Genomic DNA, 49,040 nt, shown 5'->3' on the forward strand with positions numbered 1-49,040 from the left:
CCGTCCGGCACCGAGTTCGCGGGCGGAGACGGCGCTGCCGTCGGCGGCACGCACCAACGCGTACCGGTCGTCGACGGCGAGCACCCGTTCGGCGTCGGCGGTGGCCAGCAACAGCCGCCCGTCGTACCCGTCGAGGACCGCTTCCCGGCCGTCCGGCGAAACGCCGAGCACCACGTTACGGGCACCATACGGGTCCTCCCGCTGCGCGCAACCGGCGCTGTCGGCGGTGCGGAGGTTGAGCCCTGACTGCTGCCACGCCTCCTGCCCGGTGGCCGAGTCCCGACCGGAGATGGCGTAGTAGCAGCCGCCGTCCTGAGAGCGGGCGGTGATGCGCAACAGGCGTCCACCGATCACGGCGAGCCGTTCCTCCCGGCCGGGTTCGACGTTCTGCAACACCCGGCCGGTGGCGGTGTCCACCACGTGCACCCGACCGTCGACCGGGAAGCCGAGCAGCGGCGGTACCGCCTCCGGGCCAGCCACCTCGCCATCGATCCGGTTGCTGGTGAGCTGCCGGCTGTCGAGCAGATTCGGGTTGTCCGCGAGTAGGCCGGTGCTGACCCCGGGCAGGAAGGCGGTCCACAGCGGAACGGTGCCGTGCGGGTCCCAGGCGCTCAACGTGCAGTCGGTGGCCTCCACGCATCGGGCGTCCAGCAGCAGGTTGCGATACGTCCAGACCGCCACCGCGTCACCGTCGCGGCGGCGGGTCACCCCGGTCATCGGGTCGAGCACCTCGTACCCGTTGACCAGCAGCTTGCCTACGACGACGACGGCTTGACGTCCGGCTCCGGTGACCGCGCTCCAGTCGGCCTTGCGTTCCCAGAGCTGTGTGCCGGCGGCGAGGCTGCGGGCCTCCACCCGGGTGCGCTGCTCGATCACGACGCTCTCGCCGGCGATGGTGACGCTGCGCGGGGTGCCACCGATACGTTGCTGCCAGACCACGTCCGGCTGGGAGATCGGCTGGGGGCGATTCGCCCAGTCCCACATGGTAGGAAACGGGTTCCAGACTCCGGTGGCGGCGAGCACCACCACCGTGATCAGGCCGAGCAGCAGCCAACTACGTACGCCGAGGCCGCTCCCCTTCGCCACCGGGACACGGTAGCCATCCGTGCTCGCCACCGCCCGCACCACCCCGCGTGTCGCGCCGGAAAGATCGCGTCGGCAGCACCGCGAGCACGGTGTGACTCAGCGGTCAGCGGACACCGCCGGAGCCGGCGTGGTCGCCGTGGGCTCCGCCGCAAGCGCAGGTGGGCGTCGGCCATCAGGGGCGAGGACCGGCCAGAGAAGCAGCGACGCGATGATCGAAGCGGCCCCGGCGCCGGCCATCACCACCCCCGGCGCCAGCACCTCACTCAATGCGCCGGCCCCGGCGGCGGCCAAGCCCTGCGCCGCCATCATGCCGGTACTGACCAGGCCGAAGGCCTGCCCCCGGCGTACCTCGGGGACGGCGTCGAGGAAGCGTCGGGCCAGTCCGAGCTGGTAGGCGAAGCCCGCGGTCGCCACCGCGAACAGGGCCGCCGCGGGCAGCAGCACCGGTCGGGCCAGGAACGCCAGCATGGGTACGCCCAGCAGCAGGGCCAGCCACGGCGTCCAGCGTTCCCGCCGGGCAGGCGCTACGAACCGCCCCACCAGCAGGTCGCCGACCAGCATGCCGCCCGCCCCCGCCATCAGCAGGATGCCGGCGCTGGCACCCGGCCCGAGCCCAGCCGCGTACGGCACCGCCACCCCCTCGGCACCGACCAGCAGTGACCCCGGCAGCCACTGGGCGAGCAGCAGGCCACGGATCCGCCGGTCGGCCAGCAGCTGCCGGTTCACCCGCAGGGTTTCCCGGAACGCGCCGGCGCCGGGGCCGGCAACCGCCCGGCCGGCGCGGGCGGGACGAGAGGCCAGCCCGAACCGCACCAGCAGTGCGGAGAGGGCACAGGTCGCCGCCGTCAGCCAGAGCGCGCCGTACGGGCCGACCAGCCCCAGCAGCAGACCACCGACGGCGAACCCAGCCACCTGCGTACCCCCGGCGGCAACGGTGAGCAGCGAACGACCCAGCACGTACCGGTCACCGTGCAGCAGCTCGGGCAGCAGCGCGGTACGCGACGCACTGCTCACCGGGCCGAAGAGGGCCACGACAGCGACCAGGCCGAGCATCGTTGCCGGTGAGAGCAGACCCGTGGCGAGCACCGCGACCATGGCCAGCCGCACCAGGTCGTAGCCGACGATCAGGGCGCGGGCCGGCCACCGGTCGGCCAGGGCCAGCAGGAACAGCCCACCCAGCGCGTGCGGCAGGAATCCGGTGACGTACGCGAGTGCGGCCAGCAGGCCGGAACCGGTGCGCGCGTAGACGAGCACGGAGAGGGCGAGCATCTTCACCGTCTCGCCGATCATGAAGATCCCATAGCTCGCGAAGATCACCCGGAACTCGGCGACGGCGAAGACGTCCCGGAAGGTGGCCTGCCGGTCGGCCACCTTCGGCGCGTTCATGCTGGTGTCGTCCACGCCGATCAGCCTGCTGGCGCACACCGGACTGCTCTATCCTTTCGCTGGAGAACGAAAGGTCGAGGGGTGCGGATCGAGGTCACTCCGGCAGACGTGGCGGCCAGTCGGTATGCCATCTCCCCGCTGGGCGAGGCGGTCTGGGCGCTGCGCGTACACACCGGCCAGCACACCGTGCCGGGGCTGGCCCCGTGGGTGACCCGCACCCGATCGGACTTCGAGCGGTTGCGTCGGGACTGCCCGGCGGTGGTCGCACTGATGGCGCTACTGCGCCGGGGCGGCTACAACGCCGACTTCATCCAGCCGCCGCCCGACGGCATCGGCCGCACCTTCGCCGACGAGCTGGCCGCGGTCCGGGCCACGCCGCTCGGGCAGGCCCGTGACGAGCTTTCCCGCAACCTCGTCGGACTGCGCACCCCACCGGCGTACGCTCGCCGCATCTACGAGGCGCCGGACGTCGTGGACCGGCTGGCCGACGCGATCGAGGCCTCCTGGACGGTCCTGGTCCAGCCGGACTGGCCGCGACTGCGGGCAGTGCTGGAACGGGACCTGGTTCATCGCGCGGGCCGCCTGCTCGCGTACGGCTGGGGGGCCGCCGTGGCGGACCTGGACCCGAGACTGCGCTGGGTCTCCGGCGGCGGCCTCGGCGCGATCGAGGTGGCCGACCGTGACCCCCGCAGCTACTCGTTGGGTGGCCGGGGTCTGCTCTTCATCCCCACCGTTTTCGGCACAATGATCAACTACGTCGAGCCGCCGTGGCCGTTCGCGATCGTCTACCGGGCCTCCGGGGTCGCCGAGCTGCTCGGACCGCCCGACCCGGGCCGTCCCGAAGACGCTCTGGATCGGTTGGTCGGGCGGTCCCGCGCGGCGGTGCTGCGGGCCCTCGCTCTGCCTGCCACGACCAGCCAGCTCGTCGTGCAACTCGGGATGAGCCTGGGCGGCGTCGGCGACCACCTGTCGGTGCTGCGCGACGCGGGCCTGATCACCCGGGTCCGCTCCGGCCGATCCGTCCGCTACCGCCGCACCCCGCTGGGCGACACGCTTGCGGAGAACTGACCGGACTCATCGCACCGCCGAGCGCAGCAGCGGAAGGACCCGGTAGGGGATCTGCTCGGCGAGCGCGATGATCGTGGATGCGCGGGTGATTCCCTCGTACGCCACGATCTGGTCGATCACCCGCTGCAGGTCGGTGTTCGAGCGGGCCACGATCCGGCAGAGCAGGTCGCCCGAGCCGGTGATGGTGTGCGCCTCCAGCACCTCGGGGATCGCCGCCAGGTGCCGGGTGACCGGGTCGTGCCCGTGCCGCTGGCTGATCTCCAGGGTGACGAAGCTGGTCACCGTGAAGCCGAGCGCGGCCGGGCCGAGATCCGGCCCGAAGCCGGCGATGACGCCCCGCCCGACCAGTTTGTCGAGCCGCGCCTGGACGGTCCCCCGGGCTACCCGGAGCCGGCGCGAGCACTCCAGCACGCCGATCCGGGGTTCCTCGGCGAGTAGTTCGATGAGGCGCACATCCAGCTCGTCGAGCTGAGCAATCTGACCAGCGTTCACGCCTGAGCACCATACCGTTTGTGCAACCTGACCAACGTACGCCGCGAGGGTTGCCCAGCGCGGCCCGTCCCCGCGATGCTCGGCACACAGCACACGATCCCGTCGGCCCACCAGGCCGGGCGGTACGCGAGGGAGGCCACCATGACCCAGGCGATCGACCGACCCCAGCCGACCGACGAGGTGGACGTCGACGCTCTCGTCGGCGCCGTCGACCACGACACCAGCAAGGACCCGTTCCCGGTCAAGGGTCTCGACCACGTGCGTTTCCTGGTGGGCAACGCCAAGCAGGCAGCGCACTACTACTCCACGGCGTTCGGCATGACCTGCGTGGCGTACCGGGGGCCGGAGCAGGGCCACCGTGACCACGCCGAGTACGTGCTGACCAGCGGTTCGGCGCGATTCGTGCTCACCGGCGCGGTACGCCCGGACGCTGCGGGTGCCGGGCACGTCGCCCGGCACAGCGACGGCGTCAGCGACATCGCACTGGAGGTGCCCGACGTCGACGCCGCGTACGCACACGCCACCGCGCAGGGCGCGACCGGCCTGGTCGAGCCACACGACCTGACCGACGAGCACGGCACCGTACGCCTGGCCGCCATCGCCACCTACGGCGACACCCGGCACACTCTCGTGGACCGGTCTCGCTACCAGGGTCCGTTCCTGCCCGGCTTCGCCGCGCGGGGTCCCATCGTCGACCGGCAGCCGATGATCGACGCCGGGATCCAGCCGAAGCGCTTCTTCCAGGCGGTCGACCACGTGGTCGGCAACGTCGAGCTGGGCCGGATGGACGAGTGGGTCGAGTTCTACCGCCGCGTCATGGGCTTCACCAACATGGCCGAGTTCGTCGGGGACGACATCGCCACCGACTACTCGGCGCTGATGAGCAAGGTCGTCGCGAACGGCACCCGCAAGGTGAAGTTCCCGCTCAACGAGCCGGCCGTCGCCAAGAAGAGGTCGCAGATCGACGAGTACCTGGAGTTCTACCAGGGCCCCGGCGCCCAGCACATCGCTGTGGCCACCAACGACATCCTGGCCAGCGTGGACGCGATGCGGGCGGCCGGTGTCGACTTCCTCGAAACTCCCGACTCGTACTACGACGACCCGCAACTGCGCGCCCGCATCGGTGAGGTACGCGTACCGATCGAGGAGCTCAAGTCCCGCAAGATCCTGGTCGACCGGGACGAGGACGGCTACCTTCTGCAGATCTTCACCAAGCCGGTGCAGGACCGGCCGACCGTCTTCTTCGAGCTGATCGAGCGGCACGGCTCGCTCGGCTTCGGCAAGGGCAACTTCAAGGCGCTCTTCGAGGCCATCGAGCGGGAGCAGGAGAAGCGGGGCAACCTGTAGCTGATCGCCGGGCGGGCTGGCTGCCAGGCCGGTCGGCTGCCGGGCCGCCACCACCGGAGCCGGAGCCGGATGGGCAGCAGTGCCTCCACGACACGTTCGCCGAGACCGTCGTCGTTAAGGTGTCGAGGTGAGTGAGCGCAGCGAGGCCGCGTCGTGAGCGTGGCACCCGGATGGTACGTCGACCCCGCCGACCCGGAAACCCGAAGGTACTGGGATGGTGAGGGCTGGATCGGATCACCCATCCCGGTCGACGTCACACCACCCGAGGGCCCGCCCGAGCCCGAGCCCGAGCCGGCACCGGAGCCGGCAGCCGCTCCGACCCCCTCCGCAGCCGACCTGCCCTCCGGCGGTCAGGAGCCAACGAGGCCGTCGCCGACCGGCGGCCCGGTGCAGGGACCGTCACCTGACTGGCCGTACCCGACCTGGCCCGGACGTCCGCCAGCACCCCGGCCACACGGGGTACCGCTGGCCTCGTTCGGCGCCCGGCTGGCTGCCCGGCTGATCGACTTCGGCGTCGTCCTGCTGCTCAACGCGCTCGTGAACGGCTGGTTCGTCTGGCGCTACGTCCAGGAACTATCGGCGCCTCTCGACGAGTTCTGGCGCCGTGTGCAGGCTCAGGACCGCACCACCGATCCGCTGCCCGCAGCCGGCGACCAGGCCGGCGCGCTGGTGGTGACGATCCTGCTCATCGCCACGTCGCTCTGGCTGGCGTACGAGGTGCCGTCGATGGCGGCCAGCGGGCAGACCTTCGGCAAGCGGCTGCTTCGGGTCAGGGCGGTGCCGGTCGAGATGGACGCGCCCCTGGGCTTCGGCCGGGCGTTGCGTCGCTGGAACACCCTCGGCCTGCCCACGCTGCTCTGGTACTGCTGTGGTCTCGGCCTACTGCTTCAGTTGATCGACGCACTCTCACCGCTCTTCGACCACCCGTTACGTCAGGCGCTGCACGACAAGCGGGCGCAGACCGTGGTGGTCCGGCTTCCGCGTACCCCTGACGACCGCACCGACCCCCCGGGAGAGACCTCATGACCGACGACGGACGACACCAGGCGGCGGTGCGGCTGACCCGCGTCGACCTGGACGCGCTGCCCAACTACGTGCCGGGACGCAGCCCGGCCGACCTGGCTCGTGAGCTGGGTCTGCCCGAGGCCATCAAACTGGCGAGCAACGAGGTGCCGTACGGGCCGCTACCAGGTGTGGTGGATGCGGTGGCCGAGGCGGTCGCCGGGGTGCACCGCTACCCGGACATGGGTGTCGTCGCGCTCCGCCAGGCGCTCGCCGACCGGTACGGGGTGGACACCGACCGGGTGGCGACCGGCTGCGGTTCGGTGGCGCTGGCCGAGCACCTGGTCCGCGCCACCTGCCTGCCCGGCGACGAACTCGTCTATTCGTGGCGCTCGTTCGAGGCGTACCCGATCATCGCTGCGACGAGCGGGGCGACAAGCGTTAAGGTGTCGAACGATGCCGGGCACGGGCACGACCTGGCGGCGATGGCTGCGGCGGTGACCGACCGCACCCGGATGATCCTGGTCTGCAACCCCAACAACCCGACCGGAACCGCGGTACGCCAAGCCGAGTTGGATCGCTTCCTCGACGCCGTACCGGACGACGTGCTTGTGGTGATAGACGAGGCGTACCGGGAGTTCGTCACCGACCCGGAGGTGCCGGACGGGCTGAGTTACGCCGACCGGCCCAATGTGGCGGTGCTGCGCACCCTGTCGAAGGCGTGGGGCCTGGCCGGCTTGCGGATCGGGTTCCTGGTCGCGCAGCCGCAGGTGGCGGCGGCGGTCCGGAAGGTCGTCACGCCGTTCTCCACGAGCATGGCCGCGCAGGCGGGCGCCTTGGCGGCGCTGTCCCAGGCCGACGAGGTACGTCGGCGGTGCGCGTTGGTGGTGGCCGAACGCGAGCGGGTCGGCGAGGCGTTGACCAAACTCGTCCCCGGCGTCCCGGCCAGCCAGGCGAACTTCGTCTGGCTACCGCTCGGTGACCGGGCGGTCGAGTTCGGCAGGGCGTGCGAGTCGCGGGGCGTGATCGTGCGACCGTTCCCCGGCGACGGGGTACGGGTCACCGTCGGCACGCCGGTCGAGAACGATGCCTTCCTGGCGGCGGCCGAGGCCGCTCTGGGCTGACCAAGGCTGCTTGCAGCCTCGGCGGGTCGGTCCGCCATCCCCCAGCGGACCGACCCGCCGATCTCCTCACTGAACGATACGTGCCATTTGTCCGCTTCGGCGCATTTTCTCCGCATTTGCTGGCGGATCAGGTCGCGGCAATGATCAACGCTTCGGCGGTCAGGTAGTACCGTCTGTCGTCACCGTCGGGATCGACCGGCTGACGCAGCCGCTCCACCACCACGTAGCCGTCAGCCGCGTACGCGTCGCCCGGCGCCCAGCCGGTACCGTCGGAACCGATGTCGAGCACGAAACCGGACAGTCGAGCACCGGTCTTCGGATCAAGGGTGACAAGCTCGTTCACCTCGGTGAGCACGTGCACCCGACCGGGCTGGACGGCGATCACCCGGCCCGGTCCGGTCTCGGAGCGCCAACGTTCCTCACCGTCGGGGACACTCCGGCCGACGAGCACCCCGTCGGCAACGCCCACCGCCATCTCGTCGACCACCTCGGTCCCCGCACGATCCAGGACCGACACCCGGACCGGACCTTCCGGGCCGAGCAACCAGCCACGGGCAGGCGCGTCACCGTGACCAGCGGTCCGTAGTGCGGCACAACCGACACCCTCCGGCCGGCAGCCGAGCAACGTGGCCGTCAACTCCTCACCGGCGTCCGGCGGTCTCCACCTGGTCGTCACCGCGCCGGTCGCGGTGTCCCGGAACTCGACCACCGTCGGCCCGTCGCAGTCGTCCACGGTCAGCAGCCGCCCACCGGAGCCGGCACCCACCGGCTCGCGGCAGCCGGCGCCCACCGCTGACTGCCACAGCTGGTCCCCGTCAGCCAGGTCGACGGCCCGGATCTCACCATCGCCGGAGCTGACGACCACGAGGCGACCGTCGGCGGCACGGCTCACCACGAGTCCACTCGGCTGCCAGACGACGGCGGTGCCGGTGCGGCGCACCACCCGCGTCGATGCCGGCTCGGGCCCGTCCGCCCGCCACGCCACCCGACCGGTACGCACGTCGAGCGCCACCAGCTGCCCGTCCGACCACCGAGTCACCACGGTCGCCCCGCTCACCACCACCGCGTCCAGGCTCGCTGGCCAGCGCCGGAACGACCAGTACGGGGTACGTCGGCTACGGCTGTCGACCGGCTGGTCGGCGTAGACCTGTCGAACAGCGGCGTAGACCCGCAGCCGACCGTCGACGATCAGCGGAGCAGCCGGCAGGCGGCCGATCACCCCGGCGGCCGGTGCACTCCGGGCCGGATAGTCGTCCCGGGCGGGGGTGCTGACCTCTGCCGGCGCCAGGACCCGGTACGCGATGACCCCTGCTGTCGCAGCGACACCCACCGCCGCCACGGCCGCCATTACCCGCCGCCGACCCACCGCCCACCTCATGCCGCACCTCCGCACGGCACCCTACCCAGCGCCCCGGCCCCGACCCGCCGGGCCGTCACCGGCCGGCACGTCGTGCCGTACGCGGCGTCCTCCGGGTGGCCGTGACGCCAACCCGAACTGCGACTCGTGCGGCACCGCGACCAACCTGTCGACCACCGCGGTCGACGTGCCACCTCCCGTGGCACCGACGGTAGACGCCGTGAGCGCGGCGCGGGGTCCCCGAGCGGTAATCCCACCGGAGACCCCTGCGGGTGTCAGCCGACGAACCTGCCGTCCCTGATCGCGTCGACGAAAGCGGTCCAACCCGGCGAACTCACCACGAGCGCCGGTCCGGCCTGGTCCTTCGAATCGCGAATGCCCACCACACCGTGGACGGCGGCCAGATTGCCGGCCACCTCCACGCAGAGACCCTGGTCGTTGGAGCGGCTGCTGGTGCGCCAGACCGCGTCCACGAGTTCGCGCATCGTCATCTCCCTCAGTGTTCGGCGTCCCGCCAGCCGGGCCGGGCCGGCCGGGCAGGAGCATCGGCCGGCCCGTCATGCGGCGTGGCGACGGAATTCCGAGGCGATCAACGAGGGCGGTGACGGTACCTGATCGCACCCGCTGTGCGATCAGGTACCGCTGTCGGCTTGAGGTCAGTTCGACGGCAAGACGGTACCGGCGACCTCGCCCAGGGTGAGGGTGGCCCCGTCCGGGCCGGGTGCGGTGGCAGTGATCGTCACCGTGTCACCGTCAGCGAGGAAGGTGCGTTCGGTCCCGCCCACGGTGATCGGCTCGGTGCCGCCCCAACTGAGTTCCAGGAACGAACCGACCTGGTCCCGCCGAGGGCCGGAGACGGTGCCTGAGGCGTAGAGGTCACCCGTACGAAGCGAGGCACCGTTGACGGTGAGATGCGCCAGCTGCTGGGCCGGCGTCCAGTACATGTCGGCGAAGGGCGGCTCGCTGACCGTCTCCCCGTTCCAGACGATCTCAAGCCGCAGATCCAGCCCCAGGTGTGGCTCGTCGCGCAGGTAGTCGGCCACCGGCGGATCCTGCGCCGGGCCGGCGACGAACGCCTCCCGTAGCGCGTCAAGCGGAGTGACCCAGGCCGCCACCGAGGTGGCGAACGACTTACCCAGGAACGGCCCGAGCGGCTGATACTCCCAGGCCTGGATGTCCCGCGCCGACCAGTCGTTGACCAGCACCACGCCGAAAACGTGATCGGCGAAGTCGGCGGCGGCCACCCGACGGCCGATCGGGCTCGGCACGCCGACCACGAAACCGACCTCAGCTTCGATGTCCAAACGGGTGGACGGGCCGAACGTCGGCCCGTCGGCGCTGGGTCGCTGGCCCTGGGGTCGCACCACCGGGGTGCCGGAGACCACCACCGTGCCGGACCGTCCGTGGTAACCGATCGGCAGGTGTTTCCAGTTCGGCAGCAGTGGAGGTTGGCCGGGGCGGAAGATCAGGCCGACGTTCGAAGCGTGGTTCTCCGAGGAGTAGAAGTCCACGTAGTCGGCCACCTCGAAGGGCAGCTCCATCCGTACCTCGTGCACCGGCACCAGCAGCGGCTCCACCACCGTCCGGTGCTTCGGGTCGGTGAGCAGCTCGACGATCCGGTCCCGCACCCCGGTCCACTGCGGACGCCCCAGGGCCAGGAAGGCATTGAGTGTCGGCCGGCACAACGCTCCGCCGGCCAGCACCAGATCGGCAGCCTCAGCACCGGCCAGGTCCAGCACGACATCTCCGATGCGTACGCCGATGCGTGGCTCGCGGTCACCCACCCGGAACACCCCGTAGGGCAGGTGGTGCACCCCGTACCCGGAACCGGCCGCACCCGGGACCCAGCTCATGCCCGCCCTCCGTTTCGCTCCACGCCGCCACGCTGACACTCGCTCATGCCTCGAAGCCTCCGTTCACCAGCCCGAGCCGGATCAGATCGGTGAGTGGTTCCCCGATGCTGCACGATCCGAATCCCACCCAGAGCGGGCGCTCGGTGTCGTGTCGGCCGTCGATCGCCTGTACCAGTGGCCGCTCGTCGCGCACGGTGAGTAACTCGGCGACGGCACCGACGGCTGCGCCGGCCGCGGCCGTCAGGGTCGCGGCGAGCACGTTACCGAACCCATGGTGGGTGAAGCCGGTCTCCGGGTCGACGTGCCGCACCGAGTGGTGCAGCCCGGCGGTCAGCTTGAACGGCAGGTCCCGCTCCCGGCACGCGCAGATCACCGCAGCCAGTTCGGCCGGGGTCGGAAACAGCTCGGCGGCCAGTCCACCGGTACGGAACTTGGCAGCGATCGGCACACCGTCAGCGCGGGCGTCGGCGAGGGCGTCGAGCGCGCCCATCAGCCCGAAGGTCAGTGGGATCTCCGCGTACACGGGAACGCCGTCACGCCGCTCGGCCAGCTTCACCAGCTCGGCTACGCCAGGTCGGGGGTCCTCGCCCCGACGGGCGACCGGCGCTTCGATCTGCCGTACGGTCACCCCGAGCGGAGGTAGGAACGACAGTGCGAAGGGCAGCCGGTCGAGGCCGGTGTCACCGATCAGCCCGATCGCGAGGCTCTCCTCGGGGTCGACCAGACCACTCAGCTCACCCGCCGTGATCGTCGAGGCGGGCAGCAGCAGCGGGCCGACCAGGTCGGCGTACCAGGCGGCGCGGTGCCGCCGGTGCGCGCCGATCGCGTCGGGCAGCGGCGCATTGCCCGGCGGAAAGACTGCGGCGTCGTCGACCAGGCCGGCGACGAGTGTGGGCAGCTGCGTTGACACGAGACAAGAATGTACGGGACGCTGCACGAAGCGGACAACAGCGTCCGATTATCGGACGCTCATCGCGGACCGGGAGGGCGAGATGCCGTACTACCGCAGCATCGGTGAAGTGCCACGCAAGCGCCACACCCAGTTCCGACAGCCGGACGGCAACCTCTACACCGAGGAGCTGATGGGGCAGGAAGGCTTCTCCTCCGACTCGTCCCTGCTCTACCACCGGTACGCGCCGACCGCGATCGTCGCCGCGACGGAGTTCACCCCGCCGGTTGTCACCCGACTGCCCAACCTGCCGCTCAAACCACGACACCTGCGCACCCACAAGCTCGACGGGACCGGCGCCGACCCGATCCTCGGCCGGCGGTACCTGCTCGCCAACGACGACGTTCGGATCGCCTACGTGCTGGCCGACCGCCCCTCTCCACTGTTCCGCGACGCCACCGGCGACCACTGCCTCTACGTCGAGGCGGGCAACCTGCGGGTCGAATCGACGTTCGGCGTGCTCGACGCGGCCCCCGGCGACTACGTGATCGTCCCCACCTCCACGGTGCACCGCCTGGTGCCCACCGGTGACACACCCACCCGGTTGCTCGCCGTCGAGGCGTCCGGGCACATCGGCCCGCCCAAGCGCTACCTCTCCGTACGCGGTCAGTTCCTGGAACACTCACCGTACTGCGAGCGTGACGTCCGGGGACCGGACACCCCGTTGCTCGTCGACGGCACCGACGTCGAGGTGCTGGTCCGCCACCGGCGCGGCTGGACCCGGCACGTCTACGCCAACCACCCGTTCGACGTGGTCGGATGGGACGGTCACCTCTACCCGTGGGCCTTCTCCATCCACGACTTCGAGCCGATCACCGGCCGGATCCACCAACCGCCGCCCGTGCACCAGACCTTCGCCGGTCCCAACTTCGTGATCTGCTCGTTCGTGCCTCGGAAGGTCGACTACCACCCGGAGGCCATCCCAGTGCCGTACCACCACCACAACGTCGACTCCGACGAGATGCTCTTCTACACCGGCGGCAACTACGAAGCGCGGCGCGGCTCCGGCATCGAGCAGGGCTCCATCTCGTTGCACCCGTCCGGCTTCACGCACGGACCGCAGCCAGGCGCGGCGGAACGCGCCATCGGGGTGGACTTCTTCGACGAGCTGGCGGTCATGGTCGACACGTTCCGGCCACTCGACCTCTGCGGTGCGGCTGCCGAATGTGAGGACGACGCCTACGCCTGGACGTGGGCCCGCCGGCCCTAGGCAGGTCAGGCCACCGGCCTGCCGACGATCGCCAGCCGGGCGGCGGTGGCGACCGCGATGGCCAGAACCAGCGGCCACGCGGTGCCGAACAGGGCGTAGAGCAGGATCAGCACAGGTGCGGCCGCGGCGGCGTACACGGCCAGGGCGAGCGGACGGTCGGTACGCCGCAGCACCGGCAGCACGGTCCGGGTCAGGCCGGGCAGCCGGGACGCGTGCTGCCAGAACACTACGCCGCCACCGGCCGCCGCCACCACCGCGAGCAGCCGGGAGAACCCGGTACCGGTCGCGGTCGAACAGGCGACCACGACCGCCGCCACCAACGACCAGCCGGCCCCCCAGAGCACGAGCTGTCGCAGTGCCACCGGCACCGGCTGACGGGCTGCGACCGGCCCGACATCTGACTGTCCCGGCGAGCCGTCACCACGCCCGGCCAGCCCCGGGTCTCCGGCACCTACCGGTGCGTCTGCGCGCTGCGCCGGCCAGCCCGGGTGTTCCTCCTGCCCGTCGGCGGAACCGCCCTCGTCGAGGTGACCCGCAGTCGACCGACCGGACCCGTCAGGGGCCGCACCCGGCCGATCCCGATCGTCGCCGGCACCGTCCGGCCGAGTCGTCTCGTCAGGCATCTCGTCGGCGCGACGCGGGTCGGTAGGTGGCAGGTTCGCCACCGCCGCTTCGGCCAGGCGCTCCAGCGCGGAACTCCACCGACGCTGCTCCAACCGCAGGACCCCGACGTCGTCAATCTCCGTCAGGCGTGGATCCAGCCGGAGCGCCTCCCGGTAGGCCCGCTCCGCCAGGTCGTACATCCGCATGTTGGCCGCCACCAGACCCAGCACCAGATGGCCCTGCGGTTCCTCGGGGGCCAGCTCCACCGCGTGCCAGGCCGCGTTCAACGCCGGCTGGCCGTTGCGGGAACCGGCCAGGATCGCCGCCGCACTACGCTGGGCGTAGGCGTCCTCCGGCCCCAGAGCCAGGATCTCGTCGGCGGTACGGGCAGCCTCGGCGTACCGCTCAAGGTCGCTCAGCGCCAGCCCACGGACCACGAGTGGGGGCACCTGCCCCGCCGCGGCGGCCACCGCGGCCTCGGCGGCGGTGAGTGCCTCGTCCGGTCTGCCGGCGGCCAGGTGCACCCGGGCCAGCAGTGTCGACACCGCGGCGGCGGCCGGATCGAGGGCCAGCGCGTAGCCGAGTTCGGCCACGGCCTCGTCGTACCGGCCCAACTCGGCGAGAAGGGTGGCGCGTTCGAGGTAGCCCTCGGCGGCGGGCGGGTCGGTGGGGGCATCGGCGGACATCGCGGCGAGCCTAGGCGTTCGGCTGCTCGTACACCAGGGCGACCGCGATTCCGGCGAGCCCCTCACCTCGCCCGGTGAAGCCCAAGCCGTCGGTGGTGGCGGCGGAGACGGTGACCGGCGCTCCGACGGCCGCCGAGAGCACCCGCTCGGCTTCGTCCCGACGCGGGCCGATCTTCGGCCGGTTCCCCACGACCTGCACGGACACGTTGCCGATGACGAATCCGGCGGTGCGGACCCGGCGGGCTGCCTCGGTGAGCAGGGCCACCCCGCTGGCTCCGGACCACTCGGGCTGCCCCACCCCGAAGTTGGCGCCGAGATCGCCCAGGCCTGCGGCGGACAGCAGCGCGTTGCAGGCGGCGTGGGCGGCTACGTCGGCGTCCGAATGCCCGGCCAGGCCGTCCTGCCCCGGCCAGTGCAGGCCAGCCACCCAGCAGGGCCGACCGGTCTCGAAGGCGTGCACGTCCGTCCCGATGGCCACCCGAGGAACGATCATGAAACGAGGGTACGCGTTAGCGCCCGGTCGCCAGCAGGTGCTCGGCCAGCGTCAGGTCGAACGGTCGGGTGATCTTCAGCGCGAGCTCCGAACCGGGTACGCAGTGCACCGTCACGCCCTGCTTCTCCACGAGCCCAGCGTCGTCAGTGAGAGCGTCGCCGCCGGCGGCATGGGCGGCGGTGAGCACCGCGCGGCGGAATCCCTGTGGAGTCTGCACGGCGCGCAACGACGCCCGGTCGACGGTGCCGAGCACCATCTCGTCCGCGTCGACCTCCTTGATCGTGTCGACGACCGGCAGCACCGGGATCACCGCGTCGTGCCCGGCGCGCACCGCTGCGGCCACCGATTCGACCAACGCGGGCGGGGTAAGCGCGCGGGCCGCATCGTGCACGAGGATGATCCCGGGGCCGACGGGTACGGCGGCGAGTGCGGCGGCCACCGAGGCCTGACGATCCGCTCCTCCGGGCACCACGGTCACCGGGGCGACGGGGGCGAGCAACTCACGCACGGCCGCGACCTCCACCGCCGGTGCGGCAACCACGATGGTGTGCACCGAGGGAGCTCCCGTCAGCCGACGCACCGCGTGCAGCAGCAGGGGTTCACCGGCCAGCAACCGGAGCGCCTTGGGCCGACCGGGCCCGAGACGTACGCCGGCACCAGCCGCAGGCACCAGGACCGCGACGTCACCGCACGGATTGAGCTGCGCGGTCACGTCGCGGTCCTCGACGGTTTGTTCGCTACGAATCGGGTACGACGATGCAGTGCGGACTAGGCCTCCGTCAGCACTTTGTCGAGCAACGTCTCCGCCTCGTCCTTGGTGCTCTTCTCGGCCAGGGCGACCTCGCCGACCAGAATGTCGCGGGCCTTGGCGAGCATGCGCTTCTCACCCGCGGACAGCCCCCGCTCCCGCTCGCGACGCCACAGGTCACGGACGACCTCGGCCACCTTCAGCGGATTACCGGAGGCCAGCTTCTCCAGATTTGCTTTGTAACGCCGCGACCAGTTGGTCGGCTCCTCGGTGTGCGGAGCCCGGAGAACGTCGAAGACCTTTCCGAGGCCCTCTTCGCCGACCACCTCACGCACACCCACGATCTCGGCGTTCTCGGCCGGCACCCGGACCGTCAGGTCACCCTGCGCGACCCTCAGGACGAGGTACTGCTTAGGCTCGCCCTTGATGACCCGAGTCTCGATTGCCTCGATGAGTGCGGCCCCGTGGTGGGGGTAAACAACGGTCTCGCCGACACTGAAAACCATAGGTTCGAAACCCCTTTCGCTGTGTCTAGGGTAACACGCTCAGGCACCGATGTCTCATCGCCGTCCTGACCGTTGGCGCAGCTCAGAGGCCCTGTGAGAGGTATTTCTTCGGCTTGACAGACCATCCAGACGATGGTTTCGACACGTTGAGTAACCTTGGGATGACCCCTCGGACACCGCCGTCGTCGACGGGCAGATCCCGGGAGAACAAACACCGAGGCTTCCCAACACACCGCTGGAGATCAAGGGCTACGCACCCGCTCCATGGTATCCCGCCACAGCCCCACGCGGGCAGCGGTAGCGCTACCCAGCTCGGTGCGCGACGCTGGAGAGGTGTCGTACCCGAGGTCGACACGATCGCCACGCCGACCTGACCCGACTGGCCGACTGAACGCCCCGGCAGAACAGCTCAGCCCGAAGCCGCCAGCCGGGCCTCGATCTGGACCGGCTCCGACCCGGCTGGTGAGAACGACAACCGGGCACCGGCACCGGTGCCGACAAGCTCCATCATCACCTGCCCACCGTCACAGTTGACTGTCATCGGCGCTGCTGACCGGGCACCACTCACCGCCACCAACAGCTCGCCCGGGCCGGTACAGCGCAGGCTCAACAGGTGCCGCTCGCCCCGCCCCATCCGGGTTTGCCGGGCAACCGCACCGCCGGGGCTGAGCCTCGCCGACTCCGTCCAGACCGGCTCGGTCCCGCCCAACCACCACCGGTCCGGGGCGGCGGAACCCGTGGCGGGAGGCTCGTCCTCGTCGAACACCGCGCCGGTACGCGGGTCGACCAGGACGGCGGAGGCGGCACCGGAAAGCCCGGACGCCACGCCACCGGTGACCGGATCCAGCCACTGGTACGAGTCGGCGGGGTGCCCACCCGGCACAGCCCCCGCACCGGTCGACGCCTCCGGCGCCTGCTGCTGCCACCACCAGCCGCCGAGGGTGAGCGCCGCCACCGCGACAGCGGTCAGCAGCGCCCCACGCAGCCGATAGGTGGCATAGATGTCCATACCTGGAGGGTAGCTTCGCCCGGCACGTCAGTCATGGCGTTCCAGCAGAGCGGCGTAAAGCGTCAGGCCAGGGCCGAAGGCCAACATCATCACCCGGCGCGGTGCCGGTGCCGACCGGAACAGCCGGTCGAGAATCAACAGCACCGTCGGCGAAGAGCAGTTTCCATGCTCGCTGAGCGTCTCCCGGGACGCCGCCATCTCCGCCGGCGTCAGCCCCAGCTCACGCTCGACCACGTTGAGAATTCGCGGGCCGCCCGGGTGCACCGCCCAGCCGTCCACCTCCGACCGGCAGGTGCCGTGCCGGGTCAGCACCTCGTCGACGAGCCCCTGGACGTGCGCCGACAGCACCTGCGGCACCTTCGGCGACAGTCCCATCCGGAACCCTGTGTCGGTCACCTCCCAGGTCATGTGGTCTGCGGTGGAGGTGTCGGTCACGGAGACGACCTCACGGACGGCGTACCCACGGCCGCCCGGAACGACCACCGCGGCGACCGCAGCATCGGAGAAGAGCGCGTGGGAGACGATCTGCTGGGTGTCCATCCGAGCCGAGGAGGGCTGCAGGTGCAGGCTGGTCAGCTCGGCGCAGAGCAGCAACGCGGGACGTCCCCGTGCGGTGACGAAGTCACCGACCGCACCCAGCCCCGGTAGAGCCGCATAGCAGCCCATGTGACCGACGAACATCCGCTGGGTCGTGGCGGCCATGCCAAGATCCCGGGCGAGCAGGATGTCCAGCCCCGGGGTGGCGTACCCGGTGCACGAACAGACGGCGAAGAGACCGACGTCACCGGCGTCCAGACCAGCGGCGGTCAACGCCCGACCGACCGCCTCCTTGCCCAGCGGCAACGCCTCCACCTGGTAGCGAAGCATCCGTCGCTCGGTCGGCCACTCGGAGACGTCCTCCAGCAACGGGTTGACCGCCGCCTGCCGCCGCGTGACCCCGGAGTGCGCGAAGATCCGCTCAGCCAACGCCCGGGTGGAACCGGAGAAGTGCCGGGAGAAGAACCTGTCCCACAGCTCCTGCTGGTTGGCCGAAGGCGGATGGGCCGTGCCCAGCCCCGCGATCACCGGTACGGACACGGTCCCACCTTCCTCTCGAAAGCTCACCCGTCATGCCCCCTCCGGTCGGATCCGCGCCGGGACCGATCCCTCACGCTCACCAACGAGGACTCGATCCGTCACGGTCCGGGTCACCGCCGAGTGTGGCTACACCGAGCCAGTCGGCACAGACGTCGGAGGTCGCCGGGTGCAGCGATCCGCACCGGGCGTCGCGGTACAGCCGTTCCAACGGATGTCCACGTCGGGTGGCTGAGGTGCCGGCCGCCTCCAGCATGGACGCGGCTACGTCAGCAGCGGTGGTGCCGGCCAGCAGCTTGGCCCGCCACACCCACCGGTTTGTCTCCTCGTCGCCCGGCGCCTCGTCCACCCGTCTGGCCGCCTCGGCGACCGCCAGCTCCGCCGCAGCCACTGCGGCGTCGGCACGGCCCACGCGGGCGCGTACCGCAGGCAGCCCGGCGAGGTTGCGGGCGTTCAGGCTCTCTGCAGCCGCGTCGATCGCCGCCCGCGCAACCCCCACGTAGACGGCTGCGTAGCTGGCCACCAGCCAGTGCGGCATGAGCTGGGCCACCACCAGGGCCAGCCCCTCCACCCCACCGAGCAGCCGGTCGGCCTCGACGGTCACGTCCAGGTGCAGGTCGTGCGAGGCAGTGGCACGCATGCCGAGGGCGTCCCAGGTCGGCTCGACGGTGAGCCCTTCGCCGGCCGGGACCAGGAACTGCGATACCACTGAAGGATCGGCAGCACTCCGGGCAGCCACCAGGTAGCCGTCGGCGTGGCCGGCACCGGAGCAGAAGGTCTTGCCGCCCTTGATCCGCCAGCCACCGTCGACAGGTTCGTAGACCGTGGCGAGCTGGGACAGCCGGGCACCGGCACCCCGCTCGCTCATCGCGACCGCGTACCATGAGCCGTCGGCTGCCGCCCGCAACAGCCGATCGCGGGCGGCCAGCGCCTCCGCCGGCACACCCAACGCCTCGGCCAGTTCCTCGGTGACCGCGCCGAGCGCCCCGGTGACCGAGGCGTGCATGTTGAACACCAGCGCGGTGGCACCGTTGCCCCGGGCCAGTTCGGTGGCGACGGCCGCATACGTCGCGAAGGTGGCACCGGCGCCCCCCAGCGCGGTGGGCACCATCAGCCCGAACAGCCCCGCCCGCCGCAGGTCGGCGAAGTCGTCGACGGGGAACGAGCCGTCCCGGTCATGTGCCGCTGCGCGCGCGGCCAGCCGGGGCGCCAACCGCCGGGCCGCCGCCGGCGCTCCACTGCGCTCGGTCATGGATGGACCCCCTCTTCGACCATTGCCATACCCTCACCTGGGTCAGCTATCCGTCGCGTACCCCGTGCCCCTGGTAGAGCACCGCCCTCGACCTGGTCGGCACGATGCGTGGTGCCTGACCGGGCGGTGTCGCCGTCCCGGTCACCTGCCGGAGCATCCACCGCAGCAGCCCCGGTATGCCCGGCCGGACGCCGCGGACACGCAGGTCGACGCCGTGACGGGCGCACTCGGTCACCAGCTCACGATCGTTGACGAACCACCGGGGGTCGTGGATGCCGCGCGGCACGGTCGGCAGCCGCTCCGCGATGGTGACCGCGATCAGCCGTGCCGCCACGGTGTCGTTCAGGGTGTCGAGGACCAGTAGGCCGCCGGGTCGCAGCAGGCGACACGCCTCGGCCACCGCCGCACGCCAGTCCGGAACATGCTCCAGCAGCTCACCAGCGGCAACCACGTCGGCGCACCCGTCCACCAGCGGCACCGCCGTGACATCGCCGTTGACCACCGTCACGCCGTGCTCCGCCGCCTGCGTCAGGGCCGAGCGGGTGAGGTCCACCCCCACGTGTCGGTACCCCTTACCAGCCAGGTGTGCAGCGAGCAGCCCGGCCCCACAGCCCAGGTCGACCAGGAGCGCACCGGGTCGGGTCGTCGGGGGTACCAGCGCGGCACGCGCCCGGGCCAGCCAGTGCAGCATGGCGAACACGCCATCCGGCCGCCACCACTCGCCCGCCAGGTCGTCGTACTGGCGGGGGTCGTTGCGGGGCAGCACGAGACCAGCGTCACGCATGGAAACGAGCGTGGCACGACTCCCCGGTAACGACCAGACTTCCGTTATGTCGTCGACGGTGTTAGGGCTGGTCAGAGCGAGCCATCCGGAGCCGACCGCGGCGGTCACCACAGTGGCTGGTCTGCTCGCGGTCGGTGTCGGACACCCACCGGGCGGCGTCGTCGCGGTGGTGCTCACCGTGGCCGCCAGCCAGTTCGCCGTCGGGTGGACGAACGACCTGGTCGACGTGGACCGGGACACCACGGTCGGCCGTACCGACAAGCCGTTGGCCTCCGGCGCGCTCGACCGTGGCGCTGGCCCTGACCACGAACCCGACGGCGGCGCTGTGCGCGACCGTCGCCCTGGTCTCGGCGTTGCTCTACGACTGGCCGTTGAAGTCGACCCCGATCTCGGTACTGCCCTATGCGGTCTCCTTCGGTGCGCTGCCGACCTTCGTGGTCCTCGCATTGCCCGACGGCCCGCCGCCCCCGGTCTGGCTGGTCGTCGCGGCGGCCCTGCTCGGCGCGGGCGCCCACTTCGCGAATGTGCTGCCCGACTTCGCCGACGACGCCCGGACCGGGATCCGTGGGCTGCCCCACCTGCTCGGTCCGACGGGCAGCCGGGCTTGCGCCGTCGGACTACTGATAGCGGCGACCGTCACGCTCGTACTCGGGCCGCCCGGACCGCCGACGGGCGCGGGTCTCGCGGCGGTCGGCACCGCAGTCGTGATCTTCATCGTGGCCTGGTACGCGGGCAGGTCCGGTGAGCAGGCCGGAGCCCGGCCGGTGGCCGCCTTCCGGGCGGTGCTGCTGGTCGCTCTGATCGACGTCGTCCTGCTGATCACGAGTGGTCGGCTGGTCTGAGCCTCACCCCTGGTGGGTGGCTGCACCGGGTCGGCGTGCGGGCCTCGATCAGCTCCAACTACCCTGGAGTTCGGTCTGCGCGGGCATGGCCAGCGGTTCCGGCGGGAAAGCCGGAGGTGATCGTGACGAGGAGGACCGACGTGAGGCGCTCGATCAGGGGTTCCCGGCGGGCTGCCGTGCTGCTGCCCGGGATCGCGGCGGCGACCGGGCTGCTGCTGTCCGGATGCGGCGCCGGCCAGATCTCCGAGACGGCCAACAAGGTGCCGTCGATCCAGGGCGTCAACCTCCAGGCCGGCGACGGGCGGTACGCCGTACGCGCAGCCGCGTTGGCCTATCCCGGTGTCGAGGGCTATCAGGCGGGCGACAACGCTCTGCTGAACGTGGTCCTCTACAACGACTCACCGGATCCGGTGACGGTGACGGTCTCCTCGTCGGACGCCCGGGAGGTGGTGCTCACCACCGTCGCCGCCGCGACCAGCCCCGCACCCGCCGGCTCGCCGTCGCCAGACACCTCCGCCACACCGGAGGAGTCGCCCGAGGTTTCCCCCTCACCCGACGACTCTCAGTCACCCGACCCGGCCGGGTCGCCCACGTCCGGGCCGGCCCGGATCGAGATCCCGCCGCTGAGTTACGTACAGCTGAACACCGAGGGTGAGCAGGTGCTTCAGCTGCTAGCCCTGAACGAGGCCCTGATCGCCGGCCAGAGCGTCACGCTCACCTTCGACTTCGGCGGTGAGACCGTCACCAGTCCCGCGCCGATCGCCGTGCCGCTCACGCCGCTGCCACAGCCGTCGCCGATCATCGAGCGGCACACCGAGTACGAGGGCGAAGGCGGCCACTGAGCACGCGTGGCCGGTACCGGCGACCGAGCCGGGCCGGTACGTACGTCCCGACGGCATGGTCGACGTGGTTGAGCCATGCCGACCGTGCCGTCGTCGTACCCGGGGGCTAGCGTCGGTCGGGTGAGCATCTCCCGATCGACCCCGGCCCGGGCAGGCACCGGCTCGCGGAACCGGACCTCCGGTCGCGAGCCCCGGCCCGCCTACGAGTGCGACGCCTGTGGACACCAGCCCCCGAAGTGGGTGGGCCGCTGTCCCGAGTGCGGCGAGTGGGGTTCCGTCGTCGAGTCCACCGTCACCGGCCCGACGGTCTCGGGCCGTGTGGTGAGTTCCCGGATGCCCACCGAACCGGCCCGGCCCATCGCGACGATCAGCGCCGCACCGGCCCGGGCCCGACCGACCGGGGTAGGCGAGTTGGACCGGGTCCTCGGTGGCGGTCTGGTGCCAGGTGCCGTGGTACTGCTCGCCGGGGAGCCGGGGGTGGGCAAGTCCACCCTGCTGCTCGACGTCGCCCAACAGTGGGCCACCGGGGCCGGCAGCCCGTCGCTCGTGGTCAGCGGAGAGGAGTCCGTCAGCCAGGTGCGGCTGCGGGCGGAACGCATGGGCACGCTCCACGAGCAGCTCTTCCTCGCCGCCGAGAGTGACCTCGCGGCGGTGCTCGGTCATCTCGACGCGGTCAAACCCGGCCTGCTCGTCCTCGACTCGGTGCAGACCATCTCCACCACCGGCACCGAAGGGGTACCGGGAGGGGTGACGCAGGTCCGGGCGGTCACCGCCGCACTGGTCGCGGTAGCCAAGGAGCGCGGGATCGCCACCGTGCTGGTCGGCCACGTCACCAAGGACGGCCAGGTCGCCGGGCCGCGGGTACTTGAACATCTGGTCGACGTGGTGCTGCATTTCGAAGGCGACAAGCACTCCTCGCTGCGGATGGTCCGTGGTGTCAAGAACCGGTTCGGCGCCGCCGACGAGGTCGGCTGCTTCGAGATGCACGAGGGCGGCATCAGCAGCCTCGCCGACCCGTCAGGGCTGTTCCTGACCCGTTACTCCGAGCCGGTCCCGGGCACCTGCGTCACGGTGGCGATGGAGGGGCGCCGGGCACTGCTCACCGAGGTGCAGGCGCTGATCGGGGCCACCGTGGCCGGCTCGCCCCGGCGTACCGTCTCCGGGTTGGACTCCGCCCGGTTGGCGATGGTGTTGGCGGTGCTCCAGCGCCGTACCGAACGGCTCACCCTGCACGACCGGGAGGTCTTCGCGGCCACCGTGGGCGGCATCCGGGTGGTGGAGCCCGCAGCTGACCTCGCGGTCGCCCTCGCCGTCGCCTCCGGCGGGCTCAACCTGGCGATCGCACCGCACCTGGTGGCGATCGGAGAGGTCGGCCTGACCGGTGAGGTGCGCCGGGTGGGTGCGGTGCCGCGCCGGTTGGCAGAGGCGGCCCGACTCGGCTTCCGGCTGGCCCTGGTGCCGCCAGGCTGCGGGCCCGCCGGCGCCGGTCCGGAACAGTTGCGGGTGGTCGAGGTCACCGACGTCCGGTCCGCGTTGCAGGCCGCAGCCCGGGCCTCGGCGGAGTGAAGCCGCCACCGGGCGGGTCGACGGAACGAGCCGAATCGTGACACATCACAGTAACCGCGGGAGCACCCACTGCACGGCAGTCCGTAGACTGTGCCCGTGCCGATCGACCGCGATACCACCAAGCCAGCCGGAGCGACGCCCCACGCCCGCACCGCTGCCGTGGGCTCGCCCGCCCGACCCATCAGCGTGAGTGTGACCGGAGGCGGCGTCGTGGGCGACCCGCTGCGCGCGAACCTGGCCCTGATGGCACCCGGCACCGCGCTGCGCGACGGATTGGAGCGGATCCTGCGGGGCCGGACGGGCGCGCTCATCGTCCTCGGCTACGACAAGGTCGTCGAAGGGCTCTGCACGGGCGGCTTTCCGCTTGACGTCGAGTTCTCGGCGACCCGGGTCCGCGAGCTCTGCAAGATGGACGGCGCGGTGGTGCTCTCCAGCGACGGCACCCGGATCGTCCGGGCGGCCGTGCACCTGATGCCCGACCCCACCATCCCGACCGAGGAGTCCGGCACCCGGCACCGCACCGCGGAGCGGGTCGCCCGGCAGACGGGCTACCCGGTCATCTCGGTCAGCCAGTCCATGCGAATCATCAGCCTCTACGTCAATGGTCAGCGGCACGTGCTGGACGACTCGGCCGCGATCCTCTCCCGCGCCAATCAGGCGCTGGCCACGCTGGAGCGGTACAAGCTACGCCTCGACGAGGTGTCCGGCACACTCTCCGCCCTGGAGATCGAGGACCTGGTCACCGTACGCGATGCGGTGGCGGTGGTGCAGCGGCTGGAAATGGTCCGCAGGATCGCCGACGAGATCGCCGGCTACGTGGTCGAACTCGGTACCGACGGGCGGTTGCTCGCCCTGCAGCTGGACGAGTTGATGGCCGGTGTGGACGCCGATCGCACCCTGGTCATCCGGGACTACCTGCCCACCGGCCGTAAACCCCGGACCCTCGACGAGGCGCTGGTCGAGCTGGATCTGCTCAGCGCCACCGAACTCATCGACCTGGTCTCGGTGGCCAAGGCGATCGGCTACCCGGCCGCGTCGGACGCGCTGGACGCAGCGGTCAGCCCGCGCGGCTTCCGGCTACTGGCAAAGGTGCCCCGACTGCCGGTGGCCGTGGTCGACCGGCTGGTGGTGCACTTCGGCAGTCTGCAGCGGCTGCTCGGCGCCACAGTGGAGGACCTGCAGACCGTCGAGGGCGTCGGTGACGCCCGGGCCCGGGGCGTACGCGAAGGGCTGTCACGGCTGGCCGAAGCATCCATCCTGGAACGCTACGTCTAGACCGACCCGGACAGACCGCGCCTGGGTGATCAGGAACTTCCGCGACGGTCTGCCAGGGCGGGCGGTGCACCGCTACCTGACGACGAGTTGCACGGGCTGACTCAGCTTGGTGCCGACCCGGGCGAAGACCTCGTACGTCCCGGCCTGCACGACGGGCCCGTTCGCCACTCCGTTGGCGCACCTGCTGCTGTCCCGGCCGTTCCAGTTGACCTGGTACGACCGTTCGAAGCCGGGGGTGAAGGACTGCACGTCCGATCCGGCGGCCGTGCCGCAGGTGTCCGACGACCAGACCACCTCCGCACCGGCCTTGATGTACAACTCCTGGGCTGTCGCGCCGACGTCCCGGCTGCACGTCCGGCCGGACCTGTTGCGGATCTTCAGACTCAGGTCGACGGGGGCCCCCGACGCAGCCTGCGCGGGCAGCGCCACCGCGGTCACCGTGAGCTCGGTGTCGGCACAGTCGCCCTCGTCCGTGACCGGCTCGACCACCGGCGGGTCGTTGCTGAGGCTCGGCTCGTTCTCGGGCGCATCTCCCGCGCCGGCCGTCTCGCCTCCATCCCCCGGATCGGCGGGGTCTGCCCCGGCGTCCCCGGAAGGCGGCGAACCGGTCTGCGGGGTCAGCACCGACCCGGTCGGCTCCGGCGTGCCGGTCGCCACGCCCGACCCGGACTGGCCGTTCCCGGTCGCGTCGTTGCCGTCGTCGGTTTCGCTGAACGAATAGATCACGACAATCAGGAAGAGCAGCACCGCACCGAGCACGACGGCGCGACGCCGCCAGTACACGGTGGGAGGCAGGGGGCCGACCGTCAGACGCATGATGTCCCTACCGTAGCGGCGGTGGATACGGCGGACGGCAGCGACGCGCCGTGGCTCATCCGTCCCATCGAAACCGACTCTCCAATCACGACAGTACGGCCGGGCGACGGTCACTCAACGCGACTGCCCGACCGGTCTCAGAGGTAGACCTTCCGCTGGTAGATCGCGTGCGCGCCGGCCACCCGGTCCAGGAACAGCAGACCGGCGCAGTGATCGATTTCGTGTTGCAGCGCCCGGGCCTCGAAACCGTCCGTCACCAGGCGTACGGTCTCACCGCTGCCGGGGAGTGCGCCCTCCACCACCAGCCGGCTCGCGCGCTTCACGTCACCGGTCAGGTCCGGCACGGACATGCACCCCTCGCGGCCCATCTTCCACCGGGTGGCTTCGACCACCCTTGCGTTGCAGAGGACGAAGACGCCGTGTCCGGTGACCGTCTTGGGATGTCCGGTGACGTCCACCGCGAAGATCTGGGCGCCCACCCCGACCTGCGGGGCGGCTAAACCCACACAGCCGGGAGACACCCGCATGGTGGCGATCAGGTCGGCGGCCAGTCGCACCGTCTCACCGGCGGTCGGATCGACCTCGGCTCCGGGCCGGCTGAGCACCGGCTCCGGGGCGCAGACAACCGGTACGACCCGGCCGGGGCCGACTACCTCGGGCACCCATTCACCGAGGCCCACGTACGCGTCGGCCTGCGGGTCCAGGTTCGGTGCGTCCGCTGCGCCACTCACAGCACGTCCGGTTCGGCAGGGCGGAGGGTCACCTCGACACCGAGACCGGCGGCCACCTCAGCCAGCCTGCTGCTGAGCGTTGCGGCCGTAGCCGCAGGAAGTTCCACCTCGGCCACCACCACGTAGAGGGTCCCCGCCAGACGGGTACTCAGGTCGGTGACGTTACCGCCGGCCTCGGCCAGTACCCGGGTCATCGCGGCCACGATGCCCATCCGGTCGGCACCGTGCACCGCCATCACGAACGGCTCGCCTGCCGGTGCCGTCTCGCCGTCCGGCGTCACCTCGCGTACGGTCGCCAGCAGTTGGCCGTCGACGGACAGCGGCGCCAACGCGGTCTCGACCTCGACGGCGGTCGGGCCGACGCAGATCAGGGTCATCGCGAAGTGTCCCCGCAGGCGGGTCATGGTGCTGTCGGTGAGGTTGGCTCCGAGCCGGGCGAGCACCTCGGCGACGTCAGCCACGATGCCGGGCCGGTCCCGGCCGATGACGGTGATCGCAAGCTCGTTCATCCGGGCATTCTGCCCGATCGCCGCCCGCCGTCGACGCCGGCCCGCCCGACCGTCCGAACGGCGGGACCGACGTGCGTGACATCATCGGCGACGCGATGACAGAACCCACATTCGCCGGCCAGGTGAGCCGGTGGTACGAGCAGCACGCGCGGGACCTGCCGTGGCGTCGGCCCGACGCGGGCCCCTGGGCGATCCTGGTCAGCGAGGTCATGCTTCAGCAGACCCCGGTCGTCCGGGTCGTGCCTGCCTGGCAGGCGTGGCTGGAGCGCTGGCCGACGCCGGCTGCCCTGGCCGGGTCCAGCTCGGCCGAGGCGATCCGCATGTGGGGGAGGCTCGGCTATCCCCGCCGGGCGGTCAGGCTACGCGAGTGCGCGGTGGCGATCGTGGAGCGTCACGGAGGTGTGGTGCCGGACCGGCTGGATCAGTTGCTCGCCCTGCCCGGCGTCGGCACGTACACCGCTCGTGCGGTCGCCGCCTTCGCATACGGCCAGCGGCACCCGGTGGTCGACACCAATGTCCGTCGGGTGGTCTGTCGGGCGGTGGCCGGAGAATCGGATGCCGGCCCGACCACCCGCCCTGCCGATCTGGTCGCCACCGAGGAACTGCTGCCCGCTGACCCGGCCGCAGCGGCCCTGACCAGCGCCGCCATCATGGAGTTGGGGGCGGTCGTCTGCACCGCCCGTTCCCCCAAGTGTGAGGTGTGCCCGATCGAGTCGACCTGTGCCTGGCGGGCCTCGGGACGCCCCGCCCCAGCCGGTCCGACTCGCCGCCCCCAGCGGTACGCGGGCACCGACCGACAGGTACGCGGACTGCTGCTCGGGGTGTTACGGGAGGCTATCGGGCCAGTGCCGCGCCAACGTCTGGATCAGGTGTGGACGGATGAGACTCAGCGGGCTCGGGCGCTCGCCGGCCTGGTGAGCGACGGCCTGGTCGAGCCGATCGGTGAGGCGTCGTTCCGGTTGGCCGGAGACGGCCCGCCAGCACCGGTGGCTGGCTGAGCGGGCCGGTCCCGATCGGGGACCGGTCCTCGGCGTCAGCGGGTCGATCAGGCGGAGTAGCCGCGGCTGGCGATCCAGTCGGCCAGCGCATCGGTGCCGATCCAGTACTCGGCGCGGGCGGCGTCGGCCGAGTCAGCGATCTTCATCTGAGTGCCGCCGTCGCGGTAGCCGGTCACCGCGACGTAGTGGCCGCCGTCGAACGTGTGGCTACCCCCGTCGAGGTCGAGGGCGGTGCCGACGACGTTCGCCACCACGCCCCGTCCGCTGTCGACGGCGCGGACCACATCTTCCCGCAGCCGGTCGGTCTCCGCCTGGTCAGCGGCCTGACCGGGGATTTCGACCGTGCGGTAGACATCCTCGCCGGCCTTTCGGTTGAGGGCTTCGGTGATGAGGAACGCCGAGTCGGTGCCTCGCTCGGTGGTGCCCATCTCGCGGGCCAGGTCGTCCTGGGAGACGTCCTTGTTCAGGATGCTCAGGGTGTTACGCACCGCAGCTGGACCGCAGTAGTAGAAGTTCGACTGTGCCTCGTAACGGAGCGCCAACTGTCGCTCCCCCTTACCGTGCTCCCGCTCGGTGACGGCGGCCAGTGGGTCGACACTCGGCGAGGCGGCGACAGCACCCACAGGACCGGCGATCATTCCGCCGGCGCAGACGGCACCGGCAGCGGTCAGGGCAGCCTTGCGGATCGAACTAGTCATGATCGTCTGCCTTCCGTCTCGGGGGATCGACACGACACCAGGAGATGGGAGGTTGCGATTTCGGCGCCGGTCAGGCGACGCAGGGCGCTCCGGTGGGCCCCGACCGACCGTTCGGCCGTCGCGGTCACTGCCTCGCACAACCGCCACCAGGACCAGTCCCATGCCCGCGTGAACCGTGACCGTCGTCACCTCATTCCGCACAAAAGGGGCATACGGATCGAGTCGCACGTGCACTCACCAAACGCGCGAAGACGACGGCCCGGTGGCTTGCGCCACCGGGCCGTAGTCTGTTGCAGCTGACGCTTACTCGTCGGCGCCTGCGGCAGCCGTCCTACCGCCGAGATCGGCTGGTACGGCGTCTGGCACCTCGACCGGCCGGTCGGACCCGTTGAAGACGAGTTTCGACTTGTCGATGTCGTTGGGGTCGCCTTCGCAGTCGACCACGACGATCTGGCCGGGGGTGAGTTCGTTGAACAGGATCCGTTCGGACAGGTTGTCCTCGATGTCGCGCTGGATCGTGCGACGCAGGGGACGTGCCCCGAGCACCGGGTCGAAGCCCTTCGCCGCGAGGTACTTCTTGGCGTTGTCGGTCAGTTCGAGGCCCATGTCCTTGTTACGCAGCTGGGTTTCGATGCGGGAGATCATGATGTCGACGATCGACAGGATCTCGGTCTGACGTAGCTGGTGGAAGACGATGGTGTCGTCGATGCGGTTGAGGAACTCGGGCCGGAAGTGCTGCTTGAGTTCGTCGTTGACCTTCTGCTTCATCCGGTCGTAGTTGGATTCGGAGTCCTCTGATGCCTGGAAGCCCAGCGAGACCGCCTTGGCCACGTCCCGGGTGCCGAGGTTGGTGGTCAGGATGATGACCGTGTTCTTGAAGTCCACGATCCGGCCCTGACCGTCGGTGAGCCGCCCGTCCTCCAGGATCTGCAGCAGCGTGTTGAACACGTCCGGGTGGGCCTTCTCGATCTCGTCGAACAGCACCACCGAGAACGGACGCCTGCGTACCTTCTCGGTCAGCTGCCCGCCCTCGTCGTAGCCGACGTATCCGGGCGGGGCACCCACCAGCCGGGAGACGGTGTACCGGTCGTGGAACTCGGACATGTCCAGCTGGATCAGCGCGTCCTCGGAGCCGAACAGGAACTCGGCGAGCGCCTTGGACAACTCGGTCTTACCCACACCCGACGGGCCGGCGAAGATGAACGAGCCCGACGGGCGCTTCGGGTCCTTCAGGCCGGCCCGGGTCCGCCGGATCGCCTTCGAGACGGCCTTGACCGCGTCCTCCTGCCCGATGACGCGCTTGTGTAGCTCATCCTCCATGCGCAGCAGGCGCGAGGTCTCCTCCTCGGTCAGCTTGTAGACCGGGATACCCGTCCAGTTGCCCAGCACCTCGGCGATCTGCTCGTCGTCGACCTCGGAGACGACGTCCAGATCACCGGCCTTCCACTCCTTCTCCCGCTGCGCCTTCTGACCCAGCAGCTGCTTCTCGGTGTCCCGCAACTGTGCGGCCCGCTCGAAGTCCTGCGCGTCGATCGCGGACTCCTTGTCCCGACGCACCTGCGCGATCCGCTCGTCGAAGTCCCGCAGGTCCGGCGGCGCCGTCATCCGGCGGATCCGCATCCGGGCGCCGGCCTCGTCGATGAGGTCGATCGCCTTGTCCGGCAGGAACCGGTCGGAGATGTACCGATCGGCCAGAGTCGCGGCAGCCACGAGTGCCGCGTCGGTGATCGAGACGCGGTGATGCGCCTCGTACCGGTCCCGCAGGCCCTTCAGAATCTCGATGGTGTGCGCCAACGACGGCTCACCCACCTGGATCGGCTGGAAACGCCGCTCCAACGCCGCATCCTTCTCCAGATGCTTACGGTACTCGTCGAGCGTCGTCGCGCCGATGGTCTGCAGCTCACCACGAGCCAGCATCGGCTTGAGGATGCTCGCCGCGTCTATCGCACCCTCGGCGGCACCCGCGCCGACGAGGGTGTGGATCTCGTCGATGAACAGGATGATGTCACCCCGGGTGCGGATCTCCTTGAGCACCTTCTTCAAGCGCTCCTCGAAGTCACCGCGATACCGCGAACCAGCCACCAACGCACCAAGATCAAGCGTGTACAGCTGCTTGTCCTTCAGCGTCTCCGGCACCTCACCCTTGATGATCTTCTGAGACAGACCCTCCACCACAGCGGTCTTACCCACACCGGGCTCACCGATCAGGACCGGGTTGTTCTTCGTCCGACGGGAGAGCACCTGCATCACCCGCTCGATCTCCTTCTCCCGCCCGATCACCGGGTCGAGCTTGCCCTCCCGGGCAGCCTGGGTCAGGTTCCGGCCGAACTGGTCCAGCACCAGGCTGGTCGACGGCGCGGCCTCACCCGGCGCAGTACCCGCCGCAGCCGGCTCCTTACCCTGATAACCCGACAGCAACTGGATCACCTGCTGACGAACCCGGTTCAGATCAGCACCCAGCTTCACCAACACCTGGGCGGCGACACCCTCACCCTCGCGGATCAGACCGAGCAGGATGTGCTCCGTACCGATGTAGTTGTGCCCCAGCTGAAGCGCCTCACGCAACGACAGCTCCAGCACCTTCTTGGCCCGCGGCGTGAACGGAATATGCCCGCTCGGCGCCTGCTGACCCTGACCGATGATCTCCTCCACCTGCTGGCGGACGCCCTCCAAAGAGATCCCAAGACTCTCCAGAGCCTTCGCCGCCACACCCTCACCCTCATGGATCAGGCCCAGCAGGATGTGCTCCGTACCGATGTAGTTGTGGTTGAGCATCCGGGCCTCTTCCTGGGCCAGGACGACAACCCGTCGCGCTCGGTCGGTGAACCGCTCGAACATGCCCTCGTGCTCCTCACGTGCCGTGCGCACTCGATCTTGATGGTCAAGACTCTCGGCGGGGCCGGAACGCGAGCGCCCGGGATGGGCGTCCGCGCCTCTTTACTCTATCGCCGCGAGCCGACTCGGCTGACCTCGTGTGTCTGCGTCGTAGGCCCGGTACGCGTCGTTTTGCCCAACCATCCACGCTCAGCGGGTGTTCCGGGCGTGGTCTGTGTACGCGCAGAGCGAAATTCGGCCCGGCGACCGGAGGCCTCCGGGAACGCCGCACGGGGGCTCTCGGTCCGGGAACGGCGCCACCACGGCACCATCCACAGCCTGTGGACAACTCATCCACCGGCTGTGGACAACGCACGTCCCGCCCCGAACAATCCCAGCGACGACGACGCCGGCCCGGAAAGTGTCTCCGGGCCGGCGTCCTCAGCGCTCAACGCCTGGTCAGTGACCGGCCTTCGAGTGATACTCGTCGACGATCTCCTGGGGAATCCGGCCCCGGTCCGAGATGTCCTTGCCCGCCTTGCGCGCCCAGGCCCGAATGGCCTTGTTCTGCTCACGATCAGCGGTGGCACCACCCCGACCACGGGCAGCCCGACCACCGACGACCACACCGCCACGACCGACCTTGGTGCCGTGGGCAATGTACTGAGCGAATACCTCGCGCAATTTCTCCGCGTTCGAACCTGACAGGTCGATCTCGTACTGGACACCGTCGAGCGCGAACTTGACGGTCTCGTCCGCGTCCCCGCCGTCCAGGTCATCGACCAGCCTGTGAATGATCTGCTTGGCCACGTCCCACAATCCTTTCGAGCAGGGTTGATCCTGCCAACTGCACAAACACAATAACCCGCCAGATGCTTGCCGCGTCAATAGGATGCGGTAACGAGGCGGTAAGTTCTCGTACGACTACTCAGGGCGGACCAACGGGAAGAGGATGGTTTCCCGTATTCCCAAGCCCGTCAGCGCCATCAGGAGGCGATCGATTCCCATTCCCATGCCACCGGCCGGTGGCATTCCGTACTCCATCGCCCGGAGGAAGTCCTCGTCCAGCCGCATCGCCTCGTCGTCACCCCGGGCGGCCAGCTGCGCCTGCGCCACCAGCCGTTCCCGCTGCACCACCGGGTCGACCAGCTCGGAGTACGCCGTCCCCAGCTCGAAACCGAGCACGTACAGGTCCCACTTCTCGGCCAGGCCCGGCTCGCTGCGATGCGCCCGGGTCAGCGGACTCGTCTCCTCGGGATAGTCCCGCACGAAGGTCGGCGCCTCGAGACCGGGAACGACCAGCTCCTCGAACAGTTCCTCGGCGAGCTTGCCCGGCCCCCACTTCGGGTCGACGGCCAAGCCCACCTTGTCCGCGTACTGGACCAGGCGCCACTGCTCGGTGTGCACCGTCACCTCTTCACCGAGCGCCTCGGAAAGCACCCCGAAGAGGGTCACCGTACGCCACTCGCCACCGAGGTCGAACTCCCGACCATCAGCGTGGGTGACCACCGTCGACCCGGCGACAGCGACCGCCGCCCGCTGCACGAGATTACGAGTCAACTCAGCCATCGTGTCGTAGTCCCCGTACGCCTCGTACGCCTCCAGCATGGCGAACTCGGGCGAGTGCGAAGAGTCGATGCCCTCATTACGGAAGTTGCGGTTGATCTCGAAGACCCGCTCGACGCCACCGACGACGGCCCGCTTCAGAAACAGTTCCGGGGCGATTCGGAGATACAGATCGGTGTTGAGTGCATTGCTGTGTGTCACGAAAGGTCGGGCCGCCGCACCCCCGTGCAGCAACTGCAACATCGGGGTCTCCACCTCAAGGTAACCCGCGCCGTGCAACGAGTCGCGCAGACTCCGCAACGCCGCCGCACGGGTACGCACCATCTGCCGCGCCTGCGGACGGACGACCAGATCGACGTAGCGCTGCCGGACCCGGGCCTCCTCACTGAGCGGCTTGTGCGCAACCGGAAGCGGGCGCAACGCCTTGGCGGTGACCGCCCACTGCTCGGCCAGCACCGACAACTCACCCCGGCGACTGGTGATCACCTCTCCGGTCACCCCCACGTGGTCACCGAGATCCACCAGCCGCTTCCATGCCTCCAACCGCTCAGCGCCGACCCGATCCAGCGACAACATCGCCTGCAGTTCGGTGCCATCACCATCACGCAGGGTAGCAAAGCAGAGCTTGCCGGTGTTCCGCACGAAGATCACCCGACCGGTGACCGAGACCCGGTCGCCGGTGGCGGTGTCCGTTGGCAGCTCCGCGTAACGCTCACGCAACTGACTCAACGTGCTGGTACGCGGGTAGCCGACCGGATAGGGCTGCACACCCTCGGCGAGCATCCGGTCCCGCTTCTCCCGGCGGACCTTCATCTGCTCTGGAAGGTCATCGGCGGGGTCGACTGGCACGGGGCTCTGGTGGGTCACGGCACGCTTCCTCAGCGGGAGATTTCGGGCGGGGTCAGGACCCGAGCGTACTCAACCACCTCGGCGACCGTTACTGGACAGTCCGCCGGCCACGCAGACCACCGGCACGCTTCGGGAAGAAGTCCCGTGCTCAGACGTTGCGCTCGTACACCATGCGGAGCCCGATCAGCGTGATCATCGGTTCGTGGTGGGTGATAGTCCGGCACTCCTCACGCACCAGGGAGGCCAACCCTCCGGTCGCGATCACCGCCTTCAACCCGCCCAGTTCGGCTGCCATCCGGTCGACGATCCGGTCCACCTGCCCCGCGAAACCGAAGTACAGGCCCGACTGCAGGCACTCGACGGTGTTCTTGCCGATCACCGAGCGGGGTCGGGTCGCCTCGACCTTGCGTAACTGGGCGGCGCGGGCAGCGAGCGCGTCGAAGGAGATCTCGATGCCCGGGGCGAACGCACCGCCGAGGAACTCGCCCCGGCCACTGATCACGTCGAAGTTGGTCGTCGTGCCGAAATCGACCACGATCGACGGTCCGCCGTAAAGGGTGTAGGCGGCCAGAGTGTTGACCACCCGGTCCGAGCCCACCTCCTTCGGGTTGTCGATGGCCAGCTGCACCCCGGTGCGCACGCCGGGCTCGACGATGACACTCGGCAGCTCCCCGTAGTAGCGGGTGAGCATGGTCCGCAGCGAGCGCAGGGCCGCCGGGACCGTCGAGCAGGCGGCCACCCCGGTGATCTCGACGGCGTCGCCGGCGAGCAGCCCTCGGAACATCAGACCCAGTTCGTCGGCGGTCGAGCGGGCATCGGTCTTGATCCGCCAGGAGTGCACCAGCTTGTCGCCGTCGAAGGTCGCCAGCACGGTGTTCGTGTTCCCGATGTCGATGCAGAGCAGCACGCACGCAGCCTAGACGGGCTCAACCCGAACGCAGGTCCAGGGCGATGTCCAGGATCGGTGCGGAGTGGGTGAGCGCGCCGACGGAAAGGAAGTCGACCCCGGTGGCGCCGACCGCTGGCGCGTCGGCGAGGGTCAGCCCGCCGGTCGCCTCCAACTCGGCCCGGTCACCGACCGCGGCCACCACCTCGGCGAGCAGAGCCGGAGGCATGTTGTCGAGCAGGAGGAAATCGGCACCGGCCTCGACCGCCTCCACCGCCTCGTCAAGGGTGTCCACCTCCACCTGCACCGGCACCTCCGGAAACGCCTCCCGCACCCGCCGGTACGCGGCGGCGACGCCGCCAGCCGCGAACTTGTGGTTGTCCTTGACCATGGCGACGTCGTACAGACCCATCCGCTTGTTCGTGCCGCCGCCGGCCCGGACCGCGTACTTCTCCAGGGCGCGCAGCCCGGGGGTGGTCTTGCGGGTGTCCAGCACCATCGCCTTGCTGCCGGCCAGCGCATCCGCCCAGGCCCGGGTTTGGGTAGCCACCCCGGACATCCGGCTGAGCAGGTTGAGGGCGGTCCGCTCAGCGGTGAGCAGCACCCGGGTGGGGCCAGTCACCGTGGCCAGCACGTCCCCCCGGGCGACCCGCTCGCCGTCGTGGGCCACAAGCGAAACCTCAACGGTACGCCCGGAAGCGGTGGCCACCGCGGCCAGCTCGAAAACGGCGGCGGCGACCGCCAACCCAGCCACCACCCCGTCGGCACGGGCCACCACGTCGGCGGTGTCGGTCTGCGCCGCGGGGACGGTGGCCGTGCTCGTCACGTCGAGCCCGTCCGGTCCGAGATCCTCGACGAGCGCATTCTCCACGACCCTGCGCACCTGATCCGGGTCCAGCCCCGCCACCCGCAGCATCCGCTCCGTCTCGCCGGTCATCACCTCTCCTCCCACCCGGTGGTCAACTCACCCTGTCCGCCCACGGCACCGATCAGGTGGCCGTGCCACCGCTCGTCGTCCACCGGGAAGTCCTCCCGCCAGTGGCAGCCTCGGGTCTCCCGACGGGCGTACGCCGCAGCGACGAGCGTGGCGGCCACCGTGAGCAGGTTCGTCGCCTCCCAGTCGGCGGTACGCGGGGTGCCGCGGGCGACGCCCAACTCGACCAGTTCGACGGCAGTACCGGTCAACGTCGCAGCTGAGCGGAGCACCCCGGCGCCCCGGGTCATCGCCCGTTGCAACACCGGCGTGGCGCCGGCCGGCAGCACCCAGCCGCCCTCCCCGCGCCACGCGCCGGTGTCTGCCGGGTGGGCCTGCTCGGGCAGGCCGGACGCCACGTCGTCGGCGATCCGACGGGAGAAAACCAACCCTTCCAACAGCGAGTTGCTGGCCAGCCGGTTCGCGCCGTGCACTCCGGTGCAGGCGACCTCGCCGCAGGCGTACAGGCCCGGGATCGAGGTCCGGCCACGCAGGTCGGTGCGGACCCCGCCGGAGGCGTAGTGCGCCGCCGGCGCCACCGGGATCAGGTCGGTTCCCGGGTCGACGCCGATGGCCAGGCACGACGCGACGATCGTGGGGAACCGGCGGGCCAGGAAGTCGCCGCCGAGGTGACGGGCGTCAAGGTGGACATGGTCATCACCGTTGGCCAGCAATACCCGGTGGATGCCTTTGGCCACCACGTCACGGGGGGCCAGTTCAGCCAGTTCGTGCTGGCCGAGCATGAAGCGCTTCCCGTCCCCGTCGACCAGGTGCGCACCCTCGCCCCGTAGCGCCTCGGAGACCAACGGCTGCTGGGCGTGCCCGGTACCGGGCACGCGGGAGCGTTGCGGCACGATGAGCGCGGTCGGGTGGAACTGGACGAACTCGATATCGGTGACCGCTGCGCCCGCCCGCATGGCGAGGGCGACGCCGTCGCCGGTGGAGACCGCCGGATTGGTGGTGGCCGCGAAGATCTGCCCCATGCCGCCGGTGGCCAACACCACCGCCCGGGCCAGCAGGGCCCCGACACCGTCCTCGCTGCCCTCGCCGAGCACGTGCAGCGTGATCCCGCAGGCAGCACCGAGCCCGCCCGGACCGTCGCCGCGGGCGCGGAGCAGGTCCAGCACCAACGCGTGCTCGACGAGCCTGATCCACGGGTCACGGCGTACCGCTTCGTGCAGTGCCCGCTGCACCTCCGCACCTGTCGCGTCACCACCCGCGTGCACGATCCGGTCGGCCCGGTGCCCACCCTCCCGGGTGAGCATCAACGAGCCGTCGGCGTTGCGGTCGAACTCGGCGCCGAGACGCATCAGTTCCCGCAGCCGGGCGGGCCCCTCCTCGACCAGCACCCGGACCGCGGCCGGGTCACACAGGCCCACGCCGGCGATCTCCGTGTCGGTGGCGTGCATCTGCGGGGTGTCGGTCGGGTCGAGGACCGCAGCGATGCCACCCTGCGCCCAGCGGGTCGATCCCTCGTCGATGTCGACCTTGGTGACCACTGTGACGTGCAGGCCCGCCTCGCGCAGATGCAGCGCGGCGGTCAGCCCGGCCACCCCGGACCCGACCACGATCACGTCGGTGGTCTCCACCCATCCGGGTGCCGGGGCGGCCAGCCGGCGTGGCAGTGCCGGCAGACCGACGGTCGGTAGATCCATACCCCAAGTCAACCCGAGCGTCCTTCGTCTCGGGCGGCGGGGGCGGGAAGAGTGGTTCCGGCTACTTCGTCCGAACCGGGAGTGCGGTCGGGCCGGCGCCCTTGAGCGTCCCGGTCACCCGACGGTCACTCAGCCACAGGTAGCACCGGACCCCGCGGTCACCCACCCGCCAACGACCGGCGCTCGGCGGACGTACCACCACGTCCGCGCGGAAGATCAGATCGTCGTCGTCCGGCACACCGGCGAAGCGGGCGAGAACCGAGCGGCAACCCGCGTAGAGGGCCGCCCACTGCGTACTTCGCGTCGGATACTGGCGGTCCGGGGCCGGCCAGACTCCGGCGAACTCGGCGTTGTGGCGCTCGGTGCACGCCACCGGCACCAGGGCCTGCACCACGCCGCTCCCGTCGGCACGCGTCTGCTGGCAGCCCAGCCGCAGCGGCGACGCCGTCCGGAGCGAGTCCCGCAACGAGCCGGTACGAAGTACGACCCGGGCACCAGCCTCCACCGTGTTGACCTCCATCAGGTCGCAGCGGTACCAGCGCGACCCGGCCGCCCAGCCCGGCTCGGACGGCACCGCGACCGCCAACCGGAGCCGCCCGACCCGCCAGTTGTCACCGACGTGGACGTTGGCCCGGTTGTCGCACTCGACGAAGGCGGTACGCAGTTCCGAGGAGCCGGTCGAGGGAGGATCATCCTGTTCTGCGGGGAAACCGCCGACGTACACCGTCTCCGTCCGGTGCGGAGTGGCGCAATCCACCGGCGCGTACGCCCCCAGCGGCACCACCTCGGCGAAATCGGCCTCGTGGCAGATCCCGGCAACCGGGGTGAAGGGCCCGGGCGGCGGCAGTACGGCCCAGTCGTCCACCAGGTCGCCGTCCAGCCCGCCAGGCGGCCCGCATCCGGCCAGCAACGCCGCCAAGACGATGGCGGTGGCCAGGCTCCTCGTCGCACGCTGCATTGGCGCCGCCTCCCCCAGTCAGCGACCGTCCCCCGACGGCACCCTCAGGGTAACCAGAAATGACCTTCCGGTGACAGACCGGATTCCGCGGACGGGCGTCACAGCCGGTCGGCGAGAGCGCAGCACGGTGGCGCCGGCGACGCCGATGACCCGGGCGCTCCAGCCCGCTAGACCGACAGCGGGTTCGGCACCGGCGCGCCTGCGGTACCGGGCGCGGGGGTCGACGGATCGCCGCCGATGTCGACGGCCTTGTTGTCGGCGTCCACGTGCACCACCCGAGGACGGTACGCACGGGCCTCGGCGTCGTCCATCTGCCCGTACGAGATGAGGATGACCAGATCACCTGGATGCACCAGGTGCGCGGCCGCGCCGTTGATACCGATCACGCCGCTGCCCCGCCGACCGGGGATGACATACGTTTCCAGTCGGGCTCCGTTGGTGATGTCGACGATCGCCACCTGCTCGCCGGGGAGCAGGTCGGCGGCGTCGAGAAGGTCCTCGTCGACGGTCACCGAGCCGACGTAGTGCAGGTCCGCCTGGGTCACCGTGGCCCGGTGGATCTTGGACTTGAGCATCGTGCGGAACATCGGGACGCCTTTCACGGGCACGGGTGGTCAGGATTTCGGGTCGAGCCGGATCTCAGCGTTGTCGATCAATCGGGTACCGCCCACCCACGCAGCCACGAGCAGCCGGGCCGGACCACGGACCGGACCAGGCTCCAGATCAGCGTCGGTGAGCACCAGGTAGTCCAGCCGCGCGCCGGGTTCACCGGCACCGAAAGCGAGGTGGGCCGCGGAGAGCACCGAGCCGGCGTCTCGACCGGCCGCAGCAGCCTCGGCACCTGCCCGCAACGCCCGGGACAGGTTGAGCGCCACCGAGCGTTCAACCGGCGAGAGGTAGCGGTTGCGGCTGGACAACGCCAGGCCGTCCGGTTCCCGGACCGTAGGCACCCCGATCACCTCGACCGGGACATCCAGATCACGGCACATCCGCCGGACCAGGGTCAGCTGCTGGAAATCCTTCTCACCGAAGAAGGTCAGGTCCGCTCGGGTGAGCTGGAGCAGCTTCAGCACCACGGTGAGCACGCCGTGGAAGAACCCCGGCCGGCTCAGCCCCTCCAGATCCTCACCGAGCGACCCCGGGCTGACCCGGACCACCGGCTCGCCACCGGGGTACATCTCCGCCACCGAGGGAGCGAAGACCAGGTCCACGCGCGCCCGTCGGCAGACCTCCAGATCATCTTCGAGGGTACGCGGGTAGCGGTCGAAATCCTCGTTCGGCCCAAACTGCAACGGGTTCACGAAGATCGTCACGATCAGGTGGTCGACCCGAGCCCGGGCCTGGCGCAGCAACGTCTCGTGCCCCTCGTGCAACGCGCCCATGGTCATCACCACCCCCACCGTCCCGGTGCAGGCGGACCGCGCCCTGGCCAGGTCGGCCCTGGTGTGCACCAGCTCCGTCACGTGATCCACCTCGCTCGGCACCTGTCCTGCATCGATCGTCACGTCGTCACCCCACTCCGGTAGGCGTCCAGGACGTCGAGCACCGGCGCGACGTCGATCGCACGTATCCGCCCGGCCGCGACCGCCCGGTCGGCGGTACGCCGGGCCAGTACGACATAGACATCGACCACCTCAGGCGCAGCACCGGTGAGCCGCGCCAGGTGCCGTCGCACCGTGCCGGCGTCGCCTCGGGAGACCGGGCCGGTCAACGCGTCGTCGCCGAGGCGTAACGCGTTCTCCAGCGCGGCCCGCAGCAGCGGCGCAAGCACCTTCTCGGGCTGACCCACTCCGGCGTCGCGCAGCAGGCCAGCCGCCTCGTTGACCAAGGTCACCAGGTGGTTGGCGCCATGTGCCAACGCCGCGTGATAGAGCGGCCGGTCGGCCTCGGCGATCCACTCGGGCACCCCACCGAGGTCGACCACCAGCCGGGCGGCCAGCGGGCGCAGATCGGCAGGCACACTCACCCCGTAGGAGATGCCGGGCAGCCGACCGAGGTCGTCCGGCGTACCGGCGAAGGTCATCGCGGGATGCAACGCCAACGGACGGGCACCGGTCGAACTGGCCGGCTCCAGCACCGCCAGGCCGTGCGCCCCCGAGGTGTGCGCCACCACCTGGCCGGGACGCAGCGCACCGTCGGCGACCAGCCCGGCCACCACCCCGGACAGCGCGTCGTCCGGCACAGCGATCAGCAGCAGATCGGTGGCGCTCCGGGCGACCTCGACGGCCGGGCGACAGGGCACCCTCGGCAGCAACAACGCGAGGCGGGCACGAGAGGCACCGGACGTGCCGCTGGCCGCGACCACCCGATGACCGGCAGCGGCCAGCGCGGCGCCCAGCGTGGCGCCCACCCGCCCGGCGCCGATGACGCCGACGGTGAGCACAGCGGGGGTGGCCTGAGCCGGAGCCACAGGCGGCCGGTGGCCGGCCGGATAGGTGCGCAGCGGTGCGCTCATGTCACGATCCAGTCCTCGATGCGGGTACCGGTCGGGGCAAGTATGCGTCGCTGACGCGGACCCGAAACAAGAATGTGTGAAATCGTTCACCGGTGTGAGGAGCGCCCCATGACGATTCGCTGGCGCGAGGCGATGCGACAAGCCCTCTACGGTCCCGGTGGATTCTTCGTCTCCGGCGCCGGACCGGCGGCACACTTCCGCACCAGCGTGCACGCCTCACCGATCTTCGCCACGGCACTGATCCGATTGATCCACCAGCTCGACGCCGCCCTGAACTTCCCCGACCGGTTCGACGTGGTGGACGTGGGAGCCGGGCAAGGTGAGCTGGTCAGGGCTCTCTCAGCGGCGGTTCACGGCGAGCCGTCACCCTCGATGCGGACTCCGCTGGCTCGGCGGGTGCGTTTCACCGCCGTCGAACTCTCCCCACGTCCCGCCGGCCTCCCCGACCAGATCGCCTGGACCAACGAGATCCCCACTGCCGTCACCGGGCTGCTCCTGGCCACCGAGTGGCTCGACAACGTCCCCCTCGACCTGGCCACACACATCGACGGCAGCTGGCACTACCTGCTGGTCGACCCCACCACCGGAGCCGAGACGGCAGGCAGCCGGGTCGATCGCGCGGACGCAGACTGGCTTACCAACTGGTGGCCGGCACCGGACCACGACCTCGCCACCCCGACCGTCCCGAGCCGGTCGGCCCCGTCGGGTGCCTCCATGGATGTTTCGTTGCTGTGGCCGCGGGCAGAGATCGGGCGGACAAGAGACGAGGCGTGGTCGCGAGCCGTGGACCACGTCGGGCGAGGGCTGGCGCTGGCCGTGGACTACGGCCACCTGCGAGCGGAGCGGCCGGTCGCCGGGACGCTCGTCGGCTACCGGGGCGGACGGCAGGTGTCCCCGGTGCCGGACGCCTCCTGCGACGTCACCGCGCACGTCGCCATCGACTCGGTCGCTGCCGCCGGTGAGCGGGCGGCCCGGTGTGCATACCTGCTGACCTCGCAGCGCGAGGCGCTACATGCCCTCGGGGCCGACGGCGGGCGACCAGGGCTGAGCCTGGCCTCCAGCGACCCGGCCGGCTACCTGCGGGCCCTGGCCACGGCGGCGGCTGCTGCCGAGCTGACCGACACCACCGGTCTCGGCGGGCACTGGTGGCTGTGGCAGCCGGTCGGCCTGCCCACCGACCGGCTGCCAGTCGGTCAGTCCTCACCACATGTCCAACGATCTCCCGGCTGAGCACGCCGCACTTGCGGGTGGGGCCGGGGTGCGGACGGTCGCGTCCCGGTTCGCTGTCCATGGCACGATGGCGGGCATGACCACGGGCGATCTGCGCGAGCTGACCGTCGGCACCGGCGCCGGCCTGGTGGCGGGCACCGGGGGTGAGCAGCTCGGCGCGGACATGGTGCTGAACATCGGTCCGCAGCACCCCTCCACACATGGCGTGCTACGGCTCAAACTCGTCCTCGACGGCGAGCGGGTGCTGGCCGCCGAACCGGTCGTCGGCTACATGCACCGAGGTGCCGAAAAGTTGTTCGAGGTACGCGACTACCGGCAGATCATCGTGTTGGCCAACCGGCACGACTGGCTGTCGGCGTTCGCCAACGAGCTGGGCGTGGTGCTCGCGGTGGAACGGCTGATGGGCATGGAGGTGCCGGAGCGGGCCACCTGGCTGCGGATGGCGCTCGCCGAGTTGAACCGGGTACTCAACCACCTGATGTTCCTCGGCTCCTATCCGCTGGAGATCGGCGCGATCACCCCGATGTTCTACGCCTTCCGGGAACGCGAAACCCTCCAGGCGGTGATGGAGGAGGTCTCCGGGGGGCGGATCCACTACATGTTCAACCGGGTCGGTGGCCTCAAAGAGGAGGTGCCAGCCGGGTGGACCGGACGGGCCCGAGCCGCCGTCGGTGAGGTACGCCGCCGAATGCCGGACCTGGACAACCTGATCCGTCGGAACGAGATCTTCCTGGCCCGTACCGTCGGGGTGGGGGTGCTCTCGGCGGCTGAGGCTGCCGCCTTCGGGGCCTCCGGTCCGGTGGCCCGGGCATCCGGTCTCGACCTCGACCTGCGCAGGGACGAACCGTACCTGGCCTACGACCAGCTCGACGTGCCCGTGGTGACGAAGACAGCAGGCGACTGCCACGCCCGCTTCGAGGTGCTGCTCGACCAGGTGTACGCCTCACTCGACCTGGCGGAGCAGTGCCTGGAGCGGGTCGACCGGCTCACCGGGCCGATCAACACCAGACTGCCGAAGGTGCTCAAGGCACCCGAGGGGCACACGTACGCCTGGACGGAGAATCCGCTCGGCATCAACGGCTACTACCTGGTCTCCCGGGGCGAGAAGACGCCGTGGCGACTCAAGTTGCGCACCGCCTCGTACGCCAACGTGCAGGCCCTGGCCACCCTGCTGCCCGGCTGTCTGGTACCGGACCTGATCGCCATTCTCGGCTCGATGTTCTTCGTGGTCGGCGACATCGACAAGTGACGGCCCCTGCACCAGCTCTCGTACGCGGGTGGCGTCGTCCGTCAGGTCAGCGCCAGCGGCGGTCTGCGGCGTCGTGCCCCGCCGGACCGTAGCCGCTCTCCTCCTCACGGTGCCGGCGGCCGTAAGCCTCCCCACCCGGGCGTTCAGCCCTCGGGTACCCGGGTCGATGTCCGTACCCCGGTTCCGGCGCGTAGCCGCGCGTCGGTTCCGGCTGGTGACCCCGCGCCGGTTCGGGTTGATAACCGCGTTCACGGGATGGCTGCCACTCCTGCGGCACCGGCACCCCACCGGCGGGCAGCGCCGGATGGCTCTCCGGCTCACTCCAGCCGTCGTGCCACGCGCCCTCGCCCGCCGCGTCGCGGCGTGAATCGTCGCGACGTACGCTCGCCCACCGGTCCTGAACCCGGTACTCGGTGCCGGCAGGGTCGGCGTGCACCTCGGCCCGGCGTTCGCCGACCCGCAGCTCGCGGCCCCGATCGTCGTCGCGCACCGCCGCCCAACGGTCCCCGGCCCGCAGCTGCGCCCAGTACGCCCCCGTGTCGTCCGACCGGTTCCCCTGTGGTGCCGGTGCCGGGCCCGCAGGACTTTCCCAGCGCTGGGCACCCGCGTCCCAGTTGCGGTCGTCCCGGGACCTCTGGTCGCGACCGTCGCGGTCGCCGGAATTCCCTTCCGGATAGTCCGAGCCACCGACGCGGGCGGCGGACCAGTCGTCGCCCGCGGCCGACCAGCGACCGTCCTCCTGTGGCGGCGACCAGGAACGTTCCTCCTCACGAGGTGAGCCGGACCAGGAACGTTCGTCGTCGTGGGGCGGCCCGGACCAGGCAGACTCCTCGTGGGCAGCTCCGGGCCAGGAACGTCCGTCGTGGTGCTCCGGACCGGACCAGCGACGGTTCTCGTCCCGACGGGAACCGTCGTCACCGTCGGACCAGACGTGCTCGTCCCGGTCGGTGGCGTGTCCCCGCCCACGCTCCCCGTGCTGCGCTGCCGACCAACCCGCCGGATACCCGCCGTACCGGCCGCCGGACTCGCCCACACCGCCGTTCACGATCGTGTGCCGGGTGGTCACCTGCACCGTCTCGGTGTGCCGGACCATTCCGAGTGGTTTCGGCCCCGAATCACCCGGGCGCTTGTCCTGCTCCGGCCGGACCGGTGGACCGTAGACGCCCGCTGAGCCGCTGGCCGTACCGTTGTTGCCGGGCCCGGAACGCGCCCCGCCGTACCCGGCAGGTCCTGGCCGCTCCCCGCCGTACCCGTCTGCCCCGGCACGCTCTTCGTCGTATCCGCCGGCCCGGCCGTGGGCAGGCCGGGCCGTGCCATGGACACCGGCCTGCGCGGTAGGCCGCGACGGTGCCTCCGGCGCCGGCACCCGGGCTCGGCCAGGGGCGGCCGGCTGCTCGTTCCCTGCCGCGCCGAGGTCACCCGAATCGACCTGTCGGCGCAGCCCCGCGAGCGCCTCCTGCACCCGATGAACCTCGTCGAGTGCCTGATTGCCGCGTTGGGCAGCAGCCACGATCTCACCGCGTAGTTCCCGCCGCAACTGCTGAACCTCGTCGCGGATCTCCTCCGCAGGCGGCCCACCGCCGTCGGGACGTAACGCGATGGACAGACCGATCAGCACCACGGCCAGTATGGCCAGCACCGCGGCAAAGCGCAGCGGCCCGTTGCCGTCGGCGACCAGAAGTATGAGCGCTGCGACAGGAGCGAGGGCCGTACCGCCCCAGAAGAGCACGGTGAGCAGCTTGCGCGTATCGGCGGGCACCGGGGCGGGCATGGGTCCGCAGCCTACCGAGAGTTGCGTAACGTGGGAACGGCCCCACGGCAGCTGTCCTTCGCGACTTCGAATCGGCGGTCGCGACTGCGCCACCACGCCAGCAACAGCACGGTGCCCCGACCTTCGGCCGGGGCACCGTGGCGGCTGGAACGGCTGCTCAGCTCTGCGCGTACGCCGCGTCGGTCGAGAAGACCAGGCCGACGCTGATCGTGCCGTTACGCAGGCCCGTCTTGGTCAGCGGGCCACCCTGGTCCAGTGAGGAGAACGAACCGACGGCCAAACCGTAGGTCTGCTCCAGGCCGGGCTTACAGAAGGGGCGCTCCTGGCACTCCGGTGGGCCACCCAGCACCGTGGCCGTACCCGAACACTTCTCGGCCAGCTCGGAGAGAGTACGCACGCCGTACTTCTCGGAGAACTCCTCGGTCACGGCGAAGGCGTTCTGGTTCTGGGCCGCTGCCGGAGCGCCGAAGGTCAAGCCCACCTGCTCACCCAGACCGCGCAGCGCGGTGACGGTGTTCTCGACGTCCGGTGAGGAAACCGGCTGGCCACCGCTGTTCACCTTGCCGTTGAGGAACTCGGCGAGGGTGGCGGCGTACTCCGGGACGACCTGGATCTCGCCCTTCTCCAACGCCGGCTCGTACAACTCCCGGTTGCCGATCTGCTGCACGGTGACCTGGTAGCCCGCAGCCGTCAGCTGGATCTTGTAAAGCTCGGCGATGATCTCGCTCTCGGTGAAGTTTCCGGCTCCCACCGTGATTCGACCGCCCGGCCCCTCCTCCACTCCGTCGGTCAGCGAGTTGGCATCGGCGAACTCCTGTGCCGCGGCCTGGGCGCTTTTACGCTCGTCGTCGACCGCCTTGTTGAGCTGCACGAGCTTCGGCGTGTCGAGCACGGTGGAGATCTTGTCCAGCGCGGCGATCAACTGCGGGGCAGCCACGTCACTGTTGATCGCCGGAATGATGTTGTCGGCGTTCTGCAGTGACTTGTCGTCCTCAAGCGCGATCAACTGCTCCCCGGCCACGGGCGCGCAACCCTCGCCGGAGGCACCCTGCTGCGGCTCCTCGGTGCCGGACGAACCGGCGTCGCCACAACCTGCCAGGACCGTCGCTGCCGCGACCGCCCCCACGACCGCGATGGACAGTCTGCTACCTGCGCGCATGTGCCCGCCTTCCGTGTCCCGGCGCGGCCCGGGTGGGCCGGCCGCGTGTCCGACGGGCGATTCCGCCTACCGGCCGCCCGCTGTGTCCAGCCAACATCCTGACGTGTGCCACCGACAAGCTGACGAGGCATTCGTCACCGGAACGTCACCCATCGGGGTCGACCCACCCGACCCGACCCGACCCGACACGTGACGTCGACCCCGCAGCCGGCTACGTCGGGTGGGTCGACGTCGTCACCTCGTACCATTCGCCTCCGGTCAGCAACCGGCAACGGCATCCGCAGCGCGTCGCCCGGCACGACGTCGGGCACGGCGCAACGGGCGGGGGGTCACCAGCCGTTCGACAAGTGCGAAAAGCAGCTCGACGCTCAGCGCGAGCCCGGCGACCAACAGCCCACCGGCCAGGATCTGACCACCACCGACCGCGATGCTCAAGCCGAACCCCAGCCGGATGATCTCCCCCAGGCCGCCACCGTTGACGAAGGTCGCCAGCGCCGCCGTGGCGACCACCTGAACGGCGGCAGTCCGGAAACCTGCCGCGAGATAGGGCACCGCGAGCGGCAGTTCCACCCGACTCAGCACCTGTGTTCCTGTCATGCCCATGCCGCGGGCGGCCTCCCGGGTCTGCGGATCGACCTGCCGCACCCCCGTGTAAGAGTTCGCCAGCAGCGGCGGCACGGCGAAGACCGCCAGCGCGACCACCACCGCCGGTCGACCGAAGCCGAGAAAGGTCAACGGGAGGATGGTCAGCAGAGCCAGTGTGGGCACCGCCAGGGTGAGGTTCGAGACGAGCACCACCATGCCCCCGCCGCGACCGGTGTGGCCCAACCAGAGACCCAGTGGCCAGGCCACCAGGCAGCCCAACAGCACCGCAGCGGCCGACATGCTGACGTGCTCACCGAGCCGGTCCAAGATACCGCCCGGATTCGTCCAGTTGAGCGGATCGTTGAGCCAGACCACCGCCTGGGACACCGGGTTCATCGCGATCCCCGAACAGACCGCCCGGTCCCGTCCCGTCGTTCCGCGTCACGCATCAGGCGGCTGCCCTGGGCCCGGCACTGGGGTTCGGCACCGGCCTCAGGCTGAGCCAAGCGACGCCCGCCCGGCCGGAGGCCCGTCCGTCCCCTCCCGACGCTCATCCGGTCCGTCCGCGCAGCCACGGGGTGAGCAGCCGACCGGCTGCCACCAGGAACAGGTCGAGCACCAGCGCAAGCAGGACACAGAGCAGCGTCCCGGTCATGATCTGGGCCTTGTAGAGGTTGTTCTGGAATCCGGCGAAGATGATCTGCCCGAGCCCACCCCGCCCGATCACCACACCGACGGTGACCAGAGCGACAGTGGAGACCGTGGCCAACCGCAGACCGGTGAGGATGCCGGGTACGGCCAGCGGCAACTCGATGCGTAACAGACGCCCCCAGCGGCCGTACCCCATGCCCTCGGCCGCCTCCCTGATCTCCGCCGGAACCTGGTTGAGCCCGGCGACGGTGTTGCGGATGATCACCAGCAGCGCGTACAGCACCACCACGCTCAACACGGTCGCGACGCCGATGCCCAGATACGGTGCCACGAACGCGAACACGGCCAGGGAGGGAACCGTGTAGAGCACCCCGGTCAGTGCGAGAATCGGCCCGGCGAGCGGCCGGAACCAGTACGCCACCACTGCCAGCGGGACGGCGATCAACGCGGCGACGAGCACCGCCCGGAGGGTCAGTGTGGTGTGTTCACGTAGGGCGGCGAGCACCGTGTCAGAGTTGTCCCGCACGTACTGCCAGGAGAACCACGGGTTACCCGGATCAGCCCGGTAGCTCAGGCGGAAGGACATACGTGGACGTTACCCCGGGTGCCGGCGGTGATCGACGCGCGGCGTCGATCACCCTCGACGGCATCGGCAAGCGCTACCCGGACGGCACCGACGCAGTCGGAGAGCTCAGCCTGCATGTCGACGAGGGTGAACTGGTCGTGCTGATCGGCCCATCCGGGTGCGGCAAGTCGACCGTGCTGCGGATGATCAATCGGCTGATCGAGCCGACCGCCGGCCGGATACTGCTCGGCGACGCCGACGTGACCCGGGTGGACCCGGTGAAACTACGCCGCCAGATCGGCTACGTCATCCAGAACGTCGGCCTCTTCCCGCACCAGACGGTAGCCGCGAACGTCGCCACCGTGCCCCGGCTGCTCGGCTGGGCCACCGGCCCGGTGAAGCGTCGGGTCGAGGAACTGCTGGAACTGGTCGGTCTCGATCCGGTGCAGTTCGGCCGGCGCTACCCCCACGAACTCTCCGGCGGCCAGCGGCAGCGGGTCGGCGTGGCCCGGGCGCTCGCGGCCGATCCGGTGTTGCTGTTGATGGACGAGCCCTTCTCCGCCGTCGACCCGATCGTGCGCACCCGGCTGCAGGAGGAGTTCCTGCGGCTGCAGGCGGAGGTACGCAAGACCATCGTCCTGGTCACCCACGACCTCGACGAGGCCGTACGGCTCGGCGACCGCATCGCGGTGCTCTCCGAAGGGGGCCGGCTGGAGCAGTACGACACCCCGGCGGCGCTGCTCGGCACTCCCGCGACCGGGTTCGTTCGGGAATTCGTCGGGGCCGACCGGGGCATCCGCCGGCTGGCCGTCCTTCCGGTGACCCGGGAAGTGCTCGATCCGCTGCCCGTCGACGGGGTTGCCGGGCTGCCGTCGATGCCGCTCGGCGGGTCGGCCTACGACGCGCTGGCACTGCTGCTCACCGCCGCCGGCGGCCAGGCGGTGGTGACCGAGGACGGACGCCCCGTCGGCACCCTCAGCCGCGAACGCATCCTGATGCTGGCGGAGTCGACCGGGTGAGTCCCCTCCGACGGGTCGCCGGGCCACCCGGTGAGCGGGCACCGTTGTCCCTGGCCCAGTCGACGTACCAGGGGCTGCCGAAGACCAGGACCAGGACGAGCGCGGCGAGCGTACCGGCGCCCGGTGCGGATTCGTGTCGGTTGGTGAGAGCCATGGCCCCGCAATTTGCCAGCGGATCGACGCAGGCAAACGCGAGGCGTCAACTGTGGTGGTACGCGCGTTCGACGCCCTAGGCCGTGTCTCCTGGATCATGGTTTGGGGCGGTCGGGTTTCGCGCGTAGCCAGATGAGGATGTCGGCGATCTGCACGGTGGCGCGGTAGCAGCAGGCGAGCTTGTCGTAGCGGGTGG

The 49,040-nt window shown here is 70.5% G+C and carries 45 protein-coding genes and 1 pseudogene (1 of these 46 running past the window's edge); 13 read left to right on the top strand and 33 right to left on the bottom strand.

The features are described from left to right. Together HCA58_RS02695 and HCA58_RS02700 are read right to left on the bottom strand one after the other, a co-directional pair. Positions 1-1,086: the 5' portion of a PQQ-binding-like beta-propeller repeat protein gene (locus HCA58_RS02695; protein WP_169596095.1), read on the bottom strand. Its footprint begins 351 nt before the window's first position; 1,086 of the gene's 1,437 nt are visible here — the first part of the coding sequence; the start codon lies at positions 1,084-1,086; its stop codon lies off the left edge, out of view. Between the two features lie 96 nt (positions 1,087-1,182). Beyond that, positions 1,183-2,472 (bottom strand): MFS transporter, encoded by a 1,290-nt coding sequence (locus HCA58_RS02700; protein WP_169596182.1) that lies wholly within the window; start codon positions 2,470-2,472, stop codon positions 1,183-1,185. An 81-nt stretch (positions 2,473-2,553) separates the two neighbouring features. Between HCA58_RS02700 and HCA58_RS02705 the strand changes: the two genes are divergently transcribed. Further along, positions 2,554-3,540, top strand: coding sequence for a winged helix-turn-helix domain-containing protein (locus tag HCA58_RS02705; RefSeq protein ID WP_169596096.1), 987 nt, complete (start codon positions 2,554-2,556; stop codon positions 3,538-3,540). A gap of 6 nt (positions 3,541-3,546) precedes the next feature. Here HCA58_RS02705 and HCA58_RS02710 read toward each other — a convergent pair whose 3' ends face one another. Then, entirely contained in the window at positions 3,547-4,032 is a 486-nt protein-coding gene (locus tag HCA58_RS02710; RefSeq protein ID WP_169596097.1) for an Lrp/AsnC family transcriptional regulator, read from the bottom strand. 141 nt (positions 4,033-4,173) lie between these two features. Between HCA58_RS02710 and hppD the strand changes: the two genes are divergently transcribed. From hppD to hisC, 3 genes are all read left to right on the top strand, one after another. Further along, a complete protein-coding gene (hppD, locus tag HCA58_RS02715) occupies positions 4,174-5,379 on the top strand; it encodes a 4-hydroxyphenylpyruvate dioxygenase (protein WP_169596098.1) in 1,206 nt (401 codons plus the stop codon). 153 nt (positions 5,380-5,532) lie between these two features. After that, positions 5,533-6,405: an RDD family protein gene (locus HCA58_RS02720; protein WP_169596099.1), complete on the top strand. Its 873-nt coding sequence runs from the start codon at positions 5,533-5,535 to the stop codon at positions 6,403-6,405. Next, positions 6,402-7,505, top strand: coding sequence for a histidinol-phosphate transaminase (gene hisC, locus HCA58_RS02725; RefSeq protein ID WP_169596100.1), 1,104 nt, complete (start codon positions 6,402-6,404; stop codon positions 7,503-7,505). The genes HCA58_RS02720 and hisC overlap by 4 nt, the downstream gene beginning before the upstream one ends. A 127-nt stretch (positions 7,506-7,632) precedes the next feature. On the opposite strand, the gene HCA58_RS02730 is transcribed toward hisC, so the two are convergent. The 4 genes from HCA58_RS02730 to HCA58_RS02745 form a co-directional block, all read right to left on the bottom strand. Then, the gene (locus HCA58_RS02730) at positions 7,633-8,883 is read right to left on the bottom strand and encodes a PQQ-binding-like beta-propeller repeat protein (protein WP_169596101.1); all 1,251 of its coding nucleotides are present in this window, start codon (positions 8,881-8,883) and stop codon (positions 7,633-7,635) included. 254 nt (positions 8,884-9,137) lie between these two features. Further along, complete coding sequence (locus HCA58_RS02735) at positions 9,138-9,347, bottom strand: DUF397 domain-containing protein (protein WP_169596102.1); 210 nt, start codon at positions 9,345-9,347, stop codon at positions 9,138-9,140. Between the two features lie 171 nt (positions 9,348-9,518). After that, positions 9,519-10,715 carry a fumarylacetoacetase gene (gene fahA / locus HCA58_RS02740; protein WP_169596103.1) on the bottom strand — a complete coding sequence of 399 codons (1,197 nt, stop codon included), beginning with the start codon at positions 10,713-10,715 and terminating at the stop codon, positions 9,519-9,521. 43 nt (positions 10,716-10,758) lie between these two features. Continuing rightward, positions 10,759-11,625 (bottom strand): hypothetical protein, encoded by an 867-nt coding sequence (locus HCA58_RS02745; RefSeq protein WP_169596104.1) that lies wholly within the window; start codon positions 11,623-11,625, stop codon positions 10,759-10,761. 82 nt (positions 11,626-11,707) lie between these two features. Here HCA58_RS02745 and HCA58_RS02750 point away from each other — a divergent pair, with 82 nt between their 5' ends. Next, entirely contained in the window at positions 11,708-12,874 is a 1,167-nt protein-coding gene (locus HCA58_RS02750; protein WP_169596105.1) for a cupin domain-containing protein, read from the top strand. A gap of 5 nt (positions 12,875-12,879) precedes the next feature. On the opposite strand, the gene HCA58_RS02755 is transcribed toward HCA58_RS02750, so the two are convergent. The 8 genes from HCA58_RS02755 to HCA58_RS02790 all read right to left on the bottom strand — a co-directional run bounded on the left by HCA58_RS02755 (position 12,880) and on the right by HCA58_RS02790 (position 20,029). Then, positions 12,880-14,163, bottom strand: a complete 1,284-nt coding sequence (locus HCA58_RS02755) for a tetratricopeptide repeat protein (protein WP_169596106.1) — start codon at positions 14,161-14,163, stop codon at positions 12,880-12,882. A gap of 10 nt (positions 14,164-14,173) precedes the next feature. Continuing rightward, the gene (gene ispF / locus HCA58_RS02760) at positions 14,174-14,656 is read right to left on the bottom strand and encodes a 2-C-methyl-D-erythritol 2,4-cyclodiphosphate synthase (RefSeq protein WP_169596107.1); all 483 of its coding nucleotides are present in this window, start codon (positions 14,654-14,656) and stop codon (positions 14,174-14,176) included. A gap of 16 nt (positions 14,657-14,672) precedes the next feature. After that, entirely contained in the window at positions 14,673-15,368 is a 696-nt protein-coding gene (ispD, locus tag HCA58_RS02765; protein ID WP_169596108.1) for a 2-C-methyl-D-erythritol 4-phosphate cytidylyltransferase, read from the bottom strand. Between the two features lie 56 nt (positions 15,369-15,424). After that, positions 15,425-15,910 (bottom strand): CarD family transcriptional regulator, encoded by a 486-nt coding sequence (locus HCA58_RS02770; RefSeq protein WP_007073334.1) that lies wholly within the window; start codon positions 15,908-15,910, stop codon positions 15,425-15,427. A gap of 409 nt (positions 15,911-16,319) precedes the next feature. Next, a complete protein-coding gene (locus HCA58_RS02775) occupies positions 16,320-16,919 on the bottom strand; it encodes a hypothetical protein (RefSeq protein WP_169596109.1) in 600 nt (199 codons plus the stop codon). Positions 16,920-16,946: 27 nt separating this feature from the next. After that, on the bottom strand, positions 16,947-17,996 hold the full coding sequence (locus tag HCA58_RS02780; protein WP_169596110.1) for a type III polyketide synthase: 1,050 nt from the start codon (positions 17,994-17,996) through the stop codon (positions 16,947-16,949). Positions 17,997-18,072: 76 nt separating this feature from the next. Continuing rightward, positions 18,073-19,245, bottom strand: a complete 1,173-nt coding sequence (locus tag HCA58_RS02785) for an acyl-CoA dehydrogenase family protein (protein ID WP_169596111.1) — start codon at positions 19,243-19,245, stop codon at positions 18,073-18,075. Positions 19,246-19,291: 46 nt separating this feature from the next. Further along, positions 19,292-20,029 (bottom strand): methyltransferase domain-containing protein, encoded by a 738-nt coding sequence (locus tag HCA58_RS02790; protein ID WP_169596112.1) that lies wholly within the window; start codon positions 20,027-20,029, stop codon positions 19,292-19,294. A gap of 46 nt (positions 20,030-20,075) precedes the next feature. Between HCA58_RS02790 and HCA58_RS02795 the strand changes: the two are divergent. The 4 genes and pseudogenes from HCA58_RS02795 (at position 20,076) to disA (ending at position 24,554) form a co-directional block, all read left to right on the top strand. After that, positions 20,076-20,871 (top strand): annotated as a pseudogene (locus HCA58_RS02795) (UbiA family prenyltransferase). Positions 20,872-21,011: 140 nt separating this feature from the next. After that, entirely contained in the window at positions 21,012-21,713 is a 702-nt protein-coding gene (locus tag HCA58_RS02800; protein WP_169596113.1) for a hypothetical protein, read from the top strand. A gap of 126 nt (positions 21,714-21,839) precedes the next feature. After that, positions 21,840-23,279 carry a DNA repair protein RadA gene (gene radA, locus HCA58_RS02805; protein WP_169596183.1) on the top strand — a complete coding sequence of 480 codons (1,440 nt, stop codon included), beginning with the start codon at positions 21,840-21,842 and terminating at the stop codon, positions 23,277-23,279. A gap of 96 nt (positions 23,280-23,375) precedes the next feature. Then, positions 23,376-24,554, top strand: a complete 1,179-nt coding sequence (gene disA / locus HCA58_RS02810) for a DNA integrity scanning diadenylate cyclase DisA (protein ID WP_169596114.1) — start codon at positions 23,376-23,378, stop codon at positions 24,552-24,554. A gap of 72 nt (positions 24,555-24,626) precedes the next feature. Here disA and HCA58_RS02815 read toward each other — a convergent pair whose 3' ends face one another. The 3 genes from HCA58_RS02815 to HCA58_RS02825 all read right to left on the bottom strand — a co-directional run bounded on the left by HCA58_RS02815 (position 24,627) and on the right by HCA58_RS02825 (position 26,610). Then, entirely contained in the window at positions 24,627-25,370 is a 744-nt protein-coding gene (locus tag HCA58_RS02815; RefSeq protein ID WP_169596115.1) for a hypothetical protein, read from the bottom strand. Positions 25,371-25,507: 137 nt separating this feature from the next. After that, positions 25,508-26,074, bottom strand: a complete 567-nt coding sequence (locus HCA58_RS02820; protein ID WP_169596184.1) for a peptide deformylase — start codon at positions 26,072-26,074, stop codon at positions 25,508-25,510. 23 nt (positions 26,075-26,097) lie between these two features. Then, positions 26,098-26,610, bottom strand: a complete 513-nt coding sequence (locus HCA58_RS02825) for an ACT domain-containing protein (protein ID WP_169596116.1) — start codon at positions 26,608-26,610, stop codon at positions 26,098-26,100. Positions 26,611-26,705: 95 nt separating this feature from the next. Here HCA58_RS02825 and HCA58_RS02830 point away from each other — a divergent pair, with 95 nt between their 5' ends. Then, a complete protein-coding gene (locus HCA58_RS02830) occupies positions 26,706-27,608 on the top strand; it encodes an A/G-specific adenine glycosylase (protein ID WP_169596117.1) in 903 nt (300 codons plus the stop codon). Positions 27,609-27,655: 47 nt separating this feature from the next. Here the strand turns inward: HCA58_RS02830 and HCA58_RS02835 are convergent, their stop codons facing one another. From HCA58_RS02835 to HCA58_RS02885, 11 genes are all read right to left on the bottom strand, one after another. Further along, entirely contained in the window at positions 27,656-28,309 is a 654-nt protein-coding gene (locus HCA58_RS02835) for a C39 family peptidase (protein WP_169596185.1), read from the bottom strand. A 300-nt stretch (positions 28,310-28,609) separates the two neighbouring features. Further along, on the bottom strand, positions 28,610-31,144 hold the full coding sequence (locus HCA58_RS02840) for an ATP-dependent Clp protease ATP-binding subunit (RefSeq protein WP_169596186.1): 2,535 nt from the start codon (positions 31,142-31,144) through the stop codon (positions 28,610-28,612). Positions 31,145-31,579: 435 nt separating this feature from the next. After that, a complete protein-coding gene (locus tag HCA58_RS02845; protein WP_169596118.1) occupies positions 31,580-31,930 on the bottom strand; it encodes an Lsr2 family protein in 351 nt (116 codons plus the stop codon). A gap of 114 nt (positions 31,931-32,044) precedes the next feature. Beyond that, positions 32,045-33,553 (bottom strand): lysine--tRNA ligase, encoded by a 1,509-nt coding sequence (gene lysS, locus HCA58_RS02850; protein ID WP_169596119.1) that lies wholly within the window; start codon positions 33,551-33,553, stop codon positions 32,045-32,047. Positions 33,554-33,683: 130 nt separating this feature from the next. Next, entirely contained in the window at positions 33,684-34,442 is a 759-nt protein-coding gene (locus HCA58_RS02855) for a type III pantothenate kinase (protein ID WP_169596120.1), read from the bottom strand. A 19-nt stretch (positions 34,443-34,461) separates the two neighbouring features. Continuing rightward, on the bottom strand, positions 34,462-35,358 hold the full coding sequence (gene nadC, locus HCA58_RS02860) for a carboxylating nicotinate-nucleotide diphosphorylase (RefSeq protein ID WP_169596121.1): 897 nt from the start codon (positions 35,356-35,358) through the stop codon (positions 34,462-34,464). Beyond that, positions 35,358-37,049: an L-aspartate oxidase gene (locus HCA58_RS02865; protein WP_169596122.1), complete on the bottom strand. Its 1,692-nt coding sequence runs from the start codon at positions 37,047-37,049 to the stop codon at positions 35,358-35,360. The genes nadC and HCA58_RS02865 overlap by 1 nt, the downstream gene beginning before the upstream one ends. 61 nt (positions 37,050-37,110) lie before the next feature. Then, positions 37,111-38,007 (bottom strand): septum formation family protein, encoded by an 897-nt coding sequence (locus tag HCA58_RS02870; protein ID WP_169596123.1) that lies wholly within the window; start codon positions 38,005-38,007, stop codon positions 37,111-37,113. A gap of 167 nt (positions 38,008-38,174) precedes the next feature. Beyond that, complete coding sequence (gene panD / locus HCA58_RS02875) at positions 38,175-38,594, bottom strand: aspartate 1-decarboxylase (protein ID WP_169596124.1); 420 nt, start codon at positions 38,592-38,594, stop codon at positions 38,175-38,177. Between the two features lie 27 nt (positions 38,595-38,621). Next, entirely contained in the window at positions 38,622-39,470 is an 849-nt protein-coding gene (gene panC, locus HCA58_RS02880; RefSeq protein WP_169596187.1) for a pantoate--beta-alanine ligase, read from the bottom strand. 38 nt (positions 39,471-39,508) lie between these two features. After that, positions 39,509-40,462 (bottom strand): DUF2520 domain-containing protein, encoded by a 954-nt coding sequence (locus HCA58_RS02885; protein ID WP_169596125.1) that lies wholly within the window; start codon positions 40,460-40,462, stop codon positions 39,509-39,511. A 108-nt stretch (positions 40,463-40,570) separates the two neighbouring features. Between HCA58_RS02885 and HCA58_RS02890 the strand changes: the two genes are divergently transcribed. Next, positions 40,571-41,692, top strand: a complete 1,122-nt coding sequence (locus HCA58_RS02890) for an SAM-dependent methyltransferase (RefSeq protein ID WP_169596126.1) — start codon at positions 40,571-40,573, stop codon at positions 41,690-41,692. Between the two features lie 67 nt (positions 41,693-41,759). Next, positions 41,760-42,941 carry an NADH-quinone oxidoreductase subunit D gene (locus tag HCA58_RS02895; RefSeq protein WP_205807462.1) on the top strand — a complete coding sequence of 394 codons (1,182 nt, stop codon included), beginning with the start codon at positions 41,760-41,762 and terminating at the stop codon, positions 42,939-42,941. A 46-nt stretch (positions 42,942-42,987) separates the two neighbouring features. Here the strand turns inward: HCA58_RS02895 and HCA58_RS02900 are convergent, their stop codons facing one another. From HCA58_RS02900 to HCA58_RS02915, 4 genes are all read right to left on the bottom strand, one after another. Further along, a complete protein-coding gene (locus tag HCA58_RS02900) occupies positions 42,988-44,712 on the bottom strand; it encodes a hypothetical protein (protein ID WP_205807257.1) in 1,725 nt (574 codons plus the stop codon). A gap of 157 nt (positions 44,713-44,869) precedes the next feature. Then, complete coding sequence (locus HCA58_RS02905) at positions 44,870-45,871, bottom strand: glycine betaine ABC transporter substrate-binding protein (RefSeq protein WP_169596128.1); 1,002 nt, start codon at positions 45,869-45,871, stop codon at positions 44,870-44,872. Positions 45,872-46,129: 258 nt separating this feature from the next. Then, positions 46,130-46,852 carry an ABC transporter permease subunit gene (locus HCA58_RS02910; protein ID WP_169596129.1) on the bottom strand — a complete coding sequence of 241 codons (723 nt, stop codon included), beginning with the start codon at positions 46,850-46,852 and terminating at the stop codon, positions 46,130-46,132. 154 nt (positions 46,853-47,006) lie between these two features. Next, entirely contained in the window at positions 47,007-47,693 is a 687-nt protein-coding gene (locus HCA58_RS02915) for an ABC transporter permease (protein WP_169596130.1), read from the bottom strand. A 2-nt stretch (positions 47,694-47,695) separates the two neighbouring features. Here HCA58_RS02915 and HCA58_RS02920 point away from each other — a divergent pair, with 2 nt between their 5' ends. Continuing rightward, positions 47,696-48,691 (top strand): ATP-binding cassette domain-containing protein, encoded by a 996-nt coding sequence (locus HCA58_RS02920; RefSeq protein WP_169596131.1) that lies wholly within the window; start codon positions 47,696-47,698, stop codon positions 48,689-48,691. Positions 48,692-49,040 lie beyond the last annotated feature (349 nt).

This window comes from Micromonospora sp. HNM0581 (assembly GCF_012726175.1).
Taxonomy (GTDB): Bacteria; Actinomycetota; Actinomycetes; order Mycobacteriales; family Micromonosporaceae; genus Micromonospora.

Excerpts from the sequence above, each read along its gene's own strand:
- HCA58_RS02770 (WP_007073334.1), bottom strand. The coding sequence starts at position 15,910 with ATGGTTTTCAGTGTCGGCGAGACCGTTGTTTACCCCCACCACGGGGCC.
- HCA58_RS02915 (WP_169596130.1), bottom strand. The coding sequence starts at position 47,693 with ATGTCCTTCCGCCTGAGCTACCGGGCTGATCCGGGTAACCCGTGGTTC.
- HCA58_RS02775 (WP_169596109.1), bottom strand. The coding sequence starts at position 16,919 with ATGGACATCTATGCCACCTATCGGCTGCGTGGGGCGCTGCTGACCGCT.
- fahA (WP_169596103.1), bottom strand. The coding sequence starts at position 10,715 with ATGAGCTGGGTCCCGGGTGCGGCCGGTTCCGGGTACGGGGTGCACCAC.
- HCA58_RS02830 (WP_169596117.1), top strand. The coding sequence starts at position 26,706 with ATGACAGAACCCACATTCGCCGGCCAGGTGAGCCGGTGGTACGAGCAG.
- HCA58_RS02910 (WP_169596129.1), bottom strand. The coding sequence starts at position 46,852 with ATGAACCCGGTGTCCCAGGCGGTGGTCTGGCTCAACGATCCGCTCAAC.
- HCA58_RS02735 (WP_169596102.1), bottom strand. The coding sequence starts at position 9,347 with ATGCGCGAACTCGTGGACGCGGTCTGGCGCACCAGCAGCCGCTCCAAC.
- HCA58_RS02895 (WP_205807462.1), top strand. The coding sequence starts at position 41,760 with ATGGCGGGCATGACCACGGGCGATCTGCGCGAGCTGACCGTCGGCACC.
- HCA58_RS02885 (WP_169596125.1), bottom strand. The coding sequence starts at position 40,462 with ATGAGCGCACCGCTGCGCACCTATCCGGCCGGCCACCGGCCGCCTGTG.
- HCA58_RS02755 (WP_169596106.1), bottom strand. The coding sequence starts at position 14,163 with ATGTCCGCCGATGCCCCCACCGACCCGCCCGCCGCCGAGGGCTACCTC.
- HCA58_RS02730 (WP_169596101.1), bottom strand. The coding sequence starts at position 8,883 with ATGAGGTGGGCGGTGGGTCGGCGGCGGGTAATGGCGGCCGTGGCGGCG.
- HCA58_RS02900 (WP_205807257.1), bottom strand. The coding sequence starts at position 44,712 with ATGCCCGCCCCGGTGCCCGCCGATACGCGCAAGCTGCTCACCGTGCTC.
- HCA58_RS02815 (WP_169596115.1), bottom strand. The coding sequence starts at position 25,370 with ATGCGTCTGACGGTCGGCCCCCTGCCTCCCACCGTGTACTGGCGGCGT.
- HCA58_RS02890 (WP_169596126.1), top strand. The coding sequence starts at position 40,571 with ATGACGATTCGCTGGCGCGAGGCGATGCGACAAGCCCTCTACGGTCCC.
- HCA58_RS02870 (WP_169596123.1), bottom strand. The coding sequence starts at position 38,007 with ATGCAGCGTGCGACGAGGAGCCTGGCCACCGCCATCGTCTTGGCGGCG.
- HCA58_RS02840 (WP_169596186.1), bottom strand. The coding sequence starts at position 31,144 with ATGTTCGAGCGGTTCACCGACCGAGCGCGACGGGTTGTCGTCCTGGCC.
- HCA58_RS02750 (WP_169596105.1), top strand. The coding sequence starts at position 11,708 with ATGCCGTACTACCGCAGCATCGGTGAAGTGCCACGCAAGCGCCACACC.
- HCA58_RS02785 (WP_169596111.1), bottom strand. The coding sequence starts at position 19,245 with ATGACCGAGCGCAGTGGAGCGCCGGCGGCGGCCCGGCGGTTGGCGCCC.
- HCA58_RS02865 (WP_169596122.1), bottom strand. The coding sequence starts at position 37,049 with ATGGATCTACCGACCGTCGGTCTGCCGGCACTGCCACGCCGGCTGGCC.
- HCA58_RS02700 (WP_169596182.1), bottom strand. The coding sequence starts at position 2,472 with ATGAACGCGCCGAAGGTGGCCGACCGGCAGGCCACCTTCCGGGACGTC.
- HCA58_RS02825 (WP_169596116.1), bottom strand. The coding sequence starts at position 26,610 with ATGAACGAGCTTGCGATCACCGTCATCGGCCGGGACCGGCCCGGCATC.
- hppD (WP_169596098.1), top strand. The coding sequence starts at position 4,174 with ATGACCCAGGCGATCGACCGACCCCAGCCGACCGACGAGGTGGACGTC.
- HCA58_RS02790 (WP_169596112.1), bottom strand. The coding sequence starts at position 20,029 with ATGCGTGACGCTGGTCTCGTGCTGCCCCGCAACGACCCCCGCCAGTAC.
- panD (WP_169596124.1), bottom strand. The coding sequence starts at position 38,594 with ATGTTCCGCACGATGCTCAAGTCCAAGATCCACCGGGCCACGGTGACC.
- nadC (WP_169596121.1), bottom strand. The coding sequence starts at position 35,358 with ATGACCGGCGAGACGGAGCGGATGCTGCGGGTGGCGGGGCTGGACCCG.
- ispF (WP_169596107.1), bottom strand. The coding sequence starts at position 14,656 with ATGATCGTTCCTCGGGTGGCCATCGGGACGGACGTGCACGCCTTCGAG.
- HCA58_RS02905 (WP_169596128.1), bottom strand. The coding sequence starts at position 45,871 with ATGCGCGCAGGTAGCAGACTGTCCATCGCGGTCGTGGGGGCGGTCGCG.
- hisC (WP_169596100.1), top strand. The coding sequence starts at position 6,402 with ATGACCGACGACGGACGACACCAGGCGGCGGTGCGGCTGACCCGCGTC.